Source organism: Sporosarcina sp. D27 (assembly GCF_000586555.1).
Classification (GTDB): domain Bacteria; phylum Bacillota; class Bacilli; order Bacillales_A; family Planococcaceae; genus Sporosarcina.
In genome coordinates this window covers 1-50763 of sequence record NZ_AZUC01000049.1, presented here as the reverse complement: position 1 = coordinate 50763, position 50763 = coordinate 1, and the positions used below count along the sequence as shown (strand labels likewise).

The window sequence follows — 50763 nt, the reverse complement described above, 5'->3', positions numbered from 1 at the left end:
GCTCTCCGCTACAATCAACGGGATCTACCAACTATTAAATGGGGTAAAGGAAATGATGATGAAGAATCAATTCAAAGAACGGGAACAGATGAAGATGCTTACAATCTAACAGTTAGTTCCGCAAGACCATATGGTCCGAAATTTAGAGGCAGCAATTGATTTTCCCTTCATTTATCAATTGGTTACAGATTTATATTCACTACTCGAGAGACCATGCATAGATCCTGTCGTTTTTCATAATATGTAATTTATTCAATAACCTAAATCCTCTTAGGGTTGTCTATAGCATACCATGCTTCTCCTTGACATCGGAAAAAACGCGTTCAACGGTCTCTTTACATTTCCATAGACTTCTTTGATTTCATATCGGTGTCTCAAGTCTTCTGCTACATCTAGTTATTCTTGCCAGCTGGACATGGAGCACTCCGATTACATTCTTTGATTGAATGAGCTGAATGTGTCATAGGACATTCAGTTGATTGAAGTGCAGGACAGCGACTCCTGGGGATCAGCGCAGCGCGAAGACCCCACAGGAGCGAAGCGACGAGGAGGCTGAGTGCAAGCCCCCGGAAAGCGCCCGTCTGGAACGGAGATCAACGGCCTGTCATCCTTCATTTCCAGAGTCAACGATGCCAAAAGACAAAAGGGATGGAAATCAAATCGATTTCCATCCCTTTTGTCTACAGTCTGAGAGCTGCACTAGGCAGCTCTTTCACTTGATGTTTATTTTTTCGATAATTCATCTTCCACGACCCATTTGTGGTTCTTCACTTCATCTCCACCCGTTGTCGGCACGTAATCGATCATGTAAACAGTTGTCTGCTCGGCAGATTCGATTTCTGCTTTCGCTCCTTCCATTCCTTTCATATGATCGGCAAGGGTTGTCACTTCAGTTCCTTTTTCCAAAGGAGCGGCCGATGGGTCTTCGAGTTCTTCATGGATGACCCATTTGTGATCCATCACTTTCTCGCCCCCATCCGTCGGTGTGTAATTAATGGAATATGCTGTCGTATCATACGCCCCAACGATTGTCGCAGTTGCCCCGTTCATGCCTTCCATATGATCCGTTTCAATAATCGCTTCAGATCCTACAGGGAATGTTGGATTTTCCGCTTCTTTTAAGCCTTCAGGTATGTTGCCGTCACTTGAATGATCCATACCTTCCATATCCTCATGGGAAACTTCTTCACTCGTAGCAGGTTTGTCTTCTTTTGTTGTTGTCGCTCCACAGCCTGCCAGCACTACGGTGAATGCAGCACTCACTGCTAGTAGTTGTTTCTTCATAAATAAATCGCTCCTTTTTTTCATTTCTGTAGAGGTGTTCCCGATAATCCTCACGAGATAACCAAAATACAGAAACTCCTTAGAATCTCCTTATTTCGTATACGTTTCAGTTGTTTGTGAGAACTGCACATCTTTTGCACAATTGGCGGGTATAGCTATCTTGCATAACAAAATTAGCGAAAGGAGTTTTACTATGAAGAATCATCACAACCATATAAATCAGCATGCGAACCACTCGGACGCACAGCATTCCGAAGGAGGTCAATCAGGTCATGGTCATGACAACCACCATGCCCACATGGTTAAAGACTTCAAGAAGAGGTTTTACGTGTCACTCGTTGTTACGATTCCTATTCTGATACTTTCGCCTATGATTCAACATTTTTTAAACGTCGACTGGCGTTTTACAGGAGATTTGTATATCCTGTTCGCGCTCTCTACATTTGTCTTCTTTTACGGAGGACTTCCGTTTCTGAAAGGTGCGAAAGACGAACTTAAAGACCGTACACCAGCGATGATGACGCTCATTTCTCTCGCAATTACTGTTGCGTATGTATACAGTACTGCTTCTGTTTTTGGATTGGCAGAAGATAATTTCTTTTGGGAATTAGCGACACTCGTCGATATCATGTTGCTTGGTCATTGGATTGAAATGCGGTCCATCATGGGAGCATCGAAGGCGCTTGAAGAACTTGCAAAACTAATGCCTTCTGAGGCTCATCTACTGAACGAGGATGGTTCGACAACAGAAGTAGAAGTATCGGAATTGCAGCATGGCCAACGCGTACTCGTCAAACCTGGCGAGAAAGTTCCAGTAGATGGACGTATTGTGGAAGGTAAATCTTCTGTGGATGAATCTATGTTGACCGGTGAATCTCTTCCTGTTGAAAAATCAGTAGATGAAGAAGCCATTGGCGGATCCATCAATGGAGAGGGCTCCCTAGTGCTATCCGTTACAAAAACGGGTGAAGATACATACCTTTCACAAGTGATTACACTCGTAAAAGAAGCACAGGAATCCAAATCGCGTGCACAAGACCTTGCGAATCGTGCAGCTAAATGGTTATTTTATGGCGCACTCGCTGCCGGACTCGTCACATTCATCGTTTGGCTGTCACTTGGTTATCCTGTATCGTTTTCAATGGAACGCATGGTAACGGTCCTCATTATTGCTTGCCCACACGCACTCGGGCTAGCGGCACCATTAGTCGTTGCCGTTTCTACTTCCATTGCAGCAAAAAATGGCCTGCTCATCCGAAATCGCCCTGCGTTTGAAGAAGCACGAAAAATCGAAGCAGTTGTTTTCGACAAAACAGGTACCCTGACAAAAGGTGAATTTGGAGTAACAGATATCCTTCCTTCCGATGGATATCAAGAGGAAGACGTGATTTCATTTGCAGCGGCGGTTGAGTCCCAATCACAGCACCCGCTGGCTCAAGGAATCGCAAGAAAAGCAGAGCAATCTGACATCAAAGTACCGAAAGTCCACGATTTCCAATCGATAACGGGTAAAGGATTGCAAGGAACGGTCAATGACAAGCATGTGTTAGTTGTCAGCCCCGGGTATATGAAAGAAGCAGCTCTCTCTTACCCTGAAGACAGTTTCAGTGAATGGTCCGCAGAAGGGAAAACAGTCGTCTTTCTACTTATTAACGATCAGCTCTCTGGAATGATTGCCCTTGCAGATATTGTTCGAGAAACGGCTGTTGAAGCAGTTAGCGAGCTAAAAAAATTGAACGTCAAATCGATTATGTTAACGGGCGATCACACACAAGTTGCGCAATACGTAGGCAAGCAGCTCGGACTTGGAGAAATTTTTGCCGAAGTACTCCCTCATGAGAAATCAGAAAAAATTGTCCACATCCAAGAAAAAGAAGGACTTCGAACCGCCATGACGGGAGATGGTGTCAACGACGCTCCTGCACTCGCAAAAGCAGACCTTGGGATTGCGGTCGGTGCCGGAACGGATGTCGCAATTGAAACGGCAGATGTCGTGCTTGTAAAAAGCAATCCACTAGACGTCGTCACCATCATTAAGCTGTCTGCTGCTACTTACCGTAAGATGAAGCAAAACTTATGGTGGGCCGCTGGCTACAATATTGCAGCGATACCGCTTGCAGCAGGTATTCTCTATCCATTTGGGATTGTGATGAGTCCTGCGGTCGGTGCGATATTAATGTCTCTCAGTACCGTAATCGTGGCGATCAATGCCCGTTTACTTAAAATTTAATGTACTTTGCATTACAGACTATCCAGAAGTTCAGTGCATGCTGATTTCTGGGTAGTCTTTTATATCGAACGTAATTCGTGCTTTCTGCATAAATTTTCGATACGTTTAACTTATACTGCTCATTAGAGCGAAAAGGAGCGCGTGTTGTGAACAAAATTTCAACGAAGTTAGCGGCTTCATTTATCATTTCATTTCTTATCATGGATACGTTGCTCATGGTGTATTTGCATCAGACCATCACGAATGCTCGGGTCGACGAAGAACTCGATCGACTTTTAAAAACCGGTAGCAATCATCGCAATGTATTAGAAGATAACTACACCGAGACGACATTGAATCATATCATCCTCATGGAAAGTGGTGGTGAACGGGACGCTGTAATCCTCGACGATGCGGGAAATGTATTGCAGCATTCATTGGAAAATGAGGAAATCCTCGCACCTTATTTGACCAAAATAAAAGAGGAACGACCGACAGAAGATATGATTATTCCAGTCAATTGGAAAAAGTCCCCCTATCTCGTCAGCTTCCACCCTTATGAGGTTCAAGGTAATTCCGGTTTCCTCGTCATGTTGCAGAGTACAGCGCCCATTCGTCAGCTCGTGGGTCAGCTCAATGTCCACTTCCTTCTCGCTGGTGGCGGAAGTATCGTCATCTTATTAGTAGTTTATATGTTGTTATCCAAATGGCTGACTCGTCCACTCATTCGTATGAAAGAAGCCACTGAACAAATAAGCGAAGGATACTTCAATGTCGACTTACCTACGTTTTCGAATGATGAGTTAGGTGAGCTGGCAGCCTCGATTCGTAAATTATCGAATGACTTGAGCCGAGTCAAACGCGAACGCAACGAGTTCCTAGCGTCGGTTTCTCACGAAATGGGGACACCTCTCACGTATTTAATTGGTTATGCGAAAGTCGCTCAGCGGACAGAACTGGATAATTCAGAGCGTTTCAAGTATTTATCGATTATCGAAGAAGAGGCCGAGCGCTTGAAAACACTCGTGAAAAACTTGATGGATCTTGCTCAGATGGATGAAATGACGTTCACTGTGATGAAAACAGAGTTTTCTTCCGCTCGGTTCATCCGTGATATTGTCCAGCTCGTCCAACCAGCGTTCGATATGAAAGGAATTGTGCTCCTACATGAATCTGTCGATGATTTCACTTTAGTGGCAGATCGAATGCGTCTTGAGCAAATTATCCTTAACTTACTGGACAACGCCCTTCACTATTCAGAAAGTGGTACGTCTGTAACCGTTCGTGCGTTTCAAGAAAAAAAGCAAACTATTTTACAAGTGGAAGACAACGGATGTGGCATTCCAGTTAAAAATCAGCAACAGATTTTCGAAAAACTGTATCGTGTCGAAAAATCTCGTTCACGATCGTTTGGCGGTGCCGGCCTAGGTCTTGCGATTGTGAAGGAATTGACTGAAGCGCACGGTGGCACGATTGACGTTCAAAGTGAACTAGGTAAAGGTAGCACGTTCACGATACGACTATGACAGGAAGTGACGATGGATATGAAAACGATCTTACTGATTGATGACGAACAGCGCATGCTCGATTTGCTCGAACTGTTCCTTGCTCCGCACGGGTATCGCTGTTTGCAAGCGACAAACGGTCAAGCAGCTCTCGATCTGTTTGCAGAAGAGAACGTACATCTCGTGCTGCTCGATGTCATGATGCCGGGGATGGACGGATGGGAAGTTTGTCGACGCATTCGTGAAATGTCGGACGTGCCTGTAATTTTATTAACAGCCCGTTCCGACAAGTCAGATGTTGTCAAAGGTCTCGAGCAAGGTGCGGATGATTATATTACAAAACCGTTTGACGAGAGGGAACTAATGGCTAGGGTACGGGTCGCGCTACGCCGTGTTCCTGAAGAAGATCAGGTTAAGCAGCTCCGCGAAGGTCTCTTTACGCTGGACTTGGAGTCGTATTCCCTCCTGCACGGGGATGAAGAAGTCCGTCTTACTTTAAAAGAATTTTATATCATCGAAGCGATGATGACCCGACCAAACCGGACGTTTACACGGGAAGACTTGCTTCAAGTGGCATGGGAATACGATACGTATACCGAAGTTCGGACAGTCGATTCCCATATCCGAAACCTACGGGACAAGTTACGAAAATCGAGTTTTCCTATTGATGACATCCTCCGAACGGTGTGGGGAATCGGCTACAAATGGAAATGAGGAGTGTTTAAGATGAAGAAATGGATTGTAATATTTTTCATCAGTTCACTGATTGCAGGCTGCTCACTGAGTGGAGCCAAGGAAGATTCCAAGGGGGCATCTCCAGAGAATGATATGAATCATGACATGAGCGGGATGGAAGGCATGATGGACGGTCATATGGATCACAACAATCCTTTGCCATTGAAAGATTCAAAAGGGGTAAATGAGTTGGCCATTCCTCCCTTGCTCAAAAAGAGTACGTCTGAAAACGTCGACTACACACTCACCGCACAGAAGGGCGAACGTATGCTGTTGGAAGGACAGGAAACGGAAACCTATGGCTACAATGGTGACTTCCTCGGCCCTGTTCTAAAGTTGCGAAAAGGAGAGTCGGTTCGGATTAAAACCGTGAATGGACTAGACGAGGATACGACGTTCCACTGGCATGGTTTGGATGTACCTGGTGATGTCGATGGTGGTCCCCATAACCCCTTGAAGCCTGGAGAAGAACGGATTATTCATTTCAATGTCACACAAGAAGCCGCCACTCTTTGGTTCCATCCACATCCTCATGGAAAAACGGCGGAGCAAGTATATAAGGGGCTAGCTGGTCTTCTTTATATCGAAGATGACCATTCGGACAGGTTAAACTTGCCTGATGACTATGGTGTCAACGACTTCCCGGTTCTCTTTCAGGATCGCGCATTCAACCAAATTGGCGAACTGGACTACCAGATAGCGTATAATTCAGACGGAACGATTGGTGATCGCTTGCTTGTTAACGGCACGCTCGATCCTAAACTGACCGTCCCTCAAGGTAAAGTCCGGTTGCGATTGCTGAACGGTTCGAATGCCCGTAATTATAAGGTATCTCTTAGTTCCGGAGATTCGTTCCAGCAAATCGCCACAGATGGTGGGTTACTAAATGATCCGTTAGAAATGGAATCACTCCTGTTGACTCCTGCAGAACGTGCGGAGATCATCATCGACTTTGACCAGCTGCAAGATGTTAAAGATCTTGCGCTAGTGGATGATCAAGGAACGATTCTTCTGCCATTCGAAGTCAATGAAAAGAAGACTTCCAACGAACTACCTGCTGATTTGAATTCGTTTGAAGTAACGGAGAAAGAAAGAAGTTTGCCCGTGACGAAGCGATTAGAATTGTTCGGCATGATGGACATGGTGACGATCAACGGAAAGAAATACGATAAAGACCGCATTGACATGACCCAAAAAGTCGGCGAAACAGAAGTCTGGGAACTGTCCAACAAACCTGATCCGATGGGTGGTATGATCCATCCGTTCCACATTCACGGCACGCAGTTTAAAGTGTTATCGGTGAACGGAGAAGAACCGGACGACAATCTGAAAGGCTGGAAAGATACGATTGCGTTACATCCTGGAGATCATGTAAAATCGCGATTTCATTTGCAAGCAAAGGGGTGTATATGTACCATTGTCACATTTTAGAGCATGAAGATAATGGCATGATGGGACAGATTGAAGTGAACTAAGAAATCGGAAAATCCGCCCTGCTCTTTTTGAATGTGGCGGATTTTTTAGTAGCTGTATATAACCTTGTTAGTTGCAGCCCACTATTCGAGGACACTTCTAATTCTAGCCATTCTTCCGCAATGTGAGTGTTCACTCTACCACTTTGAACTCCTGAACAATAGACGTCACCATATGTATCGAATCCCATTCCCCTTTGGATATAGGCGTAATTGGGTATTCCTTCGGGAACAGTGTCTTATCGATTTCGTAGGGTGACATTCCCTGACTATGTAGCTTTTCCACTTCAGCATACAGGTCCTCCAAGTACTCCAGCTTCTGTGTCAGCTTGGCTTTTCCATCGTGGACGTAGCCGGCATGGCAACAAAACATCGAACCTACATCATATGTAAGGATATTCCGGAGGGAAGTCATGATCCTGGGAACTGATTCACTCGCCATGATGAGTTTCGTTTTCCGAGATACATACAAATCTCCTGAAAACAGCGTTCCTGTTTCGTTATCGAACAACACAATCTGGTCCTCTGCGTGTCCGGGCGTGTGGATGACTTCCCATTTCTTCGTCTCAGAACGGATAGTATCATTTAACGGGAGTGCGTTGAATGACCTACGAAGTCCCCACGTTTTCTTACGATAAGCTGGATACGGAGAATCCTCGGAGCACATACCGATTCCCAAAGGATGGATATAGATTGGGACGTTTCGGTTTTCCCTGATCCACGGAGCCATCCCAGTATGGTCTTCATGATGATGAGTCAGCACCACCTGATCGAACAATGCGTTTTCGTAGAAACGAGCAAGCTCATCCTCCAAGTTGGCCGGCCCTGTATCGATCAGCATGCCATCGGTTAAGAAGGCAAATACTTTTCCTATAAGGGGATTCCTCATTTCGACACACGTCACGCCTTCTCTTTCATACACTTGAACCAAATCCATCCACTTCCTTTCGCGTAATCATCCTCTATGGGTTCCTGAGATTCAATTAATACTTCACAAGTTGCGGTATCGCGACCTTACTCCTGTACTACTTCAATTATCGATAGGATAAATCCTCCCAGTGATTGTTGTGTGCACCACATAACTAGTGCTCAAGAAGAGTTCCACCTAGTGAGCGATACCGCGATTGCGCTAGAAGTCATTAATGTCGCTACCTGCAGGAAGCCATCGTAGAGCAACTTGTTTCCATGGATGAAATCACCGAATCAGCAAAAACACTCCCTTATACAGCAGATGAGTTACTAAAGTTCATTGCACATTTTAAGCATTACATATAAAACAGTCTCAATCCAAGTCTAGGATTGAGACTGTTTTGATGAGCTTTATTAGTTATACGTACAGGACTCCACGGAATCCTCTAGCTGCATAATAGGACTCGACCCCATTGTGATAGACGAACACTGTGTCGAAGCGGAAATCGCAGAAAAGTCCGCCTCCAAGTTTACGAATATTTGAAGGGGTTTGTATCCAAGTGGATGTTTTCTTATCGAAAGTCTCTATTTGCTGCAACGCTCGGTATTGTTCTTCATCCAACAATTCAATTCCCATTTCTGTTGCCATCCCAACAGCGCTATGTGCTGGTTTGTTCTTTTTCCGTGCTTCGAGCGATTCCGGGTCGTAACAAACACTTCTCCGACCTGAAGGGCTTTCTGCTGAACAATCGCAAAACGTATAGGTATCTGTTTCTTTGTCATAACCGATAACATCAGGTTCTCCACCAGTTCTTTCCATTTCGTTCAATGACCACAGTTTTTCCGTATTTGTATCGAGCCTTGCTTGAACCGTTGCCCATTCCAGTTCTGGATGACGATGCATATTGTCTTCAAAACGAGTTTTCAAAACGCTGAGTAGTTCTTCGCACTGTTCAACTGGTAACTCTTTCTTCGCAATGCTTTCACTTGAATTCGTCATAGTTACTCCCCCTTAAAAAGTTCTTTTTGTTAGTTCAAATGATACCACGCTTTGTTCATCTACGACCTTTTTTTCATCTACGTTGGATTTCTTCATTGACCTAATGAATGTTTACGTTTAGTGCCAGGGCGTTGTCTAAGATTCTCTTCACTTCATCCTCAATAAAGTCTAACATCTACAGTATGCTATAATCAGCATACATTTTGAAATCCCGTTGTTAATGAACTAGATTTCTTACCTTTTTTAAGATGATTAGAGGTGATTGATAGTATGAGATTAGTAAAGGTTCAACAAGTGATCGATTACATTGAAGAGCATATTCAAGAGGAACTAACACCTGATCTTTTAGCTGGCATCGCTGGATACTCTCCGTATCACTTTAACCGGATTTTTGAAAAACATACAGGCTATACATTAATGGATTACGTAGTGAAACGGAAATTGCAATATGCTTTATACGATTTAGCTCATGGGAAAAAGGTTATTGAGATTGCGTTATCGTATGGATTTGAGACTCACGCTGGATTTACGAAGGCGTTTAAGAAGTGTTTTGGAAGTCCCCCACGATTATATCGACAGCATTGTCCTAGCTCACTCCCTCAAAAAATCGATTTGAGTCGTCTTGAACAAAATCAGGTAGGTGGCATTGTCATGCAGCCTAAGCTAGTGCATAGAAGTTCTTTTACCATCGCTGGGAAAACAGTTGAACGATCCATTCGCAATATTTCTTATACACGCGACTCGCCAGCCCTTTGGAACCAAAAACTTTTCCCTGACGAATCCATTGAACGAACCTTGTACGAGACATTGACTCCTGAAACACACGGGGAATACTGCCTCAATTTGAGAAGCGATGAAAAGGAAGAGGGTTTCACCTATTTATTTGCAGTGAATTATGATACTGGAACTTCTCTTCCAGACAGGTGGACTAAATTGACAATCCCTTCCACGACTTATGCCATTTTCCGGACTCCACTCGTTACCGTAGAAGACTTTGCCATTTCGATAACGGGTACATGGCAGTATATTTTAGACGATTGGCTTCCTCAATCCCCTTATGAAGTGGATGAAACCTGCTATGACTTTGAGTACTACGATGAACACTGTCATGACTGGGAATATGAAAGAGTCTATATGGAGATCTATCTTCCAATAAAAGAAAGAAAGCAAGGGTGCTAAACTATTCCTGCTTTCTTTTTATAATAATCCGATACAAAAACAATACAGGAGTTAAAAGGATTGCACTAACGATCAGTGCTGTTCTGATAGTATAGCGGGTAGCGACTATTCCGATGATAGGAGCACCGCCTATTTGACCGATCGCGTCTGCTTGGCCTTTTACCGAAAATAATGTCGCTCGAGTTGAAGATTCCGGAATAATCTTGTTTAGCCAAATGTCTTCTAACGGGTACATGATGGTTCGTGTAACTTGAATAATTACAAAAAATCCTAATAGGGCAATCACAGAGGTGGAAGTAGCAAATCCGATTAATGAAAGAATGATCAATAAACTCGCCATGAAAAGAACCAGGTAGATTTGAGTGAGTTTTTGGTAGACGGAACTGCGATTTATTACGTGCAATGCAGCAAAGGAAACAAGAACGACGACAAATTGAACTCCCCCTGTGAGGATCACCAATTTTTCTGGAGTCTCCGAAGACAAATTTACCACTTCTGATAAGTGTGATAACCATAAGCGATCAAATCCTTCGCTATAGAAGCCTACAAACAAGGCGATTAAGAAAAGAATTCTCATGACCACACTTACCTTGACTTGAACTATGAGTTGCTTTAGGTTGTCCTTCATACTTCCCCAGGCTGTTAGGTGTTTCTCTTTCTTTTGCGGCTTGAAATTCTCTTCAGTCATGTTCTTCATCAAATATAAAGCTAGCCCCAACGTGCAGAACCCACCGATAATTATTGGTAGTCTGATCATGAAAAAGCCAACTGCTATACTTAAAGGAATCGCGATGACTTGCGCCAAGTTTTCAATTTTCGCGCCACGAACGAATGCTTCTGAAGCACGCGCTTCTCCTATTTCATCTGCAATCCAAGCTTGACGTGCTCCACTAGTGAATGTATATCCAATCCCCCAAACGATTTGTGCCAACAAAACCGCTGAGAAATAAGGAAATAACCCTTCTATTAAAAAGCCTACGCCTATGAGGACATAACCAATGACAATCGAGAGTTTACGGCTCTTTAAATCCGAAACGACACCTGTTGGAATTTCAAAAAGAAAGACGGTCAGTTCTAAGACTGTACCGACAAGCACTAGTTGTAACGGATCGAGTTTGACTGTGTACACTTGGTACAGCAAATTCACAGTTACGATTAAGGTGAAAAATAATTGCGAAAGAAAAGCTGTGTTGAGATAGACTTTATAAGGATCTTTTGTTAGTGGTTTTATAATGATTCCCTCCCTACTCATTATTATAAGAAGGGAGGGAACTCATTTCTTATCCAAATTTGCGATAATTTTTAAAAGTAATCCATCTTTCTAGTTTGCACTTGAACTTTGTCCGTAGACAAACTCCAGAAATCTTAGGGGTTGCCAACAGTCTTTTTCTCTTACAATAGAATTAACTATGAAAAATTGATTCCCCAACTATCAAATGAAGTGATGGAGATCATGATGAATAATCATATAAATAAACGGGAACAGATGGAAAAGCTACTGTAGTACTCATCTGAATATGGATCTGCATCACTAAGGCATACTTCCATTTCAGGTCCGCCTGAATGCTCGTACTCAGTTGTGACTACCCTTTTTAGTTACTTCTTTGATTTCTTTATTGATCTTTTGGATGTTTACTTTCGGTGTCGTTTCATCGTCCAACTTATACTTCTCTTTCAGTTCTATAATCCGCATGACACTTTCGTCAATCCGCTTTTCGGTAATTTCGTTGGATGCGACTGCTTCTTTCAGAGCCTCTATCACCGCGATTACTTTCTCTGGATCATGTGCGACGAGAATAACATCACTTCCAGCTTTGACGGACTGAACAGCAGCTTGCGCAATGTCGTAGTGTTTTGCGATTGCTTTCATCGTCATATCATCGGTCATGATGATCCCGTTGAAACTGAGCTGCTCGCGCAACATGCCCGTGATGATTGGTGCTGACATCGAGGCTGGATAAGTATTATCCAAATGTGGCAGTAAGATGTGAGCGACCATGACGACGTCTGCATCTGCTTCAATCGCTTTTTTGAAAGGAATCAGTTCGAGTTGTTCGAGCTGCTGTATTGTTTTGTCTACCTTGGGCAGTTCCAGATGGGAGTCGACGGATGTATCACCGTGTCCCGGGAAGTGTTTGACGACAGGTATGACGTGTTCTTCCTCAATACCTTTCATCGTTTGGATGCCGAGTGTACTGACGACGTTCGGGTCCGCACTGAACGAGCGGTCTCCGATGACTGGGTTGTTCGGATTGCTGTTTACGTCAAGGACAGGAGCAAAATTCATGTTGAAGCCAAATTGCGTGAGCTGTTTCCCAAGTATTCGTCCGATATTGAAGGCATAATCGGGATCATTCGTTTTTCCGATAGTGGCACTCCTTGGCAGCTTTGCAACTTGTTTCGGCAGACGGGCAACACGGCCACCCTCTTGGTCGATGCTTGTAAACAGCGGAAGCAGATTGTTTTGGTTGGCAATTTTCAGGCTGTTGACGAATTGTACGGTTTGGTCAGGAGTACCAACGTTATTTGCATAGAAAATGACGCCACCAATCTGGTAGTGTTCGATAAGCTGCTGGGACGCTTTGTTGATGGCCGTACCGTCGATTCCAGCAATGACGAGCTGGCCGATCTTTTCATCAAGTGTCATGTTAGACAGCACCTTTTCCTCCTTCTTTTCGACTTTTTTCCAGACTGTGATATGGTCCACGGTTGGATTTGGTTTGCCATCTGTCGGTTTCGCGGTCAACTCATTTGAAGTAGACTTCCTTCCTGGATTGTTTTTGAGTGTGAAGGCCAGCATAACGATAGCGGCAATCACTAGTACAGACACTATATAAAGTACTTTTTTCATGAGGAATACCTTCTTTTCTAAAGGCTGTACTGGATTAGCTGGCTTGCATGATTGCGACTCCATCTAGTATGGACAAACGCAGTGCTTGCTAATACGCCTCATGGTTGACACTTAGTGTTTCATGGATGAATAGAAAAGCAACCTACCTGTATGGGGAAATTTGCAGGAGGTTGCTTCTTATAAATGTAGTGTTTCATGTAAGATCGGATTTCAAAAATACATTTTTACTTATTGTGGGCTACTCAGCTTCCGTCTCATAAGTAGCATTTTGCAACCAATTATAATTTTTATGATACCGTCTATCGCTGCGAACAATAGAAAAGGAACACTGTTTAAATATATGCCGAGCAGTGAGTTCACTAGTGTTAATATGCCTAAAAGGAGCATTATTTTGCCTTGAGAAAAGTAAAAACCAAAAAAGTGAATTCCGATAACGATGAATATACATAACCATAGTAATCTTAAGTCCTCAAAGCCGATAAGCAAACCAACAAGTGTGCATAAGATTATAGTAAATATGATCGAATAGTTATCCATCCTATTTTGAAATTTGGAATTCTCACCATATGAAAGTTTCTTATTTACATAAGGCAAACCAAATATCAGAAAGTACCCAAGAAAATAACCAACCCCCATAATAAAAGGCTGTATGAATAAGTCACCACCAATACACGCTGAAAGAATAATAATAACACCAATATAAATGAGCCATACTCCCACGGTTCTTTGGTTATTATATTGTCCGTTACTTTTTCTTTTGTCCATCGTCGTGCCCCTTTCTTTATAAATTAGATAGTATTACTGTATTTCCATAACTTCTCTCTACTAACGTTGTTGAACATCCATATTTCGTGGATGTCCATGAGGAATCCCTGGCAACAAATAAACGAATTCACTTAAATTTTTCTCTTATAATCTAGATGAAGCAAATAGATTAAAATGAGTAACAGAATAGCCAGAGAAAACGGTATGAGCCACAAATTTTCCCCATTCAAATATAGCCCCAAAAACATTACTGTAACTGAAATGACCGGTGCCATTATATAGTAAGGTTTGGAATTATACAGCCATCCAAAAGGGAATAAGTGAGCACCTGTTATAATCGCAAATAACATAACAGCATCGTTTGGACTTTTTATAATTCCCCAAAAAAGGATGGGGAAATAGATAAGCTGCGCAATGTTTAAATACAAACCTAGACTGCCCAATGGGTTATTTTCAAACTTCCAATCAGCCTTTATTAAAGTAGAAACAGAAACGGAAAATGGGAACATTAATCCTGTTGAAAACAGCATATATATGTTTTTCTGATATGTACCTGTTGACTGTAAAAATATTATTGTAATAATAGACCAAATTATGAAAGCGGATGTTATGAATCCCATCCCATTTTTCCCTCTTACTGATAGTTCATTTCTAGTTTTGTATAATTCCAAAGTTATTTTCCACCTCTCTCAATATTGAATAACCTGATATATCAACTCAATAAGACTCCTTGGCAATCAGGAAATCCATCCCAATCCTCCATTTTCATAAAATCCATCTTGCTATACAATGGAAATCATACCATAATAAAACTGTATTTACTGAAGATATTGACATTCGCAAAAAACGCTACTTACGATACTACGAAGAAGAGGTGAATTATGTACAGTACTGTGGAAAGAGAGGATTATTTCAAAACTGCCATTCGTAAAATAGAAGCGATTGAATTGGTGGAAGGAATCGTTCAACTGGGTTCGGGGGTGTCTGGATATAAGGATGAGTATTCTGATATTGATTTAATGGTATGCACTTCAAAAGAAGAGAATGCACAAGCAACCAAAGATCAAATACACCAAGTGCTCACTGAATACACTCCTATGTATATAAAAGAGAAAAAGTTCAGCGATACTATTTTTCTCCTAATTGTACTCCTGGAAAACGGATTGGAATTTAATATTTCAATTGCTCCAAGAAATTTGCTACCTGTACGTTCTCCTTTATGGAAAGTAGTCGTGGATAAAACCGGTAACGTATTGAAGAAAATGAATACTGAGAACGAAAAGTTTGAAAGTAATCCCGTGAAATATGATACCTACAGTGACATTGCTTTTGAGTTTTTCTACTGCACAATCGGACTGGAAAAGGAATTGAAGCGTCACAATTTCATCTATACACTGAAATTATTAGATACGATGCGAGACTATATTTTACATGTTCAAGCTATTAATGAAGACAAGAAATGCCACCAATTTAAAGCGTACGAGACCTTGGATTCGAGTTTCATTGATAGATACCTTGCTACTTTTCATATGGTGATGACGAAAGAGGCAATCGCAGAATCCGCCTTTCAGCTAAAAGAGTTGTTTATGACTGTTATGGAAGACAGTTCTGTGTATCACATGGATGATGCGATACGACATCTTTTGCGATAGAACAGTCGCGTATGTGTCAATTGTGGTTCTTTAGGCGACCTCATTAAAAAAAGTAAAACCGCCTGTATCCTGGATGGATCACTGGCGGTTTGTACTAGAGTGTACGGATCGATCACTACTGAAATTAGTGACCATATAGGGCGAACCACTGTTGCCAAATTGAAAACTTTTGCCCATCCCACTTCAGTGTATTAATAATATATCCAAATGAATCAGCTTGATAAAGCCCACTAATTTGTTGGTACGCCTGGATTTCATATACGCCATCCCTATCCAAATCCACTGGATAAAATCCGCTAACCCCGTCCGCCATCCCCGTAACCGGCTGTTTCAACTTTCCATTTTGATAATAAATTTGCGATAAATACTCTGCACCACGATCACTAATATCTAACAAATAAGATTTACCCGTTGCAGGGCTATGAACGTTAACTTTAAAGAAGTCCATATAGGTGACAGTGTACTGGTTCTCCTTATTATATTGATCAAAATCAAATAATTTCTTAGCTTCATTGTTCACGAACGAATAGACATAGTCGAATGTAAAAGCTCCAGACCCACCTGAATCTATACTAATTAGAATGTCCATAATGCCATCGCCCGTAAAGTCCCCTAGAAATACAGTGGGATTATAACCGGAATTCCCGTTTTCATTAAGTGAAATCGTGTGCACCCTGTTCGTTGCACCGTCTTGAACATGCAACGTAATCTGCTCCACATAGGGACTGGATGGATCGACTGACTTTACTGCTGTCAAAAATACATAATCCATTATTCGATCGCCATTGACATCTCCATGTGCACCGGCAACTATTACTGGTTGTCTGTATTGGTTAACCTCATTCACACGCATTCTACATCACTCCTACTTAGATAGACGTTTGACTCAGTATATTCATCTACGTGGGAAAGTGACCCGAGTTCAGGGGAACGAATGATAGATGTATAGATGCGATACATAATTATCGTAAGCAATTGGGAGTTCTCTTTTTAGCTATAGCCCATCTTGACACTATCCGATTGACGTGACAGTAAAAAGAAGCTTGGTAGGTTGGATTTTAAATTAATAGACAGTGGTAAAAATAATTTTGAAGGGCAAGAAAGTAAACGAACCTATCTCCAGATCAGTAGTATTTGAATACACCTTTATAAAAAACAGCACATAATGGTTACTTTACTTTTTCTTTTTAAAGAAAAAGCAGAGATCCAAGAGTGAACCCGCAACTCTTAGACCTCTGTTTTGGTAGCTCTAATCATACGACCGCGTCGAGTGAGATAGTTTAGCTGTTTGTCACACTGTTTATAAATCATCCCCTGATACGCCATAATTGCACTGCGCATAGGTAATCTCATTTAACCTTTATAGATCTGTAAGAATTGGAGGTTTCTTTTTGAATCCTTTTGTTGTAATGAGAGCATATATGACGCCTAAAGCCATCCAAGAAAATCCCACTTTTAAAGTCAATGCCGATAAGTTTATAAATAGGTAAAAACAGATTAAAAAACCTAATCCAGGAATCACTAAATAACGAACAAGTTTCTTTTCTTTTTTCCGGAAATAATAATAGACAATAACCGATAAGTTAACAAACATAAAACCTGATAATCCACCAAAATTCATTAATTCTGCAACTAAATTCATTGGTAAAACAAGCGCTCCAACAATACTAATGCTGCACATTAACAAAATGTTGTACATAGGTGTATTATATTTCGGATGCAAATGAGTAAAGAATTTCTTGGGAAGAACCTCATCACGACCCATACTGAACATGAGGCGTGAAGCACTTGCTTGCCCCGTTAAACCAGCTGTAAAAGTTGAAACGATTACTGCGACAGTAAAAAGGGTTGCGACCAATGCTCCGCCTGCCGCTTCTGCTACTTCAAATAGGGCAGTATCATCAGATTGAAAGCTATTCACATCCGGCCATACAAGCTGTGCCACATATGCTTGTACGATGAAAATTCCTCCACCGATTAAGCAAGAAAGAATGGCTGCTTTCCATATATCATCTTTTGGATTCACCGCTTCTTCAGATAATGTTGTAATCGAGTCAAATCCTAAAAATGAAAAACATGCGATTGCTGCACCTGATACAACTGCTGAAAGCGCAAATGTTTCACTATTAAAGAACGGAGTAATTGATACTAATGCCGATGCACCTTCACCTGCTGTGATTGCCTTCATACAAAAAATAACGAAGATGGCAACAACAATTCCCATAAACAGTACTAAAATTTGATTGGTTTTGGCCGCCATTTGCATGCCGAGAATATTTATGGTTGTAATAACTCCGGCAATGATCAGCACCCACGCCCAATAGGGAACGGATGGAACTAAGACATTGGCATAAGAGGCACCAATCATGAAAACGATTAAAGGTACAAGTACATAATCCATAAACATAGCCCAGCCCGCGAAAAATCCTAAATGCGGATTGATCGCACGCTGCGTATATGTGTATGTTGAGCCTGAAACCGGGAAAGCGGCTGCCATTCTGCCATAGCTATATGCCGAAAACAACATTGCAAGCATCGCGATTAAATAAGCTAACGGCAACATCCCTTTTGTTAATTGGGAAGCATAACCATAAATATAAGCAGGAGCAATTGGTGTCATAAACGCAATTCCGTAAATAACCAAGTCCTTCAGTTTCAGTACACGCTTAAACTGGGGAGCTGAAGGAGTATGTTGTGCATTATTCATATAAAAGCTTCCTTTCTAGTTTTGAACAACCACTTGTTGTTCAATTCCCTCAGAAATCAATTGAATCGTTTCCTCTGTGCTCATTACCTGGCAATAGATTTGGTTCATGATCATGATTTCTGCATCGTGCAATTGTTGCGTCGCTGCTGCACAAGCATCTTCTACTAAGATCACTTCAAAGCCAGCGTCTGCCAAGCTGCGTACAGTGGAAGCAACGCATTGGTCGGTTACAACTCCTGTACAGACAACCGTTTCAATCCCCATATTGCGAAGTAAAAACTCATAGTTTGTCCCACTTAACACACTGTCTGTCGTCTTGTTTACTACGATTTCATCATCTAGCGGTTTTAACTCGTCAACCATTTCTGCACCCGGATCTCCGATAGGCAACAAAATATTATTCCAACCGGGGCGACGTTGGACAGGTGAACGATCCCGTCCATTTTTATGATGACATGCAATACGGCCGAACGTGACTTCCATTTGGCTGTCACGGAAATAAGTCAGCAGTTTCTCATTGTTCGGAATCACCACATTTTCAATTCGATTATAGAAATATTCCCATTTATCAAAGATGCCTTTTTCTCGTGCGACTTGTGCATCCAACCCATCTCGGCTAATAAACTGTTTTTGCATATCTACAATAAGTAATGCCGTTTTGGCCGGATCTACTTTCATTTTTTCTTCACCCGTAGGTAAAAATTCGTAATACAGCGTCTGTTGGTTATCCATTATAAATTCCTCCAATACCAGCCGAATTTGCGACTGGATGTATTTTTGACAATAAGAAAAGAGATTCCGCATGTGCTAAAGAATCTCTTCAAGGCAATAAAAAAAGACTAAATACCTTTCCATGTTAGAAACCGGAAAATGATGTAGTCATTCCAAATTCCTCACCCTTTTATCTCTTTTGAGATAGCACAACTTAATAAATTTAAAAAATTTATTAAGACAGTCCTGCAATTATTCATTACAGACCCAGTATACAAAGGCGAGAATCCTTCCTATACTTCGGCGACATTTCCTTCTTCATAGCTTCAACGTCTTCTCGGACTTCACTATGCACTAATAAATATCGCGCCTCTACCTCACAAACATAAGCTGTGAGGTCTATTAAATTATAGGGTTCAGTATATAACTATAGCTTTAAGCTTGTCAATTTGTTTTTCATTTTATCCCTCAGGCTTGGGAGTGTAAAATATCTTGGGTAAATGAATAAATGCAAAAAGGAAGACCTTTTCTTGGTAGAATTAAGTCACCACAACCAATCCTAGAAAAGAGGTCTTCCCTATGACTCAGTTTACATCAGATATCGTTCAAGCACTAGTCCAAAAACAAGATATTACCGAGGTATTTGGATTACATTTAGAAACAGCCGTGAGTACTTTATTAGCTACGGAGCTAGCAGCTTTCCTAGATTACGAAAAGTATGATCGAATCGGATTTAATTCAGGAAATTCCCGGAATGGATCATACGACCGAACATTACACACTGCGTATGGCGACCTTCAGGCCATTATTCCTCGTGACCGTAACGGCGAGTTTAAGCAACAGACAGTCGCACCTTATAAACGCTCCAATGATACATTCTAATCCTTTGTCATTCACATGTTTCAAAAAGGTGTACCGATGGCAGAAATTGCAGATTTGATTGAGAAAATGTATGGACACCATTACATACGCCAAACCATGTTTCAAGCGAATTAAGAATCGCGCTTAGAAAGAACAATTAAGTAATTTTTCAATAGTGACGAGTTCCCAGAAAAGGGTTGCATCTTCATTTACAGATAAATATTTACACTCTCGAATATTTTGAATTACATAGATTAGACGTGTATTTCAGTCTACAATGTTTGATTTGTATCGCTATAAGTACAACTATTACATTTTCTACCGCTCGGTTGGTATGAACTTGTTTGCTGTAGTTGGAGACAGTGTATTTTAAGATTAAAAAACATCAGTCGCTAAAACCTGTAGCAATAACGGTTATGATAATTTCATCATGTAAATTTTCATTAATAACAGAACCAAAAATCATATTAGATTCATCGCCACCTACAGATGCAATAATAGTTGCAGCTTCTTGGACTTCATATAAGCTCAAATTTGTACCGCCAGTCAGTTTCATCAGCACACCTTGAGCATTAATAAGGTTAGTTCCAGTGCCTAATAACGGACTGGAAATAGCCTTTCTTGCAGCTACAGCAGCACGATTTTGACCTGTTGCGCAACCAATACCTATTAAAGCCGAACCCTTATTGGACATGATTGTTTTAACATCGGCAAAGTCAACATTAATTAAACCTGATCCGGTAATTACATCCGAAATTCCCTGGATAGTTTGGTGAAGGACATTATCTGCTTCGCGGAACACTTCTAGAATAGGTGCATTTTTATCTATTGTCTCCAACAAGCGATCGTTTGGAATAACAATTAAAGTATCTACTGCCTTCTTCAATGAGGCGATACCTTCTTTTGCTCGGGTTTTACGTTGCCTTCCTTCAAACGTAAAGGGAGATGTAACAACGCCAATAGTGAGAATGCCCAGCTCTCTGGCAATTTCCGCAATTGCTGGAGCAGCACCTGTACCTGTCCCCCCTCCCATCCCGGCTGTGACAATCACCATATCTGCTTTTTTTATTTTTTTTCGGAGCGATTCCTTACTTTCTTCGACTGCCTTTTTACCTATAACCGGATTAGCACCTGCTCCTAAACCTTTTGTCAATAGTGTTCCGATTTGCATCTTAGTCTCAGCATTTGATAAATTGATAGCTTGCACATCAGTATTAACAGCGATAAACTCTACACCCTTTGTCTCATGTTCGATCATACGGTTTACTGTATTGTTTCCTCCGCCACCCACACCAATTACTTGAATGACTACTGGATTTGTACCAAACTCCATCTTCATCGCTCCCTCTGGCTCTTCCATATGACCTTATACAAATTATTCACTCAAACTTTTTTTCTATTGATATTTAAAGAAAAAGGCATTATTAAAGCACTTCCTTAGAGGAAGCAACTTTAACAATGCCTTCATTAAATTCTTTTCTTTTCAATTTTTGTAGGATCCAACAACAAATGGGGATCTGTGTTTATAATTTTAATATAATATTTGCTGATAAGCAATAAACGCCAGAAAAGTGCAAGATGACGAGCACTACAGTTTATTTATGCCCCACACTATTTTTCATCTTTAACAAATGAGCAAGTTTTATTACTACTTAAAACTAAGTGGAACGCAAAAGTTACTCATTTCTGATACTCATGAACGTTTTCCGCGTACAAGATTTCTTACAAGATGTAGGTCGTACAATCGTTGCCTCCGTACTTGCCGAACTTAGTACAAAGCCCACACATGAACAACGCTTCAAGGTATGGAATGTGGAATACAGTCTACAGGATTCCTTCGCATCCCTTGGTTTACTCTCTTTTTTGAGGACGACCTAAACGTCTACCCTATTTTACCCGATTTTCAGGAAAGATTTTCGAGACCGCGTTTGAAGAAATATAAGCACATTTCTGGTTCTAGGAGGATAAATTAATGACCTTACTGAAGACCACGTATTGCCTTGCCGATCACTTTTTTTTGAGGGCCCCAATTATTGTTCCTTTATAAAAAAGTCACCGTATGCAAAACGGTGCCAAGGCGCAATGGGCCATTGGGATTTAAAATGAAGTCAGGTTAGGATTCCCAGATTCCCACCGATTTTCTCTCCATTTTTGAGCACTTCCCAAGCGTTTCCCCCTCTTTTTTCCCATTTTTCTCGATTCGATTAAAAATTTGCGAGAAAGCGCTTGAAGGAATACAGGCACCGTTCCGGTTCAGTAGATTTTGGGGACATGACTTTATTGAAAAACATGCCTCCCCCATGTACGCCTTTATTATGGAGCTACAATTATATTTCCAACCAAGCAACTGCTTCGATATGTGTCGAGTGCGGGAACATGTCCACTGGCTGGATTTCTTGTGTTTTGTAGCCGCCATCTTCTAAGATTCTAAGGTCGCGAGCTAATGTTGCTGGGTTACATGAAACATAGACGACGCGACCTGGTTTGTGTGTCAGAATCGTCTCTAGTAGTTTTTCATCGCATCCTTTACGCGGTGGGTCTACAACGAGTACATCGAATGTTTTTCCTTCACTGTACCATTTCGGAATGACATCTTCGGAAGCACCTGTTTCAAAGTGTGCATTGTCAATGCCATTTAATGCAGCATTCCGTTTTGCATCTTCGATAGCTTGAGGAACGATTTCGACGCCGTATACTTCTTTTGCTTGTTTTGCGAGGAATAGTGAGATAGTTCCGATACCGCAGTAGGCATCGATGACTGTTTCAGTTCCTGTTAACTGTGCGAAGTTGAGTGCTTGATTGTATAGCGTTTCAGTTTGCACAGGATTTACTTGATAGAACGAACGTGCAGAGATTTCAAAGTCAACGCCGCCGATTGAATCGATGATGACATCATTGCCGTAAAGATTCAGGGTTTCATTGCCAAAAATGACGTTTGTCTTTTGTGTATTGACGTTTTGCATGATGGATGTGACATTTGGAACAACGCGTTTAATGGCTTGAATGACTTGGTCGGCTTCTGGAAATTTGCGTCTTGATGTGACAAGTACTACCATTAGCTCTCCTGTTGCCCGGGCTTTACGTACGACTAAGTGGCGCAAGAAGCCTTTATGTTTGTGTTCATCATACGCGTCGATTCCAAGGATTTGCAGTTCTCGCTTCAGCATGGTCATGAGTTCGTCAGCTTCTTCGCTTTGGATGATGCAGACGTCGGTATCGACGATATGATGCGTTTTCGAGCGATAAAATCCGGAGACGACTTGTCCATCACGTTCGCTGAAAGGAATCTGGGATTTGTTCCGATAGCGCCATGGATCTTCCATGCCCAGTACGGGATGCACGGGGACGTCCGGTAGCTTGGCGATTCGGTCGATGGCGTCACGTACGGTTTTCTGCTTTTGCTTCAGTTGTGCATCGTAAGTTAGATGCTGAATTTGGCAACCACCACATTCGGGGTATACGTGACATGGACCTTCGATGCGTTCAGGTGAAGGTGTGATGATGTTAAGCAGTTTTGCGAATCCGTAGTTTTTCAGTGTTTTGCCCACTTTGACTTCGACTTCTTCGCCTGGCAATGCGCCGGGGATGAAAAGCGGATAGCCTTGGACTTTTCCGACGCCAGAGCCGTCGTGAGTGAGATCTTCTATGTGAACGACGAGTCGGTCGTTTTGGTGTACTGCATAGGTCATGATTTCGTGCCCTCCAGTTTTCGGTCTGTACTGTAGTTTACCATAGGTCGGGACGAGTTGCTCGAATCGATTTTGTGGAATTTGGAGAGGGATTGGTTTCTTGCTTGAGCGGATTCGTGGGTTGCTTGATCACTTTTCGGCTTGCTTGATCGGAATCATGGGTTGCTTGATCACTTTCAGAGTTACTTGATCAGATTGTTTGCACGCTTGATCACTTTTGAGGTCGCTTGAGCGGATTTTGGGAACCCTTGAGCAGAATGGAGCGCTTTGCCAAGACTTCCCCTTACAAAAAAAGAGCTGCCTAAGCAGCCCTCTCCTCATTTCTTCTTTTCCTCTTTCTTTCGCTCAACGACCCAATCGTCCATCGGCGCAACAAAAAACGCGACGATGATTAATCCAATTAAAACAATGAATGGTGCGTAAAACATGATGAAGTGTTCCAAACGATCGCCCCCTTATGCATGGTAATCACCTTTGCCGCGCACGTAGTCTTTATCAAACAAGAATAGACGCATGACTAGGATTAGTGACGGGATGAGTAGGCAGAGCCCTAGTATAAATACGACGATGAGCGAGATTGCCATTGCTGGATTTGTGAAGCTGTCGTAAATCGTCAAGTACGGGTAGAGCAAATATGGATAATGTGATGCTCCGTACCCATAAAATGCAAATGCGAATTGTCCTGCGAGCATTGTGAATGCCCAACCATACTGACGCTTTGTGTAGAGTAAGAATACTGTTCCGACAAACAATAGGAACGAAATCAAGAACATCGGCCAGAAGTTTTGGATGTTGCTGAAGTGTTCTGGCTGATACTTTCGAAGTTCGTAAATGATTCCTCCTGCAGCAATCATCGTCGGGAATGACCAAGTGAGTGCATACCTTCGCAGTAAACCTGCCGCCTCGACGTCACGTGCTTTGTTGGCATACCACGTGAGGAATACGGCTGAAATATAAAGCGTTGCTGACAGACTGAGCACGACAATCGACCAGGTCAATGGGCTTGTGAACAACTTCCAATAGTCGAGTACTGGATTGCCATCAACGAGTTCGATGAAGCCACCTTCAGAGATCGTTAACACAATCGACAGCGATGCTGGGATAAGCAAACCTGCTAAGCCATACATGAACGAGTATCCCTTGTGTCCGCGCGATCCATACGTTTCAAACGCGTAGTAGGATCCCCTGATTGCCAGAAGGATTACTCCGAAACTTACGGGCACGAGCAACGTTGTTCCGTAATAGAACGCCGTCTTCGGGAAGAACCCGATGATACCGACAAAGAAAAACACGAGAAAGACGTTCGTGATTTCCCATACTGGGGACAAATAACGCTGAATGACTTTCGTAAGGACGCGCTGTTTTCCAGTGATCAGACTGTATGCATTGAAAAATCCTGCACCGAAATCGATTGCTCCGACCATAATGTAGCCAAACAGAAACGTCCATAATACGGTGATTCCGAGTATCTCAAGGTTCATCGTACATCACGTCCTTTCATTGCATGACGGTCTTCCAGTTCTTTCTCTACTGGATTACGACGGAACATTCGGCGTAGCACAACGACACTTCCGACACCAAGTACGAGATAGAGCAAGCAGAACAGGATGAGCATCATGTCCACTTGACCACTTGTCGTTGCGGCTTCTGACACTTTCATGATATCTCGCAAAATCCACGGTTGCCGACCTACTTCTGCAAACCACCAACCAAATTCAATCGCGAGAATCGAAAGTGGTCCTCCAAGAACAATGAGCCAGCAAAACCATTTCGATGCGATGAACATCCATCCTCTCCACTTCCCTAGAAGGAATACGGCAGATAAGAATGCCATCCACATGCCGATGAAGACCATCAAGTTGAATAAGTAGTGAATGTAAAGTGGCGGCACTTCATCTTCTGGGAACTGATCAAGTCCAGTCACTTCCGCAAAGGGATTGTTTGCTGCGAGAATCGAAAGTCCATATGGAATTTTGAGTGCATATTTGACTTCGTTGTCCTCTGTCAGAACTCCCATTAAGATGAGCTCCGCTTTGTCTGTTGTTTCAAAATGCCATTCGGCAGCAGCTAATTTTTCTGGCTGATACTCGGCTAAATACTTTCCGGAAAAATCTCCGATAATTGCGGCACCAATCGAAAAGATGAACCCGAGTTTCATGGTTAGAAAAAGAGCTTTTTTGTGATAAACATGGTCAGATCCGCGAAGTAATCGGAATGCTGCGATTGCCGCTAACACGAATGCCGCTGTCATAAATGCTGTCACAACAACGTGTGCTACCTTTGTTGGCATCGCCGGGTTGAACATTGCAAGCAACGGGCTGATGTTGACGAGTTCACCGTTGACGATGTCAAAACCACGTGGTGCGTTCATGAAGGCATTGACAATTGTTATGAAAACAGCTGAGAATGCTGCACCGAGTGCTACTGGAATAAGTAGGAGCAAATGTTTTTTCTGGTTTTCGAATCGATCCCACGTGTATAAATATATGCCAAGGAAGATCGCTTCGAAAAAGAACGCGAACGTCTCCATAAATAGCGGTAACGCGATGACATTTCCGGCTAATTCCATGAAATTCGGCCATAATAACGATAGCTGTAACCCTATGGCAGTACCGGTTACGACACCGACAGCTACGGTGATTACGAATCCGCGTGCCCACCTTCTGGCGAGTAAAATATAATGCTCGTCATTTTTTCGAATTCCGACCCACTGGGCTATCATAATCATGAGTGGTACACCAACTCCAATGGTGGCATAAATGATATGGAAAGATAAGGTCGTTTCGGTTAAGACGCGTGAGAAAAATACAGCTTCTTCATTTCCCATGTGCGTTGCCTCCTTCACTGATTAAGTATCCCGCTAATTGTTGGTTTTTATCCAAATAATCTTCCAACAATCGAGAGAAGCATTACGCCCGCGACGCCAAACGCTAACCAAATGAGAACCTTTTCCTGTTTTTTGTACATCGGGACACATCCTTTCAATAGTTTATTTCGAGTGATACAACATGACGTACTAAGTACTTTCCCCACTTTGGATTAAATTACGCATATTTGGGTAAATAAAAGTGATAGTGTTGTGACAGTTTGTTACTTGAATACTTGAATTATTGTCAATTGTAGTGTATACTAGTACAATTAAGCGAGGTGAACGCAATGAAACTTAAACGGAAAGTACTTGCCTATATTACCAAAGGCGAAGAAGAAGACCGCCAACTTCTTGTGTTCAAGCATAGGGACTTCCCTGAAGCTGGACTCCAAGTTCCAGGTGGCACGATCGAGAGGGACGAACTACTGATCGATGCTTTATATCGTGAGATTGAGGAAGAATCCGGAATTCAACGCGATGAACTTGTATTATGTGGTAAACTTCATAAAACGAACTTTTTCCCGAAAGATAAAGATGAAGTACTCGAACGAAACGTTTTCCATTTCGACTATGTCGGAGATCACGAACGTGAATGGGATTATAAGGTGCATGGAGATGGCAAAGATGAAGGACTGGTGTTCCAATTCAAATGGATTCCTGTTGAAGATCTTCCGAAGCTTGCATCGAAGCAAGATCAGGCATTGGAGTTTATCGAATAAGAGTTGGTGGTCAGCAACGAGCCTTGAGCTCGTTGCTTTTTTGTTGGGATGAAGAGTGATTGGAGCAATTTACAGGCGAAATGGAGTGGGTATCCTCTTGTGAATCGAACGCTTGTGAGGAACGAGGGGGGCGCTCTCAGAAACGGGCGAGTTCTCTCCCGGAACGAGCGGGTAGCCCTCGTAAACGGGCGGGTTCTCTCCCGGAACGAGCGGGTCTCCCTCGTAAACGGGCGGGTAACCCACGGAAACGGGCGGGTTCTCTCCCAGAACGAGTGGGTCACCTCGTAAACGGGCGGGTTCACCCAAGAACGAGCGGGTACCCCACGGAAACGGGCGGGTTCTCTCACGGAACGAGCGGGTAACCCTCCTAAACGGGCGGGTCTGGTATTTAGTCAATAAACGTACACTGAAAAATGCTCGGTTTTATATCAGGAATACTACCGCGCTCCGCTTGGTGGGACAGTGAAGAAGAAACATTCCGTTGGAATATTTATCCTTCACCGTCTAAGTGGTCAGGAAATGAGCGCTTCTTTATTCCTCTTGATGAGTTGTTCCTCAAACTTCATCGGGGATAGGTAGCCTAATGTAGAATGTCGTCGTGTTGTATTGTAGAAGTCATCAATATAACTAGGGATTTCTTTTAACGCCTGTTCTCGGGTCACTGTACCCCAGCGATAGATCAGCTCTTTTTTGATGGTGGCATGAAAAGATTCAATGCATGCGTTATCATAGGGGTTCGCTGTCCTGCTCATACTAATCTCCACGTCATGTTCTTTAAGAAGGCTAATATATTCTTTTGAACAATATTGGCTGCCCCGATCAGAGTGATGAAGAAACCCATTCTTTGGTTGACGCAAAAGAAGTGCTTTCTTCAAAGCTGAGGAGACTAGCTCTACTTCCATTGAGACACCGAGGGTGTATCCGACAATACGTCTTGAGCACAAGTCCATTACACTCGCTAAGTAGACCCACCCATCTAATGTGTTGACATAGGTAATGTCAGTCGCCCATACAGTGTTCAACTCTTCTACATCGAACTGACGATTTAGCAGGTTTGGATAAATTGGTTTGTCATGATCGGAATTGGTAGTGGTGACAAATTTCTTTTTAAATTGTGCGGTCAATCCCAGTTCTCTCATTAGCGTAGCTACGAAGCTTTCACTTACTTGATAGCCAATTTCTTTAAGATCCTTATGAATCCTCGGACTACCGCAGACCCCATGTCCAAGGTGGAAAAATAGGAAGACGTCCTGCTTAATCGCTTCTCGGTTTTCATGTCTCCGTTGCCATTCAATGGTTAGTGGTCGGTGTTTCCACTCATAGTAGCCACTTCTTGATACATCCAGAATCTTGCACATCTTCGCCACACTGTACTCTTTTGAATGTTCCTGAATGAATTGGTACCTTATGACTGGTTTTTCGCGAAGACATGCATAGCCTTTTTTAAAATCTCATTTTCTTCTCGAAGGTTCTCCATCTCTTTTTCAGCAGCGCGGAGTTGATATTCCTTCACCTGATTTCTTTTCTTTCAATTCTTTGCGATATCTGGATACCCATCTTCTAATGGTCCCCTCGGCCACGCCTGTTTCATAGGAGAGTTGAGTCATCTTTCGGCCTTCTTCTACCACAAGACGGCAAATATATAACTTGAATGCAGGAGATTGGTGTTTAGCCACTTCATACACGTCCTTTTCATTAGTAATTAGAATATAACAATATTGAGCGGTTGTGTGTACGTTTTTTATAATAGCCCCAGGTCCACTCCCAGAACGAGCGGGTAGCCCTCGTAAACGGGCGGATCCACTCACGGAACGAGCGGGTCGACCCCAGGAACGGGCGGGTTCACTCCCATTACGAGCGGGTCGTCCTCGAAAACTGACGGCCCCCCTAAATGAGCGGGTTTGGTGCAAATTCTGATTTCATTCCGCAAAAAAAACCCCGCACAAATCAGCGGAGTTTCAAGGGTTTACCATGTACGATCTTGTTCGCGAAGCTTATCGAATGGAACGTACATTTCGATATGGCATGAGAGGTTTTCGAAGACAGCGGGTGCTTTCCCGCCATATTCACCATCCAAATTCACGAGGACTTCTTCTTCAGACGTCACTTTTACCGTCTGGGCTTTGCATGAAATCACGAGTGGATCATTTAAGTGCTCGCCTCGTACTGCAAGCGTCACGACGCGGATAAATTCTGCGATGTTACACTTTTTCAAGATAAGCACAGTGAATTTCCCGTCGTTAATGCTCGATTGAGGAGCGAGTTTTTCAAAGCCCCCAACAGAATTCGTTAAGCCCACTAAAAATAGCATAGCTTCATCGTCAAAAACTTTATCATCATACTCGATTTTCACACGGCTTGCATGAATGGATGGAAGCATTTCAATCCCTTTCAAGTAGTACGCGAGTTGGCCGAGCATGGTCTTCAAACGGCTTGGGACTTCATACGTCAGTTCCGTCATTCGACCGCCACCTGCGATGTTGATGAAGAACCGATCGTTCATCTTACCGACATCGACTGGAATTTTTTTGTCTTCTAGAATGATATCAAGCGCTTTGTGGATATCACGTGGAATACGAAGTGCTCGGGCAAAATCATTCGTCGTTCCCATGGGGATAAGACCAATCGGTGGACGCTCGTCGAACTCTGAAACTCCTGCGACGACTTCGTTCAACGTTCCGTCTCCTCCAGCAGCAATGATTAAGTCAAAACCGCGTTCAACAGCCGCAGCGGCAGCTACGGTTGCATCGCCTTCACACGTTGTTGCGTGTGCAGATGCTTCGTAACCAGCTTGTTCAAGCCGCATGAGCACATCCGCTAAATTTTTGCGGAAGACTTCCCGTCCCGCAGTCGGATTATAAATTATACGAGCACGCTTCATACATCGTTTCCCTCTTTCTGTTCACTCAGCTCCAGGTGCACGAGCTATTATTGAGCCTCTTGGACCACTGGCAAGAATGTAGTGCGAATGTCTTCGTAAACCGTCAGCCAATACTCCGGTTTCGTTGAATATTCAGCATGAATTTGTTCATATACCAATCGTTGCTTTTCTTCAAAGTCTGGTGCATCTTTAGCTGGTATTTGTTGTTTCAATCCCATCACATGTTTTTGAATCGTTGAAGCACGTGGACCCCATTTAGCCAACACCTTACCGTCTGCATCGAGTAGTAGGTAGATAGGGATCGAGCGCCCTCCATTCGTCAAATGGCGGTCAATGAGTGCGGTATCTTCATCCCGATACACTGCTCGAACGTCTAAATCCGCCGCTTCCGCAATTCTTCGTAATACTGGATTGTTCATCATCGCGTCTCCGCACCAATCTTCAGTGATCACAAGAATCCGTGGCTTCACTTCTTTTAATCGGGTGATGAATTCGTCGTCTTTTGGCACATCAAACTTTTCATAAATTGAAAAACTGCTATCTTTCAGCTGCTCCATACGATCCATATACTCATTCAGTGAAATCGCTCGTTCAAAATACTCCAATTCAGTAGCCAACGACCCTCACACTCCTTTTTGTGATGTAACTATTCGAATATAAGTTCAGTTAGAACAGTAATGCAAAAACAACCTTTTCCTAAGTGTACCTCTATCCACACATGGAAATCAATTTCCTTGCAATACTCACGAAAACGCCCTGTGTGGATAGCTTGAGCCAATTCACAGGGCGTTGTCGGATGTTCTACTTATCGCTTGCTGATTTCTTCCAACAAGAGTTTGTTAACGAGCGGCGGGTTTGCCTGCCCTTTCGTTGCTTTCATTACTTGACCGACGAGGAATCCTACAGCACGGTCTTTTCCGTTCTTATAGTCCTCAATCGATTGCTCGTTCGCGTCCAAAATCTCACTGATTACTTTACGCAACGTGCCTTCGTCGGAAATTTGTACAAGTCCTTTTTCCTTCACAATTACTGCAGCGTCGCCACCGTTTTCAGCAAGTTCTTTGAATACTTTCTTCGCGATTTTCGATGAAATTGTTCCATCTGATATGAGTTTCACGAGGCTCGCAAGACCTGCAGGCGTAATTGGCGTTTCCTTCAATTCTTTGCCTTCAGCATTCAAGTATTCTGATACTCCGCCCATGAGCCAGTTCGATGCTAGTTTCGCATCCGCGCCAGCCTTCACGGTTTCATCGAAGAAATCAGACATTTCCTTTGTCAATGTTAACACGTGTGCATCGTATGCTGGTAAGTCGAGCTCGCTTACATAACGATTTTTACGCGCATCTGGAAGTTCAGGAATTTCTGCACGTACGCGCTCGATCCAGTCTTCATCGATAACAATTTCCGGAAGATCTGGATCATTGATGAAACGATAGTCGTTCGCGCTTCCTTTAATACGCATCAGAACAGTTTGTCCTGTTGCTTCGTCATAACGACGTGTTTGCTGGACGATTTTCTCTCCAGAAAGCAACAATTTCTCTTGACGTTCGACTTCGTTCGCGATTCCGCGACGCACGAAGTTGAAAGAGTTCAAGTTTTTGAGCTCAGTCTTCGTACCGAATTCATCTTGACCATATGGACGAAGTGAAATGTTAGCATCACAACGGAGTGAGCCTTCTTCCATTCGTACGTCTGACACGCCTGTGTATTGAATAATTGCTTTCAATTTTTCAAGGAAAGCATACGCTTCGTTCGGAGTACGAATGTCCGCCTCAGTAACGATTTCGATGAGTGGTGTTCCTTGACGGTTCAAGTCAACGAGAGAATATCCGTTATCAGAGTGCGTCAGTTTCCCTGCATCTTCTTCCAAGTGCACACGCTCAATGCGAATTTTCTTTTTATAGCCATCTACTTCAATTTCGATCCATCCGTTTGCTCCAACTGGGCGGTCATCTTGGGAAACTTGATAGGCTTTTGGATTATCCGGATAGAAGTAGTGCTTGCGGTCAAAGTTCATGACACGTGCAACATCACAGTTCAGTGCCATGGATGCTTTCATCCCGAAATCGATCGCTTGTTTGTTCATCGTTGGCAAAGTACCTGGATACGCAAGGTCAGTAGGGTGAATGTTCATGTTCGGTGCTGCGCCAAAGTGGGCAGGTGCCGGTGAAAAGATCTTCGTATCTGTTTTCAATTCTACGTGGACTTCAAGTCCGACAATCGTTTCAAAGTTCATAATCAGTTCCCCTTCCCAGCAGGCGGTGTCTGTCTGTGGAATTCTGTCGCTTGCTCGTATGCATGCGCCACTTTATAGAGCATCGCTTCTTCGAAATGGTTTCCGATGATTTGCAAACCGACGGGTAGGCCGTCTGCAAAGCCACACGGAACCGAGATTGCTGGAATACCAGCAAGGTTGACAGGTGTAGTCAATAAGTCGTTCGCGTACAGCGTAAGCGGATCTTTGATGGTCTCTCCAAGTTTATATGCATTCGTTGCACTAGTTGGTCCAACGATGACATCGTATTCTTTAAAAACATTTTGGAAATCTTGCGCGATCAATGTACGGACTTTTTGTGCACGCTCGTACAAGTCTTCGTGATGACCGGCACTAAGTGCATATGTTCCGTACAGGACACGTTTACGGACTTCTTCACCGAAGCCTTCAGAACGTGAACGCAAATAGATTTCGTTCAAGTTTTTAGCATCTGCAGGGTGGTAACCGTAACGAATACCATCAAAACGAGCAAGGTTCGAGGATGCTTCTGCAGATGAGATCACGTAGTATGTCGGAGCAGCATAGCGTGAATAGTGTAAGTCCACTTCATCGACATGAGCTCCTAGAGACTCAAGAACTCCGATTGCTTTTTTAACGGCTTCGCGTACTTCTGGATCGACACCTTCACCTAAATAACGTGCTGGCACGGCTATTTTCAGGCCTTTAATGTCTCCCGTTAATGAGTTACGGAAATCTGGAACCGGCTTTTCAGATGCGGATGCGTCACGATAGTCAGCACCTGCGATTGCGCTAAGCAACATCGCGTTGTCTTCAACCGTTGTCGTAATCGGTCCAATTTGGTCCAGAGATGATCCGAATGCAACAAGACCAGAACGTGATACGCGGCCGTATGTTGGTTTCATACCCACGACGCCACAAAATGCGGCTGGCTGACGTACAGAGCCACCTGTATCTGATCCAAGGGAGAATAGAACTTCTCCAGCAGCGACTGCCGCTGCAGATCCGCCTGAAGACCCACCTGGTACACGGTCCAAGTTCCAAGGATTACGAGTGATTTGGAACGCAGAGTGCTCTGTTGTTGAGCCCATTGCAAACTCGTCCATGTTGAGCTTTCCGACAACTACCATCCCGCTATCTTTCACACGTTCTGTAGCTGTGCCTTCATAGACAGGTACGAAGTTTTCCAACATTTTACTTGCACATGTTGTTTTAATGCCTTTTGTGATGATGTTATCTTTAATACCAATCGGCATACCGAATAGGCTACCGCGTTTGTCATCAGGAAGGTTGTCCAACTGTTCGGCAGCAGCAAGGGCTTCTGGTCCAGTCACAGTTAGGAAGGCCTGAATGGTTTTATCTTTTTCTTCAATAGTTTGCAGTGTAGCTTCAGTTAGTTCTTTAACCGATAGTTCACGACTATGTAAAAGAGACTGAAGTTCAGACGCAGTTTTGTTTACTACCATAAGTCAATTCCTCCTCTATACAGGTCAATCTAGGATGTTCGGTACTTTAATAAGACCGTCTTCGTGGTCTTCTACACTCTTCAGCATTTCATCACGATTGAGAATGTCTTCTGGTGTGTCTTCGCGCAACACATTCACAATTGCAAGCGGATGTGTCATCGGCTCCACATCAGTCGTATCGAGTTCTTTTAGTCGATCTGAAAACTCGAGTAGTGTGTCCAAACGAGTCGCGTACTTTTCCGCTTCCGCGTCTGGCATATCAATCCGTGCGAAATTCGCATAATACTGGATATCCTCTTTAGTAAAATTGGACATGGTCTCTCCTCCTGGCTTTTGTACAATACGATTAATCATAACACCTCAGACAGATGATGAAAAGTTCCTATCCTTAATATGAGTAGATGTGTACAGTTGGTTCCTTTTCACCCGGCTTTTTCATAATTAATGACTCAGGGCCGTTATTGGATGTAATGCTCACTTCAACTTCGATATCAGGATAGTATTTCAGCACTAATGACGTCATATATTGCGTCAACGCAACGACTTCGTTTTTCCCATAGAACTGGATTGGAACCTTGATTTTAAGCGATTTTAGATTGTTGTCGCTGTAAAACGCTGTACCAACGATACTTACGAATCCAGGGAAATAATCATTCACGTCCTGCTTCAAACTTTCAAACGTCAGATTTTCTTCACGATAATTATCATCCTTCGATGAAGCGGGAAGTAGGACGAATTTCTCGTTAACTTCTTTCCAACCCGATGGTGCATCTTTGCCTTTATCAACAACTGTGGTCGCGAAGTACGTCCCGGGAACAATTGAACTGCGAGGTTCCTGTTTGAATAGACCGATTGTAATCGGTACATCACCGACGCCTTCGATTTTGCGCATTCGTTTAACGATTGTTTCTGCCATTTTCATCCCTTGCTCCTGAATCGTTTTGTCAGGGATTTTCGCTTCAGTCGCATCACGCTGGTAGAACACAGAGTTCATGGCAAGTCCGATTGAAATGCCTGCTAACCCCACTTTTTTATCGTCCGTTTTGACGTAGTAGTTTTGTTCAACGATATGTGCCAAATAGATAGGCGCCTTCTCGCTAATATCTTGAGGAGACATTTTGTCGTTGATAGGTGGGTTCAAGCCTTCATCAAACTTCGAACTTCTCGATAGCCAACGGATTGCTGTTTTCTCATCGATGAATTGTCCTTCTTGGAAAAAGTGATCTTTTGGATCGAACTTTTTCGCCGATAATCGAAGGAGCCCCTCCTCAACCTCGCCAATATCATACTTACTATATACTTGGTTAACAATTAATCCGCGACTTGCACTCTTTTTAAAAGGCAGTAACGTTCGGTAGTATTGCTCATTCAGCTGTACTTCAGGAATGAGGACTGTCTCTTGTTCGATGTCTTCGTTTTCTTGAATAACTTCATCTTTTTCCGGTCCGATTGACGGGATACACCCGCCAAGGAACAAGACAGAAGCGATTACCGGTATTGTGAATAACCTTTTCATCTAATTGTTTACTCCTTTACTTCCAGCACTTCAATGAGCTTCGCTTCGTCCCATACGTCAATGCCGAGCTCTTCCGCTTTCGCAAGCTTAGATCCTGCGTCTTCTCCTGCAATCACGAGGTCAGTCTTTTTGCTGACACTCCCGCTCACTTCACCGCCAAGTGCTTCAATCTTCTCTTTCGCTTCGCCTCGTGTCAAAATCGATAGTTTTCCTGTTAAGACGACCTTTTTACCAACGAATGGACCCTCATCAGGGATTTCTTGCTGCGTGCGTCCTTTGTATTGCATGTTGACGCCGTAGTCTTTCAATTTTTGAATGACTTCGAGAACATCCTCATTGGAAAAGTACGTTTCAATCGCATCGGTCACTTTTTCTCCGATTTCATGGATTGCAAGCAACTGTTCTTGTTCTGCAGCCATCAGTACATCCAATGAGCCGAATTCACGCGAAAGTAAAGTCGCTGCTTTTTCCCCAACATGTCGAATGCCAAAACCAAATAGAAGTTTTTCTAATGAATTCTCTTTTGAAGCAGCAATCGCCGATACGAGATTGGATGCGGATTTCTCACCCATTCTCTCAAGCTCAAGCAACTGTTCTTCTGTTAATCCGTACAAATCCGAAAAGTCTTTGACGAGCTCCACTGTATACAACTGATCGACAACGCGTTCGCCAATGCCTTCTATGTTCATCGCATTACGCGAGACAAAGTGAATAAGCGCTTCTTTCAACTGAGCAGTACATTGAGGATTCACGCAGCGTAACGCAACTTCCCCTTCAATGCGTACGAGTTCCGAATCACAAACCGGACAGTTTTCAGGCATGTCAAACGGCTCTTCACTGCCCGTCCGCCTCTCAACAAGTGGCCCAATGACTTCCGGAATGATATCGCCTGCTTTTCGAATCGTTACGTAATCTCCAATTCGGATATCTTTTTCATGGATCAAGTCTTCGTTATGAAGCGACGCACGTCCGACTGTCGTACCTGCAACACGAACCGGTTCCAAAATCGCAGTCGGTGTAACTGTTCCTGTTCGACCGACACTCAGTTCGATGTCGAGCAGTTTGGTCACAACTTCTTCTGCGGGAAATTTGTAAGCAGTTGCCCAACGGGGACTCTTCGCTGTATATCCTAGCTGTTCCTGGTCTTCAAAACTGTCGACTTTAATGACAATGCCGTCAATTTCATAATCGAGGTTGGAGCGTTTGTCTCCCCAGCTGTTGACGTATTCGATGACTTCTTCAATCGACTTGCATCGCTTGCGTTCATGGTTCGTTACAAGGTCCAGTTTGTCGAGATAGTCGAGTGCCTCTGAGTGTGTTGCCTGACCATACGCTTCACCGTCTCCACCAATTCCGTATAAGAAGACTGCAAGGTTTCTGCTGCCAGCAATCTTCGGATCGAGTTGACGCAACGAACCAGCAGCCGCATTTCGCGGATTTGCAAATGGTTCATCGCCTGCTTCGTCACGGGCTTCGTTAAGTCGTACAAAAGACTTTTTCGGCATGTAGGCTTCGCCGCGCACTTCGATTTTGATTGGCTCACTCAGTTTTAGTGGGATGGATCGAATTGTTTTCAAGTTCGCCGTGATGTCTTCTCCGACAGATCCGTCACCACGAGTAGATCCTTGAACAAATCGACCGTTTTCATATTTCAATGAGACAGCAAGTCCATCTATTTTCAATTCACAAATATAAGACACCTTATCGCCGACCGCATCTCGGACACGGCGGTCAAATTCGCGAATGTCTTCTTCGTTAAACACATTAGACAAACTAAGCATCGGATAGTCGTGTTCGACTTTTGTAAAGCCTTCTAGCACACTCCCGCCTACTCGCTGGGTAGGAGAATCCGGGTAGATCAAATCAGGATTCTCTGCCTCAATCGTAAGCAGTTCCTGCATCAGTTTGTCGTACTCCGCATCAGAAGCAACCGGTTTGTCGAGCACATAATACGCTCGTCCATACTCGGTGAGCAACTTATTCAATTCCAACACGCGCTGTTCGAGCTCGTTGCGATCGTTCACATTGCGTTCCTCCTCTTACACTTTTTCAATCGGTGCAAATTTCGCAAGCAATCGTTTAATGCCGACTTCCGGGAAGGCGATGTCGAGTTCAACGTCATCCGCTGAACCTTTGACACTGACGACAGTACCTGTACCCCATTTTTTGTGAGCGGCCTTGTCACCTGCTGACCATCCTAGCTTTTCCCCACCCGTCGTTTCGTAGACAGGCTTTTTCACAGCAGGGCGCTTTGGTTCGTCAAAGCGAGATCCGCCGACAGAGAAACCGCCAGAAGCGTTCTCTAATTCGATCACTTCATCAGAGATTTCGCTGATAAAACGAGATGGATTGTTGTAACTGAATTTACCGTACAGCATTCTGCTCGAGGCTGAAGACATGAATAATTTTTGTTCTGCACGCGTAATTGCTACGTACGCAAGACGTCGTTCTTCTTCCATTTCCTCGTCATTTCCAATCGAACGGGCATGCGGGAAAATATTTTCTTCCATACCAATTACAAATACGACTGGGAACTCAAGACCTTTTGCAGAGTGCGTTGTCATTAAGACGATTTTTTCTGTCGATTGGTTCTCTTCTTTGTCAAGAGAGTCGATATCTGCAATGAGTGCCAGATCCGTCAAGAATGCTACGAGTGATTTGTCGCCTTCGTCATCTTCTGCACGTTTTTCAAATGCTTCTGTAACGGATAAAAACTCGTCGATGTTCTCGAGACGGCTTTCCGATTCAATCGTTTTTTCGCGTTCAAGCATCGCGCGGTATCCGGTTTTGTCCAACACTTGCTCGGTCAGCTCTTTGACAGACAAAAATTCTTGCATCTGCGTGAAGTTTTGAATCAGGTCGCGAAACTTTGCCGACTCCACTGCTGCTTTTTTCGTCAGACCCATGAAGTCCAATTCTTGCATTGCATCGAAAATGGATCGGTCGTTTTCAATGGCGAATGTCGCCATACGTTCAAACGAGGTCGCGCCTATACTGCGTTTCGGTTCGTTAATGATTCGTGCAAGTGCGAGGTCATCGTCGTTATTAGCGATGAGTCGCAAGTATGCGAGTAGGTCTTTGATTTCTTTCCGATCATAGAACTTCGTACCACCGACAATCGTATATTCCAAATTCGATTTTACTAAGTATTCCTCGATCATCCGGGATTGAGCATTCGTCCGGTACAGGACCGCGAACTGATCGAGTGAATAGCCCTGTTCTTGCTGCAATTCAATGATTTTGCGGACAACGTATTGAGACTCATCTTTCTCGTCGGTCGCTTTATAAACTGTTATGGAATCGCCTTCGTCGTTTTCCGTTCGTAGTCGTTTATCGTAACGGCTTTCATTGTTTTTAATGACGTCATTTGCTGCTTGTAAAATGTTCTGGGTTGAGCGATAGTTCTGTTCTAGTAAAATGACTTCAGCATCTTTATAATCTTTTTCAAACGACAAAATGTTGCCGATATCGGCGCCACGCCATTTGTAGATCGACTGATCGGAATCACCCACAACACAAATATTGCGGAATTTCTCCGCCAACATTTGAACGAGTCGATATTGCGCGTGGTTGGTATCCTGATACTCATCAACATGGATGTACTGGAACTTGTCTTGGTAGAACTCGAGCACATCTGGAACTTGCTCGAATAATCTCAATGTCAGCATGATCAGATCGTCGAAATCGAGAGACTGATTTTTACGCAGTTTTTTCGTATAGCCATCGAAAACGTCTGCGATAACCCGGTCGTATGGATTCGATTCGTTCACACCTGCCCGATATTCTTTTGCATCGATGCACTCGTTTTTCGCAGAACTGATAATGTTAAGTAACGTCCGTGGATCATACTGCTTTGGGTCTAAGTTTTGTTCTTTCAGGACTGATTTAATGGCAGATAACTGATCTGAGGAGTCCAAAATGGAGAAGGTTTTGGAAAAGCCGATACGGTCGATGTTGCGGCGCAAAATCCTCACGCACATCGAGTGGAATGTGGATACCCACATCCGATCCCCTGATCCTTCGCCGAGTAATCCATCGATTCGGTTCCGCATTTCGCGAGATGCTTTGTTTGTAAAGGTAATCGCAAGAATTTTAGATGGATAAACATTTTTTTCAATGACCAGATAGGCAATCCGGTGTGTCAGTACGCGTGTTTTACCGGATCCTGCGCCCGCCATGATGAGCAAAGGACCTTCTGTTTTCTTCACGGCTTGCGCCTGTTCAGGGTTCATACCCGTCAGTAAGTCTTGTGCGAGTTCTTTCATAATCTATAACCGCCTTTTAGGAACGTTTGTTCTTTAAGTATACACGAAATCACTTCGGACTGGTAACTCCTTTTACCGCATCCACTGTTGCAAGTGCTTTCTTCAAATCATCATAGATGACGTTGCCAATCACGACTGTGTGGGCAATTGCTGCCATTTCAGCTGCTTGTTCTGCAGTGCGGATCCCACCGCCATAGACAAGTCGGGTTTCATCCAACACAGATGCAGCGGCACTGACGATTTTCGGATCCCCGTACGTTCCGCTATATTCCAAGTAAAAAATCGGTAACTTGAATAAATGCTCCGCCATCCGTGCGTAACCGACGACATCGTCTTGTGTAGGTATTTCGGTTGCACCGGTCAATTGGGCTGCTTTACAATCTGGGTTCATAATACAGTAGCCTTCTGTTGCAACCTCTTCCCATTTCATCATATGACCGAATTCCTTCAATGCTTCGAGATGGATGCCGTTCATCCACTTCACGTCTTTCGCATTCAATACAGTCGGGATGAAGTAATAGTCAAAACCGAATGTAACAGCATCTACGTCAGAAACTTCGAGTGCAAGGGGAACTGCGTATCGACGTAATCTTGAAAGTAAATCGAGTACGCCTTCAAGTGTAATATTGTCGGTTCCCCCGATGATCAATCCATCGGTTCCAGATTCTGCGAGTTGCTCAAGTGCCTCGTCTGAAATTTCTTTTGCGGGATCTAATTTAAAGGCATGACGCCAAGTTCGAACATCCATTTTCAGTCACCTGCTTTTTCGTAATTACGTTCCTTACAGTATAGCAAAAAATACGCTCTGGTTCTCGTTGACACTCGTACAAATGAAAAAACCGGACAGCCTGTAGCTGTTACCGGTTTATAAAGCTAGTTCTCTTCAGATGGCGACTCTTGTTTTTCGTTCAAACGATCGACAATCAAGTTGTACCCGCCTGTTCCGTAATCGACACATCGACGAATTCTGGAGATGGTTGCGGTACTCGCACCTGTTTCACTTTGAATTTTGTCATACGTATGCTTCTTTTTCAGCATGACTGCCACGTCAAGACGTTGTGCAAGGGATTGAACTTCTCCAATTGTGCACAGATCATCGAAGAACGCGTAGCATTCATCCAAATCCTTTAACTCTAATATTGCGCGAAACAACTGATCGGTTTGTTCGCCTTTTATTTTTTCTAGCATAAGAAACTACCTCCGTCCTTAAGGGGTATAGGTTGTCGTGTTGCCAATCGCTTGTTCATGAACGATATGGAACCACGTCTGACCTGGTACTAATTTTGCAGGTACCCCGTTCTGTACAGGTGTAATCACGCCATCGATCTGTTTCCATTCGAGTGTAAGCGCGACGCCATTCTGAAACAAAATAGCAGGTCCGCCTTTTGTTAAATCCAACGATTGTCTTCCTTCTGCGTCAATGGTTGTATAAGGGGCTTCCATGACGACGATATTCGCAGGAGTTACCTTTTTGTCGTCGGCTTTGTCTGTCGTAATGATTCCATTGACTGAACGCTCATACGTTTTAGCTTCTGGGTCAAATGTATACGTGCTTGTGAAATTTGGGTCTGGGTGACCGACAACAATTGTCGATGCAATCTCTCCTAGTTTAGCACTATCAGCGTCCGGATGGAACGAAAGCGTTGGTACTTCCCGTATTTCAGAGTCGATCGATAAATCCTCCATGGCTTGTTCGATATGCTCTTTTGAAATGTATGAGTTATGTGGCGCTTTACGCTCTTGGGAGCGGACGAAATAAGATCCGTCATACTGCATGCCATTGATGTTATCTACAACTCCCGCAGTCAATAACGCGTGTGCATCAGGACTGTATCCATGTGCGATATAGAAAGCATCCAATCCATCTGCAATTTCGATGAAATAATCACGTGCGCTTCGAATCGGTCCGATTTCCTCAGGAAGTTGGCTTTGATAGAGAGCAAGCAGCCGGGTGATATTCCCTTCTGCAAACACTTCATAAACGACGTCCGCCTGACTTAACCCGGATTGTGGACGAGCAAGCGGGTGATTATTGATAGTTGCAAGAATTGGCCGTAGATCTGCAGATTCCACTGCCATTCCTGTAAACGGAGCGGTTGGTTGTGCAACGGTCTCAACTGATTCTCCCGCTTCGACTTCTGTTTGTGGCAACTCTTCTTTATCCTTTGAACAGCCAACGAGTAAAACCTGTCCAACGAGTAATGCCGTAAAAAGTACTTTCGTTACATTCATAGTGGCTCTCCTATCGTTCTGTCATGGGTATTAAAACCTTATTTCTCATTACATCTACAACACCTAGTTGAGTCACACGGACATACGGCAAATGGGTGGACTGTAGGAAAAGTAAACTGTAAACAGCGTCCCCTTTTTCGTACCCTCTGTCTCGTAATTCTTGCTTGAATACACGTTCTTGTTCGCGCAAAGTTTCGATAGGTTGATCGGACAGACTGCCGCCTATTGATAGTGGCAATTCGCATAGAATCCCATCATTTTCAGCGAGGACAATTCCTCCGCCTAGTTTTTTCAGATGACCGAACGCTCGAAGCATTTCGTTCTTGTCTTTCCCGATTAAAATAATGTCTCCCGTGTTGGAATAGGAAGATGCGAGAGCTTGCACAGAGCGTGCGAATCCTTTAATGACCGTATTCACCCGCCACTTTCCATCTCTGTCAATGAGCGCAAGGAACGACTCATCATGATCTCCTGCCAATTGCTCAGCGGACAAATCGACAGTTGTCTCATAGGGCTTCGTGATGACATCATTTAGCATATCGATGCCGATTGGTTCCGTTGCCATTAAATCTTCTAACGTGAGATCGAAATCGGGTGCGAATTCCGGGAATACTGACCAATCTGCTTTGTTGAATTCGATACACGCTTGTCCATCACGCTTCAACCAAATTCCTTTAGATAACACGTCTGTCGGGTTCGGTTCGCGAATGTCCGATAAAAAGTTCAATGTTGCAAAACGTCCCGGTGCTATTACACTATGTAATTCGTCGATATCATAGTACCTTGAGATGTTATAGGAAGCCATTTGGTACGCATCAATTGGATCGACACCGACTTCTAATGCGATTCGGATGCATTTATCCATCACACCATCCTCGTGGAACAGCGGTGGAGATCCGTCTGTTGTCATCATCAGATGGTCGAATACATTGAGCCCTTTTTCGAGAATGCCTTCGAGCAACGGTCTCAAGTCCGGGCGAATAGACGATTCTCGGAGTGTCACGGCATAGCCTTGCAACAACCGCGCTTCCGCTTCATCCGCCGTCATAGATTCATGGTCCCCATTCACGCCAAGCAGCCGCATGCGGGCAAGTGTGCGTTCAGATGCGCCTGGAAAATGTCCTTCGACTTTTTTACCGAGCTGCTTCGCTTTTTGGAGCGAGGCTGTCATGACAGGATCGCCTTTTAATAACCTCGGCCACCCTGTTAGCTCGCCCCCCATAAGCACGTCGTCACGCTTCAGCCATTCCGCGACTTTTTCTGGGGCAAAGACTTCAGCTTCGTTCCGCAAATTCGTTTGCGAATCCATGCGTGCCCACCAGTAGAAGGAAAACGGCAACTGTTTCAATTGGTCGAGTAACGTGAAGGCTTGCTGTTGGTTGATCGACATGAGTAGCATTAAGTTGTCCGATAAAAACGTTGTCGTCCCGTGTTGCGCAGCAAATTGAGCGAACGTTTCCGGGTTATATAATTGAAAGGGGTGTACATGCGGTTCTATGTATCCAGGGACAATCCATTTGCCTGTCGCATCGATCAGTTCAGCGCCTTCAGTCATTACTGGCATACGCTCACCTGTATAGAGAATGCGACCTTGTTTGATCCAAATCGTACCTGTTTTCCACTGTTTTAAAACAGAATGTAAGTACGTGGCGTTCGTGATGATTAAATCCGGTGCTTCTTTTCCGTCAATGACGGCAAGTTGCGAAGCGATTTCTTCCGCGTTCCACATTGAGATCGTCTCCTTTATCATCTTTTGCTACATTTATCCTACCATAGCTTGGAAAGTGTGAATAGATAGTGAATGAAGGAACTGGCTATGTCCGTAGCGAAAATTTAGTGGAGAGAACTTTTAGGAGTGTGATTTCATTGACAGAACGTCTAACATTCGATGTAGATACAGCAACAGAATACGATAGAGGAATCCGCAGAACACTGCCGACCTATGATGGGCTCGTCCGGCTTTCGAATACAGCTCTTCGAAGACGTGCAGGAGAGAATTCCGAAGTTTTGGTCATTGGTGCAGGTGGTGGCAATGAATTGCTGGAGTTTGCGGAGCACAATCCGACTTGGGCGTTTACTGCGGTGGATCCTTCTGAACCTATGCTGAAAGAAGCACGCGTAAAAGTGGAAGGACGATTTGGAACGGAGCGTGTGGACTATGTCGTAGGGAGTGCGGGGGATTTGCCTGCAGAAAACTCATTTGACGCAGCGTCGTGTTTGCTTGTGTTGCATTTTATTGATGGCGTCGAGGAGAAAGTGACGTTACTTCGGGAGATTCGGTTGAGACTGAAGCCCGGGGCACCATTTGTAATTGCGTCTATGGCAGGTAATCGGAATGATCCGTCATTCGATGAATTATTTGGGCTATGGCGACAAAGCTGGATTGACCGATCTTCGTTGTCCGAAGCGCAAGTGTTGGAGATGGAGAAGACGGTACGTGCCTTGTCGTTTATTACTGGTGATGAGATAGAAGGGCTGTTGCGGGAAGCTGGCTTTGGCCACATCACTCAATTTTTCCAGACAACATTTTTTAGCGGGTGGATGTGTGTGGCGGATTGAGCTGGGGACTGATTTGGAACTTGAGAGTACTTTCCCGCTTTTATGATCACTTTTCATGGGTTATGAGCACTTCCCTGCTTTTATGAGCACTTTTCATGGGTTATGAGCTCTTTCCTCTTTTTATGATCACTTTCCATGGGTTATGAGCACTTTCCTGCTTTTATGAGCACTTTTCATGGGTTATGAGCACTTCGAACACTTTGATGCCATGAATTGCCTTGTTTTAGCGCCTCTAACGTTCACATCTCAATCATTCATCGCGAATAAAATTCTCCTTTTTCGGTTAGGCTAAGCACACTATATGCGTGACCAAAAAGGAGTGGATTGGGATGACAGAAAGCAAGAAGCCGGAGATGCCGCCGTTCATGAAATTAATATCTGAAGCACTACCATCCTCTTTTGATGTCTTGCACGTTCCCCTTACACTCGATGACGCTCACGTCCATCTCCTCTATATGAAGACTGTTGTGGACGGCTTAACCATGCAACAATCTATCATTAAACCCTTTTATGAGTTGGACGATGAACAAAAATACGGTGCTTACATACAAGGTCTCCCCAATAGATTGGATCCTCCTCAACCGGATGAAATACTTATCATGCTCACTTCAGGATTTGTACTCGTTTATGCGGATTCCACCTACAGTATTCTCGAAATAAGAAAGTTAGGAAATACATTACAAGGACCTACAATTGCTGAAACAACCATTCACGGTCCCCAACTCTCACTCAGTGAAGATTTAGAAACGAATGTTAGCATCGTCAGGCAACATTACCATCAGCCTAATCTATATGTTGAAACCCAACAATTAAATGATAAAAGCAATATGTCAATCGCCCTTCTTTATGATGAAAAAGAGGTGAACGTGGATGTATTACGTAGAGTTAAAGAAAAACTGGATGGTTTGGACGAACCTCTCATTCAATCTGCAGGTGAACTTGCCGTTCGACTAACTAGCAGACGCTTCACCCTATTTCCAACATCAATTATTACGGAACGTCCAGATCGAATCGTCTATAACTTAACAGGCGGGAAGATCATATTACTCGTTGACAACTCTCCTTATGCGATTGTATTACCTGTAATCTTCTTCGACTTCATGGTTTCGATGGAAGAAAACTATCATACTTATTTGATTTCCCTTTACAACACCTTACTCGGTTGGTTTGGACTACTCAATTGTTTACTACTGCCTAGTATGTATGTAGCGTTTACCGCTTATTCTCCGGAAGTTTTACGTACAGAACTTACCTTGACCATGGCAGGAAGTAGAATCGGTGTTCCTTATCCTTCCTTCATGGAAGTCATCATCATGCTGTTCTTTGTAGAACTACTTACAGAGGCCAGTGTGCGGCTTCCTAGATCCATAAACGCTGCCGCTACGACAGTAGGTGGCTTGATTTTAGGAACTGCTGCAACGGAAGCCTCGCTCGCCTCCAATGTTCTCATCATGATCATTGCGATCGTTGCGATTTCTACATTTGTTATTCCTATGAACGAACTTGGATTCGCAGTAAGAATTGGACGCTTGTTCCTGATCCTACTTACAACACTATTTGGTTTAGTTGGACTTATATCTGGGTCGCTTTTACTCATTATCCACCTTACAAACCAAGACAGCTTTGGCGAGCCCTATTTAAGAATCGGATGGCGAAGTAAGCGGAGTGAAAAGATGGTGAATAGCGAGTGAGTCGTTTTTTATATTATTTAATCTTCACAAGTATGATGGCAATTATTACGACACCAGTTCCACGTATTTTGCTAGTACAATCTGCTGACGGCGCTATCGGCTCTATGTTGATAGGGACTGCAGCTGGAATGCTGTTTATGTACATCACTGTAAAGTTTTTCATTCAATTTCCAGGAAGGGACCTGATTGAGCTATTGCAGGCGTATACCGCTTCATGGGTTCGCATTCCAGTGACGATTTACTTCGCATTCATTTGGTTTGTTGCAGGAGCTATCACTCTCGTCATGACCGTATTTTTACTTATTACGTTCCTAACTCCTGAAATGTCTATCTATACAATTACCTTATCCATATTAGTTACTGTATTCTTTGGTGTGTTACTCAAATCTAAAAGCGTTTTATTTACCTTAGAAATCGTTTTTATTCTTATGGTTCCAATAGGGGTTATCATGTTTTTTAAGCTCTATTCCAGCAGTGAGTTGGACTGGGACCAAGTCAGTTTATCAATCATGCACATTAACCAAATGCCAAAATACAGCTCTTTGGTTGCAACTTTCTTCACGTTTTTGGGGTGTAGCAATCTCATCATCTTTAACCGATACTTTAAAGAGAAACAGAAAATCTCAATCCTCTCCCTAGTAGCTATTGGTATATTTGGAGTGCTCATGTTGGTTACTTCTTATTTCATTCCTATTGGTCTTTCAGGTTTCGACCAAATTGATCAATTCATCTTTCCATGGACTTCTTCTGCAGATGCCGTACGTATGAAATTCGGAATTGTAGAACGTGTCGTCTTCATTTTCATGTTTCTTTTCGTGACAATAGCTTTTGTCAGCATAATTATTCATTGGCACGTTTCTTACAAATTAATTTTAAGTATATACCGATTGAAATCATTGCAAGTCAAGCAACAGAATTTAACACCTTTTTTAGTTGTACTTGTTTTCTCAATAATTGGCTTATGGGTAACTGTACAACTCACACAATATGAGCTCTACCAGTACACAAAATATTACTATTACTCACTCCCAATATTTGTAGCCGTTTTCTTTTTTACCATGCTGGCTATTAAGAGAGGTGCCTCTCAATGAGTTCAAAATGGCTCAAAATTATTATTCTTTCCATTCTTTTAATCGCTCTCACTTCATCGATTTCTGGATGCGCATACAAAGGAGTGGATAAGCGTTCATTCGTACTTGGCATTGGGGTCGATCCCCCAAAAGATCCTGGCAATAAGTTTAGAGTTACTCTAAAAATTGCGAAACCGATTCCCTCTTTAAAATCCTCTACAGAAAATGAATATGCTTATTTAGTGCATGAGAGTGAGTCCGTTGCCGAAACCATTCGTTTTCTGGAAACACAAGACGATAAAGTAATGGATTTCAGTCAAACAAAAATCCTTGCGTTAAATGAAGACTTGCTGCACGGAGACTTATTTTCTTTAATGGATTACTTCGTTCGAAGAGGCGACCTTCAACTCGTTCTCTATGTGCTAGTGGCAAAACCAAGCGCGGAAGATGTGTTAAGAGTGCAGCCACCACTTGAATCAGCTGGAGAAAATACGCTTTATAACTACTTTGACAGAACAGGGACTGAGAGCCCATTTGTAACGACGACTTTTTTGTTTGAATTCCGTCGTGACTACGATACAAAAGGACAGAGTTCCGTACTTCCAATTGTTGAAGCAAATGAAGAAGGTACTCAGTTCACGGTGAACCACTCCATTGTCTTAAAGAACAGCGTAGAACCAGTCGTATTAACACCGACAGACACGAAATTATACAATTCTCTCATGAGAGAAGCTGCAGGTTATGGATACAAAATTGATAATGATGGCTATAAATTTACGCTTGCTATGGATCGCGTGAAGATGAAATATAAAATTGATGTGAAGAACGGTGAGAAACCTCGAGCTATAATTTCTATTAAAGCCGTAGGGGTTATTAGCGAATCCAACAAGTTATTAAAACTTAAAGAGCTTGATCATTACAGCAAATTGTCCGGTGAACAGTTTAGTGAACAAGTGAAGGATTTATTTATTCATCTCCAGGAGAAGAATGTAGATCCCTTTGGATTTGGTTTAAAATACCGAGCTACACGTCTAAACACTAAAGATACGTTAGACAATTGGAAAGCAATTTACCCCGAGCTTGAATTTGATGTCAAAGTGGACATGCAGCTAAAATCAGTAGGTGCAATGGAATAAAAAAGGTTCCGGCATATGTATGCTGGAACCTTTTTCATTGTTCAAATCTCTATTATGCTAATCCGATTCTCTTAAAGATCAAGTCAATCTTCTGTAGATGATAGTTGTAGTCAAAACACTCATCAATTTCTTCATCACTTAAATGATTCGTAATTGTTGAGTTGCCTTTGACTAACTCTTTAAACGAACATTGCTCGTCCCAAGACTGTGCCGTCAAAGGTTGCACCGTATCGTATGCCGTTTCACGAGACATCCCTTTATCGATCAAAGACAACAACACGCGTTGGGAGTAAATCAAGCCATGTGTACGGTCCATGTTACGCTTCATGTTTTCAGGATAAACCGTCAAGTTCTTCATGATGTTTCCAAAACGATTCAACATGTAATTCAGCGCGATTGTCGCATCCGGTAAGATCACTCGTTCTGCGGATGAATGTGAAATATCCCGCTCATGCCATAACGGTACATTTTCATAAGCGGTCATCATATATCCTCGAATGAGACGTGATAGCCCCGCCATATTTTCAGATCCAATTGGATTGCGTTTGTGAGGCATTGCCGAAGAACCTTTTTGTCCTTTTGCAAAGAACTCTTCGACTTCACGAGTTTCAGATTTCTGAAGTCCGCGTACTTCAACAGCAAACTTTTCAATCGATGTTGCAATTAATGCCAATGTTGAAAGATATTGTGCATGACGATCACGCTGTAGCGTTTGTGTAGAAACAGGTGCTGGAGTCAGACCTAACTTTTCACATACATACTGTTCTACAAACGGATCGACGTTCGCATAGGTACCCACTGCACCAGAAATTTTACCCGCCTGTACAGATGCTGCCGCCGCGTCAAATCGCTCCAGGTTACGCTTCATCTCTTCGTGCCATAATGCAAGTTTCAGTCCGAATGTTGTCGGCTCTGCATGCACACCATGTGTACGTCCCATCATTACAGTGTATTTGTGAGCTTTCGCCTTTTCAGCAAGAATATCGATGAATCTCACGATATCAGCACGTAAAATTTGGTTGGCTTGAAGCAATAAATAGGAAAGCGCAGTATCCACAACATCGGTTGAAGTAAGTCCATAATGGACCCATTTGCGTTCGTCTCCAAGCGTTTCAGAAACCGCACGTGTGAAGGCTACAACATCATGGCGCGTTTCTTTTTCAATTTCAAGGATTCGTTCCACAGAAAAGCCAGCGTTCTTTCGGATTTTCTCCACATCTTCTTTAGGAACATCTCCAAGCTCTGCCCACGCTTCACTCGCTAAAATCTCAACTTCCAACCATGCATTGTATTTATTTTCATCTGTCCAAATAGCTCCCATTTCAGGGCGTGTATACCGTTCAATCATCGTCTAGTTCCCCCTTGGATCCCTCAACTCAAATCATTCACTATCGGCCAGAACACCTTTCAACTGGATCATCTGGCGAATCGGCACATACTTGCCATCACGTTCTTCAAATAACGGTTCTTCCTTACGTCCAGCAGGTACATAACCTGCTGCTTTCATACGGTCTATACAATCTGAGATTGTCTCATGCTCTTCAACTTGAAACCATACTGTTTTTCGTTGGCTCATTTAAATAACTTCCCTCTTTTAACAGACTTGACCCAGAATCCTCCCCGAATTGTTTTCGGTTCATAGGATATGATAAAGGCTTTCGGATCAAGTTCAGCAATCGTAGTATAAAGTTTGAGCTCATATTTACGTGGGGTCAATATCTGCATGGCAGAACGATTCCCCCCTAATCCATGTGCTGCCCAATCTGTTACACCATACCCTTTAGAGCGTAATATCGATGCCAGCTCTTTATTAAGCTCATCTGTAATAACATTAACGGTGATATAGCCAAGTGCCATTTTCTCTTCAATTTTTGTTCCCACCACTACACCCGAACCAAAACCGAGTGCGTAGGCAACTAAGTTTTGAATTTGATCTAGACTGTCTAATACAAGCCCAAGTCCCACTACGTAAACTACCACTTCAATCATACTAACGAGGGCTGCAAAATAGCGATATCCTTTTAATGTTAAAATCATTCGCATGGTAGAAAAAGTTACATAAACAATATTTATCACAAAGATAATCAAAACCATTATCCAAGGATTCATGTGGCACCCCTCCATTCTACATGTTACATGGTACAGGGGAAACGTTGTGATTACAAGTGAATTCCATGCAATCGGATGTTTAACCGAATGCTGGGTATGTTAGTTAAGTTGTGTTCATATATTTAAATGCTTGAAGTAAAATTACTGTGACCTGAAAAAGATCTTGATGAATGCTCATAAACTCCGGATGGTGATTATAAACTCTGGATTACGCTCATAATCTCCGGATTTTGATCATAAACACTGCATTCCGCTCATAACTCTGAAATTGTGATCATAAACACTGCATTCCGCTCCTAATCTCCGAATTGTGATCATAAACACTGCATTCCGCTCATAAACTCGGAATTGTGATCATAAACACTGCATTCCGCTCATAAACTCCGAATTGCGATCATAAACACTGCATTCCGCTCATAATCTCCGGATTTTGATCATAAACACTGCATTCCGCTCATAAACTCCGGATTGTGATCATAAACACTGCA

At 43.1% G+C, this 50763-nt stretch carries 40 protein-coding genes, 5 pseudogenes and 1 riboswitch; of the genes and pseudogenes, 13 read left to right on the top strand and 32 right to left on the bottom strand.

The genetic code is table 11. From position 1 onward, the window contains the following. Positions 1 to 52 precede the first annotated feature (52 nt). Positions 53 to 244: pseudogene (locus N693_RS20635) on the top strand (IS5/IS1182 family transposase); the annotation flags it as partial. A 479-nt stretch (positions 245 to 723) separates the two neighbouring features. Here the strand turns inward: N693_RS20635 and N693_RS0113495 are convergent. After that, positions 724 to 1284: a YdhK family protein gene (locus N693_RS0113495; RefSeq protein ID WP_025785358.1), complete on the bottom strand. Its 561-nt coding sequence runs from the start codon at positions 1282 to 1284 to the stop codon at positions 724 to 726. A 193-nt stretch (positions 1285 to 1477) separates the two neighbouring features. On the opposite strand from N693_RS0113495, the gene N693_RS0113490 reads away from it, so the two are divergent. The 4 genes and pseudogenes from N693_RS0113490 to N693_RS19320 all read left to right on the top strand — a co-directional run bounded on the left by N693_RS0113490 (position 1478) and on the right by N693_RS19320 (position 7208). After that, positions 1478 to 3514, top strand: a complete 2037-nt coding sequence (locus N693_RS0113490; RefSeq protein ID WP_025785357.1) for a heavy metal translocating P-type ATPase — start codon at positions 1478 to 1480, stop codon at positions 3512 to 3514. A gap of 146 nt (positions 3515 to 3660) precedes the next feature. Next, complete coding sequence (locus tag N693_RS0113485) at positions 3661 to 5019, top strand: cell wall metabolism sensor histidine kinase WalK (RefSeq protein WP_025785356.1); 1359 nt, start codon at positions 3661 to 3663, stop codon at positions 5017 to 5019. An 18-nt stretch (positions 5020 to 5037) separates the two neighbouring features. Continuing rightward, positions 5038 to 5712 (top strand): response regulator transcription factor, encoded by a 675-nt coding sequence (locus N693_RS0113480; protein WP_025785355.1) that lies wholly within the window; start codon positions 5038 to 5040, stop codon positions 5710 to 5712. 12 nt (positions 5713 to 5724) lie between these two features. Then, positions 5725 to 7208: pseudogene (locus N693_RS19320) on the top strand (multicopper oxidase family protein). Positions 7209 to 7338: 130 nt separating this feature from the next. On the opposite strand, the gene N693_RS0113465 reads toward N693_RS19320, so the two are convergent. Continuing rightward, positions 7339 to 8142 carry an MBL fold metallo-hydrolase gene (locus tag N693_RS0113465; protein WP_253271201.1) on the bottom strand — a complete coding sequence of 268 codons (804 nt, stop codon included), beginning with the start codon at positions 8140 to 8142 and terminating at the stop codon, positions 7339 to 7341. 390 nt (positions 8143 to 8532) lie between these two features. Next, entirely contained in the window at positions 8533 to 9114 is a 582-nt protein-coding gene (locus N693_RS0113460; RefSeq protein ID WP_025785353.1) for a DUF4256 domain-containing protein, read from the bottom strand. A 270-nt stretch (positions 9115 to 9384) separates the two neighbouring features. Here N693_RS0113460 and N693_RS0113455 point away from each other — a divergent pair, with 270 nt between their 5' ends. After that, positions 9385 to 10293: an AraC family transcriptional regulator gene (locus N693_RS0113455; RefSeq protein WP_025785352.1), complete on the top strand. Its 909-nt coding sequence runs from the start codon at positions 9385 to 9387 to the stop codon at positions 10291 to 10293. Position 10294: 1 nt separating this feature from the next. Here N693_RS0113455 and N693_RS0113450 read toward each other — a convergent pair whose 3' ends face one another. From N693_RS0113450 to N693_RS0113435, 4 genes are all read right to left on the bottom strand, one after another. After that, positions 10295 to 11545, bottom strand: coding sequence for an MFS transporter (locus tag N693_RS0113450; RefSeq protein WP_025785351.1), 1251 nt, complete (start codon positions 11543 to 11545; stop codon positions 10295 to 10297). Between the two features lie 321 nt (positions 11546 to 11866). Continuing rightward, complete coding sequence (gene nagZ / locus N693_RS0113445) at positions 11867 to 13144, bottom strand: beta-N-acetylhexosaminidase (protein ID WP_025785350.1); 1278 nt, start codon at positions 13142 to 13144, stop codon at positions 11867 to 11869. Positions 13145 to 13372: 228 nt separating this feature from the next. Beyond that, positions 13373 to 13909, bottom strand: coding sequence for a DUF6609 family protein (locus N693_RS0113440; protein ID WP_025785349.1), 537 nt, complete (start codon positions 13907 to 13909; stop codon positions 13373 to 13375). Between the two features lie 131 nt (positions 13910 to 14040). Further along, positions 14041 to 14580: a hypothetical protein gene (locus N693_RS0113435; protein ID WP_025785348.1), complete on the bottom strand. Its 540-nt coding sequence runs from the start codon at positions 14578 to 14580 to the stop codon at positions 14041 to 14043. A gap of 210 nt (positions 14581 to 14790) precedes the next feature. Between N693_RS0113435 and N693_RS0113430 the strand changes: the two genes are divergently transcribed. Further along, on the top strand, positions 14791 to 15561 hold the full coding sequence (locus tag N693_RS0113430; protein ID WP_025785347.1) for an aminoglycoside 6-adenylyltransferase: 771 nt from the start codon (positions 14791 to 14793) through the stop codon (positions 15559 to 15561). Between the two features lie 124 nt (positions 15562 to 15685). Here the strand turns inward: N693_RS0113430 and N693_RS0113425 are convergent, their stop codons facing one another. The 3 genes from N693_RS0113425 to N693_RS0113415 form a co-directional block, all read right to left on the bottom strand. Beyond that, positions 15686 to 16414 (bottom strand): FG-GAP-like repeat-containing protein, encoded by a 729-nt coding sequence (locus N693_RS0113425; protein WP_025785346.1) that lies wholly within the window; start codon positions 16412 to 16414, stop codon positions 15686 to 15688. 507 nt (positions 16415 to 16921) lie between these two features. After that, the gene (locus N693_RS0113420) at positions 16922 to 18268 is read right to left on the bottom strand and encodes an APC family permease (RefSeq protein WP_025785345.1); all 1347 of its coding nucleotides are present in this window, start codon (positions 18266 to 18268) and stop codon (positions 16922 to 16924) included. Positions 18269 to 18283: 15 nt separating this feature from the next. Then, a complete protein-coding gene (locus N693_RS0113415) occupies positions 18284 to 19000 on the bottom strand; it encodes a cysteine hydrolase family protein (protein ID WP_025785344.1) in 717 nt (238 codons plus the stop codon). 176 nt (positions 19001 to 19176) lie between these two features. Next, a riboswitch (Lysine riboswitch) is annotated at positions 19177 to 19362 on the bottom strand. Between the two features lie 196 nt (positions 19363 to 19558). On the opposite strand from N693_RS0113415, the pseudogene N693_RS19315 reads away from it, so the two are divergent. Further along, positions 19559 to 19960 (top strand): annotated as a pseudogene (locus tag N693_RS19315) (transposase); the annotation flags it as partial. Positions 19961 to 20228: 268 nt separating this feature from the next. Here N693_RS19315 and ftsZ read toward each other — a convergent pair. The 5 genes and pseudogenes from ftsZ to N693_RS0113380 all read right to left on the bottom strand — a co-directional run. Then, positions 20229 to 21173 (bottom strand): annotated as a pseudogene (ftsZ, locus tag N693_RS19310) (cell division protein FtsZ); the annotation flags it as partial. 994 nt (positions 21174 to 22167) lie between these two features. After that, positions 22168 to 23529 (bottom strand): 23S rRNA (uracil(1939)-C(5))-methyltransferase RlmD, encoded by a 1362-nt coding sequence (rlmD, locus tag N693_RS0113400; protein WP_025785342.1) that lies wholly within the window; start codon positions 23527 to 23529, stop codon positions 22168 to 22170. Between the two features lie 317 nt (positions 23530 to 23846). After that, positions 23847 to 23972: a hypothetical protein gene (locus tag N693_RS20720; protein WP_256378139.1), complete on the bottom strand. Its 126-nt coding sequence runs from the start codon at positions 23970 to 23972 to the stop codon at positions 23847 to 23849. 12 nt (positions 23973 to 23984) lie between these two features. Then, entirely contained in the window at positions 23985 to 25010 is a 1026-nt protein-coding gene (locus tag N693_RS0113385) for a cytochrome d ubiquinol oxidase subunit II (RefSeq protein WP_025785340.1), read from the bottom strand. Beyond that, the gene (locus N693_RS0113380) at positions 25007 to 26356 is read right to left on the bottom strand and encodes a cytochrome ubiquinol oxidase subunit I (protein ID WP_025785339.1); all 1350 of its coding nucleotides are present in this window, start codon (positions 26354 to 26356) and stop codon (positions 25007 to 25009) included. Before N693_RS0113380 ends, N693_RS0113385 begins: the two co-directional genes overlap by 4 nt. A 329-nt stretch (positions 26357 to 26685) precedes the next feature. Here N693_RS0113380 and N693_RS0113370 point away from each other — a divergent pair, with 329 nt between their 5' ends. Further along, complete coding sequence (locus N693_RS0113370; RefSeq protein WP_025785338.1) at positions 26686 to 27117, top strand: NUDIX domain-containing protein; 432 nt, start codon at positions 26686 to 26688, stop codon at positions 27115 to 27117. Positions 27118 to 27629: 512 nt separating this feature from the next. Here N693_RS0113370 and N693_RS0113365 read toward each other — a convergent pair. The 14 genes and pseudogenes from N693_RS0113365 to N693_RS0113300 all read right to left on the bottom strand — a co-directional run. Continuing rightward, positions 27630 to 28550 (bottom strand): annotated as a pseudogene (locus N693_RS0113365) (IS3 family transposase); the annotation flags it as partial. 51 nt (positions 28551 to 28601) lie between these two features. Then, entirely contained in the window at positions 28602 to 28793 is a 192-nt protein-coding gene (locus N693_RS20390; protein ID WP_172643594.1) for a transposase, read from the bottom strand. A 290-nt stretch (positions 28794 to 29083) separates the two neighbouring features. Further along, entirely contained in the window at positions 29084 to 29998 is a 915-nt protein-coding gene (locus N693_RS0113360) for a diacylglycerol kinase (RefSeq protein ID WP_025785336.1), read from the bottom strand. Positions 29999 to 30045: 47 nt separating this feature from the next. Further along, positions 30046 to 30615: a thioredoxin family protein gene (locus tag N693_RS0113355; protein ID WP_025785335.1), complete on the bottom strand. Its 570-nt coding sequence runs from the start codon at positions 30613 to 30615 to the stop codon at positions 30046 to 30048. A 188-nt stretch (positions 30616 to 30803) separates the two neighbouring features. Continuing rightward, positions 30804 to 32234 (bottom strand): Asp-tRNA(Asn)/Glu-tRNA(Gln) amidotransferase subunit GatB, encoded by a 1431-nt coding sequence (gatB, locus tag N693_RS0113350; protein ID WP_025785334.1) that lies wholly within the window; start codon positions 32232 to 32234, stop codon positions 30804 to 30806. 2 nt (positions 32235 to 32236) lie between these two features. Next, a complete protein-coding gene (gene gatA / locus N693_RS0113345) occupies positions 32237 to 33697 on the bottom strand; it encodes an Asp-tRNA(Asn)/Glu-tRNA(Gln) amidotransferase subunit GatA (RefSeq protein ID WP_025785333.1) in 1461 nt (486 codons plus the stop codon). Between the two features lie 24 nt (positions 33698 to 33721). Beyond that, positions 33722 to 34012, bottom strand: coding sequence for an Asp-tRNA(Asn)/Glu-tRNA(Gln) amidotransferase subunit GatC (gene gatC, locus N693_RS0113340; protein WP_025785332.1), 291 nt, complete (start codon positions 34010 to 34012; stop codon positions 33722 to 33724). 73 nt (positions 34013 to 34085) lie between these two features. Then, on the bottom strand, positions 34086 to 35213 hold the full coding sequence (locus N693_RS0113335) for a CamS family sex pheromone protein (RefSeq protein ID WP_025785331.1): 1128 nt from the start codon (positions 35211 to 35213) through the stop codon (positions 34086 to 34088). A gap of 8 nt (positions 35214 to 35221) precedes the next feature. Beyond that, the gene (ligA, locus tag N693_RS19305) at positions 35222 to 37237 is read right to left on the bottom strand and encodes an NAD-dependent DNA ligase LigA (RefSeq protein WP_037593336.1); all 2016 of its coding nucleotides are present in this window, start codon (positions 37235 to 37237) and stop codon (positions 35222 to 35224) included. 15 nt (positions 37238 to 37252) lie between these two features. After that, on the bottom strand, positions 37253 to 39478 hold the full coding sequence (pcrA, locus tag N693_RS0113320; RefSeq protein WP_025785330.1) for a DNA helicase PcrA: 2226 nt from the start codon (positions 39476 to 39478) through the stop codon (positions 37253 to 37255). 49 nt (positions 39479 to 39527) lie between these two features. Then, entirely contained in the window at positions 39528 to 40226 is a 699-nt protein-coding gene (locus N693_RS0113315) for a heptaprenylglyceryl phosphate synthase (RefSeq protein ID WP_025785329.1), read from the bottom strand. A 125-nt stretch (positions 40227 to 40351) separates the two neighbouring features. After that, positions 40352 to 40666: a YerC/YecD family TrpR-related protein gene (locus tag N693_RS0113310; RefSeq protein WP_025785328.1), complete on the bottom strand. Its 315-nt coding sequence runs from the start codon at positions 40664 to 40666 to the stop codon at positions 40352 to 40354. An 18-nt stretch (positions 40667 to 40684) separates the two neighbouring features. Then, a complete protein-coding gene (locus N693_RS0113305; protein ID WP_025785327.1) occupies positions 40685 to 41710 on the bottom strand; it encodes a DUF3048 domain-containing protein in 1026 nt (341 codons plus the stop codon). Positions 41711 to 41720: 10 nt separating this feature from the next. Beyond that, positions 41721 to 43439, bottom strand: coding sequence for an adenine deaminase C-terminal domain-containing protein (locus N693_RS0113300; RefSeq protein ID WP_025785326.1), 1719 nt, complete (start codon positions 43437 to 43439; stop codon positions 41721 to 41723). A gap of 137 nt (positions 43440 to 43576) precedes the next feature. Here N693_RS0113300 and N693_RS0113295 point away from each other — a divergent pair, with 137 nt between their 5' ends. The 4 genes from N693_RS0113295 to N693_RS0113280 all read left to right on the top strand — a co-directional run bounded on the left by N693_RS0113295 (position 43577) and on the right by N693_RS0113280 (position 48166). After that, positions 43577 to 44269, top strand: a complete 693-nt coding sequence (locus N693_RS0113295) for a class I SAM-dependent methyltransferase (RefSeq protein ID WP_025785325.1) — start codon at positions 43577 to 43579, stop codon at positions 44267 to 44269. Between the two features lie 329 nt (positions 44270 to 44598). Then, positions 44599 to 45960 (top strand): spore germination protein, encoded by a 1362-nt coding sequence (locus N693_RS0113290; RefSeq protein ID WP_025785324.1) that lies wholly within the window; start codon positions 44599 to 44601, stop codon positions 45958 to 45960. Further along, positions 45957 to 47051, top strand: coding sequence for a GerAB/ArcD/ProY family transporter (locus N693_RS0113285; protein ID WP_025785323.1), 1095 nt, complete (start codon positions 45957 to 45959; stop codon positions 47049 to 47051). Before N693_RS0113290 ends, N693_RS0113285 begins: the two co-directional genes overlap by 4 nt. Further along, positions 47048 to 48166: a Ger(x)C family spore germination protein gene (locus N693_RS0113280; RefSeq protein WP_025785322.1), complete on the top strand. Its 1119-nt coding sequence runs from the start codon at positions 47048 to 47050 to the stop codon at positions 48164 to 48166. The genes N693_RS0113285 and N693_RS0113280 overlap by 4 nt, the downstream gene beginning before the upstream one ends. Before the next feature lie 52 nt (positions 48167 to 48218). Here N693_RS0113280 and purB read toward each other — a convergent pair whose 3' ends face one another. From purB to N693_RS0113265, 3 genes are read right to left on the bottom strand one after another with little or no spacing between them, the layout of a single operon-like run. Next, positions 48219 to 49514 carry an adenylosuccinate lyase gene (gene purB / locus N693_RS0113275; RefSeq protein WP_025785321.1) on the bottom strand — a complete coding sequence of 432 codons (1296 nt, stop codon included), beginning with the start codon at positions 49512 to 49514 and terminating at the stop codon, positions 48219 to 48221. A gap of 33 nt (positions 49515 to 49547) precedes the next feature. Next, on the bottom strand, positions 49548 to 49742 hold the full coding sequence (locus N693_RS0113270) for an NETI motif-containing protein (RefSeq protein ID WP_025785320.1): 195 nt from the start codon (positions 49740 to 49742) through the stop codon (positions 49548 to 49550). Next, positions 49739 to 50275, bottom strand: a complete 537-nt coding sequence (locus tag N693_RS0113265; RefSeq protein ID WP_025785319.1) for a DUF2179 domain-containing protein — start codon at positions 50273 to 50275, stop codon at positions 49739 to 49741. Before N693_RS0113265 ends, N693_RS0113270 begins: the two co-directional genes overlap by 4 nt. Positions 50276 to 50763: the final 488 nt, after the last annotated feature.

Bases quoted from the DNA above. Each gene is read 5' to 3' on its own strand.
- N693_RS0113495 (WP_025785358.1), bottom strand. From the start codon at position 1,284: ATGAAGAAACAACTACTAGCAGTGAGTGCTGCATTCACCGTAGTGCTG.
- N693_RS0113490 (WP_025785357.1), top strand. From the start codon at position 1,478: ATGAAGAATCATCACAACCATATAAATCAGCATGCGAACCACTCGGAC.
- N693_RS0113480 (WP_025785355.1), top strand. From the start codon at position 5,038: ATGAAAACGATCTTACTGATTGATGACGAACAGCGCATGCTCGATTTG.
- N693_RS0113465 (WP_253271201.1), bottom strand. From the start codon at position 8,142: ATGGATTTGGTTCAAGTGTATGAAAGAGAAGGCGTGACGTGTGTCGAA.
- N693_RS0113460 (WP_025785353.1), bottom strand. From the start codon at position 9,114: ATGACGAATTCAAGTGAAAGCATTGCGAAGAAAGAGTTACCAGTTGAA.
- N693_RS0113455 (WP_025785352.1), top strand. From the start codon at position 9,385: ATGAGATTAGTAAAGGTTCAACAAGTGATCGATTACATTGAAGAGCAT.
- N693_RS0113450 (WP_025785351.1), bottom strand. From the start codon at position 11,545: ATGAGTAGGGAGGGAATCATTATAAAACCACTAACAAAAGATCCTTAT.
- nagZ (WP_025785350.1), bottom strand. From the start codon at position 13,144: ATGAAAAAAGTACTTTATATAGTGTCTGTACTAGTGATTGCCGCTATC.
- N693_RS0113440 (WP_025785349.1), bottom strand. From the start codon at position 13,909: ATGGACAAAAGAAAAAGTAACGGACAATATAATAACCAAAGAACCGTG.
- N693_RS0113430 (WP_025785347.1), top strand. From the start codon at position 14,791: ATGTACAGTACTGTGGAAAGAGAGGATTATTTCAAAACTGCCATTCGT.
- N693_RS0113425 (WP_025785346.1), bottom strand. From the start codon at position 16,414: ATGCGTGTGAATGAGGTTAACCAATACAGACAACCAGTAATAGTTGCC.
- N693_RS0113420 (WP_025785345.1), bottom strand. From the start codon at position 18,268: ATGAATAATGCACAACATACTCCTTCAGCTCCCCAGTTTAAGCGTGTA.
- N693_RS0113415 (WP_025785344.1), bottom strand. From the start codon at position 19,000: ATGGATAACCAACAGACGCTGTATTACGAATTTTTACCTACGGGTGAA.
- rlmD (WP_025785342.1), bottom strand. From the start codon at position 23,529: ATGACCTATGCAGTACACCAAAACGACCGACTCGTCGTTCACATAGAA.
- N693_RS0113385 (WP_025785340.1), bottom strand. From the start codon at position 25,010: ATGAACCTTGAGATACTCGGAATCACCGTATTATGGACGTTTCTGTTT.
- N693_RS0113380 (WP_025785339.1), bottom strand. From the start codon at position 26,356: ATGGGAAATGAAGAAGCTGTATTTTTCTCACGCGTCTTAACCGAAACG.
- N693_RS0113370 (WP_025785338.1), top strand. From the start codon at position 26,686: ATGAAACTTAAACGGAAAGTACTTGCCTATATTACCAAAGGCGAAGAA.
- N693_RS0113360 (WP_025785336.1), bottom strand. From the start codon at position 29,998: ATGAAGCGTGCTCGTATAATTTATAATCCGACTGCGGGACGGGAAGTC.
- gatB (WP_025785334.1), bottom strand. From the start codon at position 32,234: ATGAACTTTGAAACGATTGTCGGACTTGAAGTCCACGTAGAATTGAAA.
- gatA (WP_025785333.1), bottom strand. From the start codon at position 33,697: ATGGTAGTAAACAAAACTGCGTCTGAACTTCAGTCTCTTTTACATAGT.
- gatC (WP_025785332.1), bottom strand. From the start codon at position 34,012: ATGTCCAATTTTACTAAAGAGGATATCCAGTATTATGCGAATTTCGCA.
- N693_RS0113335 (WP_025785331.1), bottom strand. From the start codon at position 35,213: ATGAAAAGGTTATTCACAATACCGGTAATCGCTTCTGTCTTGTTCCTT.
- pcrA (WP_025785330.1), bottom strand. From the start codon at position 39,478: ATGAAAGAACTCGCACAAGACTTACTGACGGGTATGAACCCTGAACAG.
- N693_RS0113315 (WP_025785329.1), bottom strand. From the start codon at position 40,226: ATGGATGTTCGAACTTGGCGTCATGCCTTTAAATTAGATCCCGCAAAA.
- N693_RS0113310 (WP_025785328.1), bottom strand. From the start codon at position 40,666: ATGCTAGAAAAAATAAAAGGCGAACAAACCGATCAGTTGTTTCGCGCA.
- N693_RS0113305 (WP_025785327.1), bottom strand. From the start codon at position 41,710: ATGAATGTAACGAAAGTACTTTTTACGGCATTACTCGTTGGACAGGTT.
- N693_RS0113300 (WP_025785326.1), bottom strand. From the start codon at position 43,439: ATGTGGAACGCGGAAGAAATCGCTTCGCAACTTGCCGTCATTGACGGA.
- N693_RS0113290 (WP_025785324.1), top strand. From the start codon at position 44,599: ATGACAGAAAGCAAGAAGCCGGAGATGCCGCCGTTCATGAAATTAATA.
- N693_RS0113280 (WP_025785322.1), top strand. From the start codon at position 47,048: ATGAGTTCAAAATGGCTCAAAATTATTATTCTTTCCATTCTTTTAATC.
- purB (WP_025785321.1), bottom strand. From the start codon at position 49,514: ATGATTGAACGGTATACACGCCCTGAAATGGGAGCTATTTGGACAGAT.
- N693_RS0113270 (WP_025785320.1), bottom strand. From the start codon at position 49,742: ATGAGCCAACGAAAAACAGTATGGTTTCAAGTTGAAGAGCATGAGACA.
- N693_RS0113265 (WP_025785319.1), bottom strand. From the start codon at position 50,275: ATGAATCCTTGGATAATGGTTTTGATTATCTTTGTGATAAATATTGTT.